The 57,671-nt window shown below is 71.7% G+C and carries 44 protein-coding genes (1 of these 44 running past the window's edge); 30 read left to right on the top strand and 14 right to left on the bottom strand.

Going from position 1 to position 57,671, the window contains the following annotated elements; all coding sequences use genetic code 11:
- The 11 genes from ABZY45_RS34120 to ABZY45_RS34070 all read left to right on the top strand — a co-directional run.
- A protein-coding gene (locus ABZY45_RS34120) for an amino acid adenylation domain-containing protein (protein WP_356746139.1) crosses the window boundary here: on the top strand, nucleotides 1-3,716 show its 3' portion. Its footprint begins 2,320 nt before the window's first position; the window shows 3,716 of its 6,036 coding nt (coding positions 2,321-6,036); its start codon lies off the left edge, out of view; it ends in the stop codon at nucleotides 3,714-3,716.
- Between the two features lie 221 nt (nucleotides 3,717-3,937).
- Nucleotides 3,938-5,203 (top strand): enterochelin esterase, encoded by a 1,266-nt coding sequence (gene fes, locus ABZY45_RS34115; protein WP_356746138.1) that lies wholly within the window; start codon nucleotides 3,938-3,940, stop codon nucleotides 5,201-5,203.
- 64 nt (nucleotides 5,204-5,267) lie between these two features.
- The gene (gene leuB / locus ABZY45_RS34110; protein WP_356746137.1) at nucleotides 5,268-6,389 is read left to right on the top strand and encodes a 3-isopropylmalate dehydrogenase; all 1,122 of its coding nucleotides are present in this window, start codon (nucleotides 5,268-5,270) and stop codon (nucleotides 6,387-6,389) included.
- A gap of 61 nt (nucleotides 6,390-6,450) precedes the next feature.
- On the top strand, nucleotides 6,451-7,893 hold the full coding sequence (locus ABZY45_RS34105) for a pyridoxal phosphate-dependent aminotransferase (protein WP_356746136.1): 1,443 nt from the start codon (nucleotides 6,451-6,453) through the stop codon (nucleotides 7,891-7,893).
- A 52-nt stretch (nucleotides 7,894-7,945) separates the two neighbouring features.
- Nucleotides 7,946-9,325, top strand: a complete 1,380-nt coding sequence (locus ABZY45_RS34100; RefSeq protein ID WP_356746135.1) for a hypothetical protein — start codon at nucleotides 7,946-7,948, stop codon at nucleotides 9,323-9,325.
- Between the two features lie 147 nt (nucleotides 9,326-9,472).
- Entirely contained in the window at nucleotides 9,473-10,876 is a 1,404-nt protein-coding gene (gene leuC, locus ABZY45_RS34095) for a 3-isopropylmalate dehydratase large subunit (protein WP_356746134.1), read from the top strand.
- 25 nt (nucleotides 10,877-10,901) lie between these two features.
- Nucleotides 10,902-11,516, top strand: a complete 615-nt coding sequence (leuD, locus tag ABZY45_RS34090) for a 3-isopropylmalate dehydratase small subunit (RefSeq protein WP_356746133.1) — start codon at nucleotides 10,902-10,904, stop codon at nucleotides 11,514-11,516.
- 100 nt (nucleotides 11,517-11,616) lie between these two features.
- Nucleotides 11,617-11,817: an MbtH family NRPS accessory protein gene (locus ABZY45_RS34085; protein WP_356746132.1), complete on the top strand. Its 201-nt coding sequence runs from the start codon at nucleotides 11,617-11,619 to the stop codon at nucleotides 11,815-11,817.
- 40 nt (nucleotides 11,818-11,857) lie between these two features.
- The gene (locus tag ABZY45_RS34080; RefSeq protein WP_356746131.1) at nucleotides 11,858-12,211 is read left to right on the top strand and encodes a hypothetical protein; all 354 of its coding nucleotides are present in this window, start codon (nucleotides 11,858-11,860) and stop codon (nucleotides 12,209-12,211) included.
- A gap of 159 nt (nucleotides 12,212-12,370) precedes the next feature.
- Nucleotides 12,371-12,988 carry a TOPRIM nucleotidyl transferase/hydrolase domain-containing protein gene (locus ABZY45_RS34075; RefSeq protein WP_356746130.1) on the top strand — a complete coding sequence of 206 codons (618 nt, stop codon included), beginning with the start codon at nucleotides 12,371-12,373 and terminating at the stop codon, nucleotides 12,986-12,988.
- A gap of 224 nt (nucleotides 12,989-13,212) precedes the next feature.
- Nucleotides 13,213-13,362 (top strand): SCO1431 family membrane protein, encoded by a 150-nt coding sequence (locus ABZY45_RS34070; RefSeq protein ID WP_145812495.1) that lies wholly within the window; start codon nucleotides 13,213-13,215, stop codon nucleotides 13,360-13,362.
- A 95-nt stretch (nucleotides 13,363-13,457) separates the two neighbouring features.
- On the opposite strand, the gene ABZY45_RS34065 is transcribed toward ABZY45_RS34070, so the two are convergent.
- Entirely contained in the window at nucleotides 13,458-14,723 is a 1,266-nt protein-coding gene (locus tag ABZY45_RS34065) for a glycoside hydrolase family 18 protein (RefSeq protein ID WP_356746129.1), read from the bottom strand.
- Nucleotides 14,724-15,074: 351 nt separating this feature from the next.
- Here ABZY45_RS34065 and ABZY45_RS34060 point away from each other — a divergent pair, with 351 nt between their 5' ends.
- A complete protein-coding gene (locus ABZY45_RS34060; RefSeq protein ID WP_356746128.1) occupies nucleotides 15,075-16,256 on the top strand; it encodes an acyl-CoA dehydrogenase family protein in 1,182 nt (393 codons plus the stop codon).
- 413 nt (nucleotides 16,257-16,669) lie between these two features.
- On the opposite strand, the gene ABZY45_RS34055 is transcribed toward ABZY45_RS34060, so the two are convergent.
- Nucleotides 16,670-17,080 (bottom strand): hypothetical protein, encoded by a 411-nt coding sequence (locus tag ABZY45_RS34055; RefSeq protein ID WP_356746127.1) that lies wholly within the window; start codon nucleotides 17,078-17,080, stop codon nucleotides 16,670-16,672.
- Nucleotides 17,081-17,283: 203 nt separating this feature from the next.
- Between ABZY45_RS34055 and ABZY45_RS34050 the strand changes: the two genes are divergently transcribed.
- The 4 genes from ABZY45_RS34050 (at nucleotide 17,284) to fxsA (ending at nucleotide 21,402) form a co-directional block, all read left to right on the top strand.
- Complete coding sequence (locus tag ABZY45_RS34050) at nucleotides 17,284-17,724, top strand: Lrp/AsnC family transcriptional regulator (protein ID WP_014157449.1); 441 nt, start codon at nucleotides 17,284-17,286, stop codon at nucleotides 17,722-17,724.
- A 79-nt stretch (nucleotides 17,725-17,803) separates the two neighbouring features.
- Entirely contained in the window at nucleotides 17,804-19,444 is a 1,641-nt protein-coding gene (locus tag ABZY45_RS34045; protein ID WP_356746126.1) for an amidohydrolase, read from the top strand.
- A gap of 535 nt (nucleotides 19,445-19,979) precedes the next feature.
- Nucleotides 19,980-20,747 (top strand): polyprenol monophosphomannose synthase, encoded by a 768-nt coding sequence (locus tag ABZY45_RS34040; RefSeq protein WP_356746125.1) that lies wholly within the window; start codon nucleotides 19,980-19,982, stop codon nucleotides 20,745-20,747.
- A 55-nt stretch (nucleotides 20,748-20,802) separates the two neighbouring features.
- Entirely contained in the window at nucleotides 20,803-21,402 is a 600-nt protein-coding gene (gene fxsA / locus ABZY45_RS34035) for an FxsA family membrane protein (RefSeq protein WP_356746124.1), read from the top strand.
- Between the two features lie 147 nt (nucleotides 21,403-21,549).
- Here fxsA and ABZY45_RS34030 read toward each other — a convergent pair whose 3' ends face one another.
- The 4 genes from ABZY45_RS34030 to ABZY45_RS34015 form a co-directional block, all read right to left on the bottom strand.
- A complete protein-coding gene (locus ABZY45_RS34030; RefSeq protein ID WP_014044757.1) occupies nucleotides 21,550-21,924 on the bottom strand; it encodes an RNA polymerase-binding protein RbpA in 375 nt (124 codons plus the stop codon).
- A gap of 264 nt (nucleotides 21,925-22,188) precedes the next feature.
- Nucleotides 22,189-23,553: an MFS transporter gene (locus tag ABZY45_RS34025; RefSeq protein ID WP_356746123.1), complete on the bottom strand. Its 1,365-nt coding sequence runs from the start codon at nucleotides 23,551-23,553 to the stop codon at nucleotides 22,189-22,191.
- A gap of 46 nt (nucleotides 23,554-23,599) precedes the next feature.
- Nucleotides 23,600-24,364, bottom strand: a complete 765-nt coding sequence (locus ABZY45_RS34020) for a glycerophosphodiester phosphodiesterase (protein WP_356746140.1) — start codon at nucleotides 24,362-24,364, stop codon at nucleotides 23,600-23,602.
- 5 nt (nucleotides 24,365-24,369) lie between these two features.
- Nucleotides 24,370-25,038, bottom strand: coding sequence for a hypothetical protein (locus ABZY45_RS34015; protein ID WP_356746122.1), 669 nt, complete (start codon nucleotides 25,036-25,038; stop codon nucleotides 24,370-24,372).
- Between the two features lie 101 nt (nucleotides 25,039-25,139).
- On the opposite strand from ABZY45_RS34015, the gene ABZY45_RS34010 reads away from it, so the two are divergent.
- Nucleotides 25,140-26,639: a PLP-dependent aminotransferase family protein gene (locus ABZY45_RS34010; RefSeq protein ID WP_356746121.1), complete on the top strand. Its 1,500-nt coding sequence runs from the start codon at nucleotides 25,140-25,142 to the stop codon at nucleotides 26,637-26,639.
- Between the two features lie 47 nt (nucleotides 26,640-26,686).
- Here the strand turns inward: ABZY45_RS34010 and ABZY45_RS34005 are convergent, their stop codons facing one another.
- The gene (locus ABZY45_RS34005; protein ID WP_356746120.1) at nucleotides 26,687-28,288 is read right to left on the bottom strand and encodes a hypothetical protein; all 1,602 of its coding nucleotides are present in this window, start codon (nucleotides 28,286-28,288) and stop codon (nucleotides 26,687-26,689) included.
- Nucleotides 28,289-28,325: 37 nt separating this feature from the next.
- Nucleotides 28,326-28,520: a hypothetical protein gene (locus ABZY45_RS34000; protein ID WP_014044751.1), complete on the bottom strand. Its 195-nt coding sequence runs from the start codon at nucleotides 28,518-28,520 to the stop codon at nucleotides 28,326-28,328.
- Between the two features lie 307 nt (nucleotides 28,521-28,827).
- On the opposite strand from ABZY45_RS34000, the gene ABZY45_RS33995 reads away from it, so the two are divergent.
- The 6 genes from ABZY45_RS33995 to ABZY45_RS33970 all read left to right on the top strand — a co-directional run bounded on the left by ABZY45_RS33995 (nucleotide 28,828) and on the right by ABZY45_RS33970 (nucleotide 42,200).
- Nucleotides 28,828-29,220 carry an ankyrin repeat domain-containing protein gene (locus tag ABZY45_RS33995; protein WP_356746119.1) on the top strand — a complete coding sequence of 131 codons (393 nt, stop codon included), beginning with the start codon at nucleotides 28,828-28,830 and terminating at the stop codon, nucleotides 29,218-29,220.
- Between the two features lie 242 nt (nucleotides 29,221-29,462).
- Nucleotides 29,463-30,881, top strand: coding sequence for a HEAT repeat domain-containing protein (locus ABZY45_RS33990; RefSeq protein WP_356746118.1), 1,419 nt, complete (start codon nucleotides 29,463-29,465; stop codon nucleotides 30,879-30,881).
- Nucleotides 30,882-31,111: 230 nt separating this feature from the next.
- Nucleotides 31,112-34,732: a hydantoinase B/oxoprolinase family protein gene (locus ABZY45_RS33985; protein WP_356746117.1), complete on the top strand. Its 3,621-nt coding sequence runs from the start codon at nucleotides 31,112-31,114 to the stop codon at nucleotides 34,730-34,732.
- Between the two features lie 57 nt (nucleotides 34,733-34,789).
- Nucleotides 34,790-36,316 (top strand): hypothetical protein, encoded by a 1,527-nt coding sequence (locus ABZY45_RS33980; RefSeq protein ID WP_356746116.1) that lies wholly within the window; start codon nucleotides 34,790-34,792, stop codon nucleotides 36,314-36,316.
- A 151-nt stretch (nucleotides 36,317-36,467) separates the two neighbouring features.
- Entirely contained in the window at nucleotides 36,468-37,379 is a 912-nt protein-coding gene (locus ABZY45_RS33975) for a hypothetical protein (RefSeq protein WP_356746115.1), read from the top strand.
- A 120-nt stretch (nucleotides 37,380-37,499) separates the two neighbouring features.
- On the top strand, nucleotides 37,500-42,200 hold the full coding sequence (locus ABZY45_RS33970) for a hypothetical protein (protein ID WP_356746114.1): 4,701 nt from the start codon (nucleotides 37,500-37,502) through the stop codon (nucleotides 42,198-42,200).
- 18 nt (nucleotides 42,201-42,218) lie between these two features.
- Here the strand turns inward: ABZY45_RS33970 and ABZY45_RS33965 are convergent, their stop codons facing one another.
- Nucleotides 42,219-42,671, bottom strand: a complete 453-nt coding sequence (locus ABZY45_RS33965) for a hypothetical protein (protein WP_356746113.1) — start codon at nucleotides 42,669-42,671, stop codon at nucleotides 42,219-42,221.
- A gap of 503 nt (nucleotides 42,672-43,174) precedes the next feature.
- On the opposite strand from ABZY45_RS33965, the gene ABZY45_RS33960 reads away from it, so the two are divergent.
- Genes ABZY45_RS33960 through ABZY45_RS33945 form a run of 4 tightly spaced genes read left to right on the top strand, consistent with a single transcriptional unit; the run spans nucleotide 43,175 to nucleotide 47,464 of the window.
- Nucleotides 43,175-45,991: a nitrate- and nitrite sensing domain-containing protein gene (locus tag ABZY45_RS33960; protein ID WP_356746112.1), complete on the top strand. Its 2,817-nt coding sequence runs from the start codon at nucleotides 43,175-43,177 to the stop codon at nucleotides 45,989-45,991.
- A complete protein-coding gene (locus ABZY45_RS33955) occupies nucleotides 45,988-46,431 on the top strand; it encodes a roadblock/LC7 domain-containing protein (protein WP_145812539.1) in 444 nt (147 codons plus the stop codon). Before ABZY45_RS33960 ends, ABZY45_RS33955 begins: the two co-directional genes overlap by 4 nt.
- 9 nt (nucleotides 46,432-46,440) lie before the next feature.
- Nucleotides 46,441-46,878 carry a DUF742 domain-containing protein gene (locus ABZY45_RS33950; RefSeq protein WP_356746111.1) on the top strand — a complete coding sequence of 146 codons (438 nt, stop codon included), beginning with the start codon at nucleotides 46,441-46,443 and terminating at the stop codon, nucleotides 46,876-46,878.
- A complete protein-coding gene (locus ABZY45_RS33945) occupies nucleotides 46,859-47,464 on the top strand; it encodes an ATP/GTP-binding protein (protein ID WP_356746110.1) in 606 nt (201 codons plus the stop codon). The genes ABZY45_RS33950 and ABZY45_RS33945 overlap by 20 nt, the downstream gene beginning before the upstream one ends.
- Before the next feature lie 131 nt (nucleotides 47,465-47,595).
- Here ABZY45_RS33945 and ABZY45_RS33940 read toward each other — a convergent pair whose 3' ends face one another.
- Both ABZY45_RS33940 and ABZY45_RS33935 read right to left on the bottom strand, forming a co-directional pair.
- A complete protein-coding gene (locus ABZY45_RS33940) occupies nucleotides 47,596-47,943 on the bottom strand; it encodes a DUF962 domain-containing protein (protein ID WP_356746109.1) in 348 nt (115 codons plus the stop codon).
- Nucleotides 47,944-48,070: 127 nt separating this feature from the next.
- The gene (locus ABZY45_RS33935) at nucleotides 48,071-48,877 is read right to left on the bottom strand and encodes a M15 family metallopeptidase (RefSeq protein ID WP_356746108.1); all 807 of its coding nucleotides are present in this window, start codon (nucleotides 48,875-48,877) and stop codon (nucleotides 48,071-48,073) included.
- A gap of 60 nt (nucleotides 48,878-48,937) precedes the next feature.
- On the opposite strand from ABZY45_RS33935, the gene ABZY45_RS33930 reads away from it, so the two are divergent.
- On the top strand, nucleotides 48,938-49,441 hold the full coding sequence (locus tag ABZY45_RS33930) for an NUDIX domain-containing protein (RefSeq protein ID WP_356746107.1): 504 nt from the start codon (nucleotides 48,938-48,940) through the stop codon (nucleotides 49,439-49,441).
- On the opposite strand, the gene ABZY45_RS33925 is transcribed toward ABZY45_RS33930, so the two are convergent.
- Entirely contained in the window at nucleotides 49,432-51,801 is a 2,370-nt protein-coding gene (locus tag ABZY45_RS33925) for a glycoside hydrolase family 31 protein (RefSeq protein ID WP_356746106.1), read from the bottom strand. The genes ABZY45_RS33930 and ABZY45_RS33925 overlap by 10 nt on opposite strands.
- A gap of 221 nt (nucleotides 51,802-52,022) precedes the next feature.
- Between ABZY45_RS33925 and ABZY45_RS33920 the strand changes: the two genes are divergently transcribed.
- Together ABZY45_RS33920 and ABZY45_RS33915 are read left to right on the top strand one after the other, a co-directional pair.
- A complete protein-coding gene (locus ABZY45_RS33920; protein ID WP_356746105.1) occupies nucleotides 52,023-53,999 on the top strand; it encodes an acetoacetate--CoA ligase in 1,977 nt (658 codons plus the stop codon).
- 78 nt (nucleotides 54,000-54,077) lie between these two features.
- The gene (locus ABZY45_RS33915) at nucleotides 54,078-54,995 is read left to right on the top strand and encodes a hypothetical protein (RefSeq protein WP_356746104.1); all 918 of its coding nucleotides are present in this window, start codon (nucleotides 54,078-54,080) and stop codon (nucleotides 54,993-54,995) included.
- Between the two features lie 87 nt (nucleotides 54,996-55,082).
- Here ABZY45_RS33915 and ptsP read toward each other — a convergent pair whose 3' ends face one another.
- Together ptsP and ABZY45_RS33905 are read right to left on the bottom strand one after the other, a co-directional pair.
- Nucleotides 55,083-56,753, bottom strand: coding sequence for a phosphoenolpyruvate--protein phosphotransferase (ptsP, locus tag ABZY45_RS33910; protein WP_356746103.1), 1,671 nt, complete (start codon nucleotides 56,751-56,753; stop codon nucleotides 55,083-55,085).
- Nucleotides 56,754-56,829: 76 nt separating this feature from the next.
- Nucleotides 56,830-57,279 (bottom strand): PTS glucose transporter subunit IIA, encoded by a 450-nt coding sequence (locus ABZY45_RS33905; RefSeq protein ID WP_356746102.1) that lies wholly within the window; start codon nucleotides 57,277-57,279, stop codon nucleotides 56,830-56,832.
- Nucleotides 57,280-57,671 lie beyond the last annotated feature (392 nt).

The raw sequence follows: 57,671 nt of genomic DNA, 5'->3' as shown, positions 1-57,671 counted from the left end.
TGGTCGCCTATGTGGTGCCCGACGGCCTGTCTCCCCAGCCCGCAGAGCCCCAGGAGACGCTCCGGGCGCATCTGCGGGAGCAGCTGCCCGCCTACATGGTGCCCTCCGCCTTCGTTTTCCTGGGTGAACTGCCCCTCAACGCCAACGGCAAGCTGAACCGGCGAGCGCTGCCGCAGCCCGAGGACGGCCCCGTGCGGGCACTGCCGGCGGACGCGGTCCCGAGGACCGGGACCGAGGCCCGGCTCGCCGAGATCTGGGAAGAGGTGCTGGGCCACAGCCCCGTCGGTGTGCTCGACGACTTCTTCGTCCTGGGCGGGCACTCGCTGCTCGCGGTGAAGGTCGCCGCCCGCGTCCGCCAGACCTTCGGCGTCGACCTCCCCGTCCGCGTCCTCTTCGAACAGCCGGCCCTCGCCCAGGTCGCGGCGGAACTGGACACGCTCATGGAGGAGCAGCAGCCGTACCCCGTGGTCCCCCTGCGGCCCGTACCCCGTGACGAGCCCGTCCCGGCCACCTTCGACCAGCAGCGGCTCTGGTACATGGACCGCCTGCACCCGGACAGCTCGCTGTACACCGTCGGATGGCTGCTCCACAGGCCCACGGCCCTGGACCCCGTCCGGATCCGGCGCGCGCTGGAGGAGCTGCTCGCCCGCCACGAGATCCTGCGCACCACGTTCCGGGAGAGCGGCGGGCGGGTGTGGCAGGAGATCGCCGCGACCGGGACCGTGTCCCTCACCGAGGCGGACCTGACCGCGACCGCGCCCGAGGGGTGCCACGAGCAGGTCCGGGCCGCCACCCGGGAGCTCTGGACACAGACGTTCGACCTGACCGCCGGACCGCTCTTCCGTACTCTGCTCGTACGCCTTCCAGGCGACGAGACACTCCTCGCCTTCAGCGCACATCACGCGGTCTTCGACGGCTACTCCGTCGGTCTCCTCAACGACGAACTGCTCAGGATCCACGACGCGTCCGGCCCCGAGGGGCCGCCGATGCCGGCCCTTCCGTCCCTCCAGTTCGCCGACTACGCGGTGTGGCAGCAGCAGTGGCTGGAGGAGGAGCGGCTCCAGCCGCACCTGCGGTACTGGAAGGAGCAGCTGGCCGACGCGCCCGCACTCATATCGCTGCCGACCGACCGCCCCCGCCCTGCGGTCCAGGACTTCCGGGGCGCCAACCTCAGCCGCACCCTGCCGGCGGAGCTCGTCGAGCAGGTCGGGAAGCTCGCGGCCGGCCACCGGACCACGGACTTCGTGGTGCTGCTGAGTGCCTTCGCCACCCTGCTCGCGCACTACAGCGGCCAGGACAAGGTGGTGATCGGGGTGCCGGTCGCCAACCGCAGCCGCATCGAGACCGAGCCGCTCATCGGCTTCCTCGTCAACACCGTCGCGCTCTGCGTCGACTTCGAGGGGCAGCCGGGCTTCTCGGACGTCGTCACCCAGGTCCGCTGGAAGCTCCTGGAGGCACAGAGCCGTCAGGAGGTGCCCTTCGACCGCATCGTCGAGGAGCTGAAGCCCGAGCGCAGCCTCAGCTACAGCCCGGTCTTCCAGGTGATGTTCACCGGTCTGGACAAGCTCTTCGACGAACCGTCCGGTTCGCAGGAGCAGCAGCCCGCCTGGATGCACGACGTGACCGGGGACGGCATCGGCGTCGCCAAGTTCGACCTGGGCATCAGCATCCAGCGGCGCGACGACGACCTCCGGTACACCTTCGAGTACAGCACCAGCCTGTTCGAACGCGACACGGTGGCCGGGATGGGCGAGCACCTGCGCACGCTCCTCGAAGCCGCCCTGGCACGGCCGGACACACCTGTCCACCGTCTTCCGCTCATGCCCGCCGCCACGCGGTCACGGATCCTGGAGGAGCGGAATGCCACCCAGGACCCGGAGGCCCTGCGCCCCGTCGTCCTCCACCAGCTCTTCACCGAGCAGGTGCGCCGCACGCCCGACCGCATCGCCCTGTCCTACGAGGACGAGCAGCTGAGCTACACCGCGCTGGACCGGCGGGTGAACCGGCTGGCACGGACGCTGCGGGACCTCGGTGTGGGCCCGGAGTCCCGGGTGGGTGTGTGCATGCACCGCTCACTGGACCTGGTGACCGGTCTGCTGGCCGTCCTGCGGGCGGGCGGTGCCTATGTCCCGCTGGACCCGGACCACCCGGCCGACCGGCTCTCGTACATGGCCGAGGACTCCAGGGTGGCGTTCGTCCTGGTGCAGCCCGGGACCGTGGACAGGGTGGACTTCCTGGCGGAGCGGGGGGTCCGGCTGATCGAACTCGGCGGGGACGACGCCTCCTGGCTCGACGCACGCCCCGATCCCCTGGACGTCGAGGTGAGCCCGGACGGTCTGGCCTACGTCATCTACACCTCCGGATCCACAGGGCGCCCCAAGGGCGTGATGCTGTCGCACCGGGGCATCTGCAACCGGCTCCTCTGGATGCAGGACACCTACGGGCTGCGCGGACACGAACGCGTCCTGCAGAAGACCCCGTACAGCTTCGACGTGTCGGTCTGGGAGTTCTTCTGGCCCCTGATCACCGGAGCGCACCTGCACCTCGCCCGGCCCGAGGGGCACCGGGACCCCGCCTACCTGGCCGAGCTCATCGAGGAGCAGGGCATAGGCGTACTCCACTTCGTCCCCTCGATGCTGCAGGCGTTCCTGCGGCAGGAGACGGTGTCCCGGTACTGCTCCGGGCTGCGTCATGTCGTGTGCAGCGGAGAGGCCCTGCCGCCCGAGGTACAGGAGCAGTTCCACCTGGCACTGCCGCAGAGCGGGCTGCACAACCTCTACGGCCCCACCGAGGCGTCCGTCGACGTCAGCTTCTGGGAGTGCCGGCCCACCCCGGGGGCGACCACCGTGCCGATCGGCCGTCCGGTGGCCAACACGCAGCTGTACATCCTGAACGAGGCGATGGAGCCGGTGCCCGACGGAGTGATCGGTGAACTCCACATCGGGGGCGTGCAGCTGGCCCGCGGATATCTGGGACGCCCGGACCTGACCGCCGAACGGTTCGTCGCCAACCCCTTCGGGCCGGGCCGGCTCTACGCCACCGGCGACCTCGCCCGGTACCGGAGCGGCGGGGTCATCGAATACGCGGGACGCAAGGACCACCAGGTCAAGATCCGCGGCTACCGCATCGAGATCGAGGAGATCGAGGCAGTCCTGACCGACCATCCGGCCGTCCTGGCCTGCCTCGTCGTGGTGCACGAGGTCACGCCGGCGGACAAGCGGCTGACGGCCTTCCTCACCTCGCGGGACGGACAGGAACCACCCCAGGAGGAGCTGCGGACGCACCTGCTGGAACGGCTTCCGGAGTACATGGTGCCCACCTACTTCGTGCATCTGGACGCCTTCCCGCTCACCGCCAACGGAAAGGCCGACCGGAAGGCCCTGCCCGACCTGTCCGGCATCGTGCGGCAGGCACGCGCGGGGGAGGGCTACGTGGCACCGCACACCGGGACCGAAGAGACCCTGGCGGAGCTCTGGGCCCGGCTCCTGGAGCTCGAACGGGTCGGCGTCGAGGACGACTTCTTCGCGCTCGGCGGCCACTCCCTGCTGGTGGCCTCCATGGCCACGGAGGTCCAGGAGAGGTGGGGCATCCAGCTCATGCTCACCACCGTCTTCCAGAACCGGACCGTCGCCGCGCTCGCCCGGATCATCGACCGGAGCGTCGAAGAGGGCGACGAGGACGAACTGGACGCGGCGGAACTCTTCGACCTGCTCTGACGGCCGCCGGGGCGGGCCCGGCCCCGCACGCCGCGTGCACCCGTACACGCCGTGCACCCCTGTCCCGGCCCGCCGCACGGCACTTCGCGCACCTCGTACACCGACGCCTGCCACAGCCTCGTACGCCTCGCAGGGAAACGCACGCCTTGTACACCCCGCACAGCGCCTCGTACGCCCCGCACAGCCACGCACGCCTCGCACGTCGCTAAGGAGACCAGACAGTGTTCGCTGCGGAGACCACCCTGACCAGTCCACGGATCGCCCACGTGGCGAAGGCCGTCAAGGCGGGCGACGACCAGGCTCTCGATGCCTTCTGGAAGGAGACGGCGGAGTCCGGTTCCCCGCTGATGGAACAGGTCGGGGACGACGACTCCCGGACCCTGGTCACCTTTCTGTGGCGGGACCCCGGAGACACCGAGAACGTCGTGGTGCTCTTCTGCAGCGCACCCGGCGGCGACTTCGGCGAGTTCCGGATGGAGCACCTGCCCGGCACCGACCTCTGGTACCGCTCGTACTTCCTGCCCTCCCGGCTCCGGACCACCTATCTGTACTCGGTCAACAACTCCATGGTCCCTTTCGCCTCCTACGCGGAGGTGCTCCAGCGCCTGTCCGAGTACCGGCCCGATCCGCTGAACCCGCGTGACTACACGCTCATGGGCAACCCGCACGAGTTCAAGGTGTCGGTGCTCGAACTCCCCCAGGCCCCGAAGCAGCCGTGGAACCTGTCGCGCCGCGGGGTCCCCAAGGGGACGAGCCGCATGCACACCATGGACAGCACCCACCTCGGGACCCGCCACCACATCACCGTGCACGTTCCCCCCGGTTACTCCGCCGAGGGCGCCGACTACAACGTCTTCGTCCTCTTCGACGGATGGTCCTACTACAACTTCGCGGCCATCACGACCGTGCTGGACAACCTCCTGTACGCCGGTGGAATCCCCCCGTACGTCCTGGTCATGCACACCAACGAGGACCAGGAGGTACGGGCCCGGGAACTGCCCTGCCACGAGCCCTTCAGCGCGTTCCTGGACGAAGAGCTCATGCCATGGGTGCACGCGAACTACCACGTCACCGACGACCCCGCCCGCACGGTCGTCGGAGGCTCCTGCTTCGGCGGCCTCGCGGCTGCGTACGCGGCCTTCCGTAACCCCACTCGGTTCGGCAACGTCATATCCCAGTCGGGGTCGTTCTGGTGGCCGGGGAAAGGCGTGCCCGAGCGGGAAGAGGAATGGCTCACCCGGCAGTTCGAGAACAGCCCCAGGCTTCCCCTTCGCTTTTCCATGGACATCGGAAGCCTGGAGCGCGCGATCGTCGACTACGACCCGATGACGACGCATCAGAACATGCGTGACGTCCTCGTGGACAAGGGTTACGAGGTCGATTACCAGGAATACCTGGGAGGTCACGACATGATCTGCTGGCGCGGCACGATCGTGGAACGCCTTCTTTCCTTCCACCCCCGCCCCAGGAAGGAATCGACCCGGTGACGGAGACATCGCATCGAATTCAGTCGTGCATGAGAACCACATCCGTCCCAGAAAGGTGAGTCCAATGAGCAAGGCAACGATCGCGGTGCTTCCGGGAGACGGAGTGGGGCCGGAGGTGACCGCCTGCGCACTCGACGTGCTCGCCGTCGTGGAGGAAAGGTACCGCCACTCCTTCACGTTCCACGAGGGCCTCGTCGGCCTGGACGCCATCCGGGCCGAGGGGACGGCCATCTCCGACAGCACCTTCGAGACCTGCGCCCACAGCGACGCCGTCCTCTTCGGCGCGGTCGGAAGTCTGCCCGCGGGGCAGGCCCGGGCGGACGGCCCCCGGCCGGAGCAGGCACTGTTCCGCCTCCGCAAGGAGCTCGGCCTCTTCGCCAACCTGCGGCCGGTGCACCCCTTCGAGCCGCTGTACGGCGCGTCGAGCCTGAAGCCGGAGCACCTCAAGGGCACCGACATGATCTTCGTACGGGAGCTCTCGGCCGGCCTCTACTACGGGCGGCTGGAATCCGTGCCGGGCAAGCCCAGCGAGATCCGCCGCACGGCGGCAAGGACCGAGGCCGTCGACACCCTTCTCTACACCGAGGAGGAGATCGAGCGGGTGGTGCGGGCGGCCTTCGAGATCGCGGAGGCCCGGGCGTCCAGGCTCACCTCGGTCGACAAGGCCAACGTGCTGAGCTCCTCGGTCCTCTGGCGGGAGGTCGTCGAACGTGTCGCCGCCGACCACCCGTCGGTGGCCTGGGAGCACATGCTCGTCGACACCTGCGCCATGCGTCTGGTCAGGACACCTGCCGACTTCGACGTCATCGTCACCGAGAACCTGTTCGGCGACATCCTCACCGACGAGGCCGCCATGCTGACCGGCTCCATCGGCATGCTGCCGTCGGCGAGTCTCGGATCCCGGCGCACCGCGTCCGGCATGTTCGGCCTCTACGAACCCGTCCACGGCTCCGCGCCCGACATCGCGGGCCGCGACATGGCCAACCCGGTGGGCGCGGTCCTGTCCGCCGCCCTCCTGCTGCGCCACTCCCTCGGCCTGGACCAGGAGGCGGCTGCCGTCGAGGCCGCCGTGGAACACGTCGTCCGGGACGGCTGCCGGACGGTGGACATCGCCGAGGCGGGCCACGCGGCCGTCGGGACCCGCGAGATGGGCCGGCGCATCGTGGACCGGCTCCGGCGGACCTGACACCGCCCCCCTTCCCGAGCCCCCGCAGACGCGCTCAACGACACACGAAGGTCGTCCAGCCATGAGGTCAGAGAGTCACCCGCAGGACCCGCCGGGTCTCGCGGAGCAGCGCATGCTCGTACGCCGGGCCCGCGGCGAGATGGTCCGGCGTCACAGGGCCCGCCCCACGTACGGCGCCGAACCGCCGATCCGGGTCATGGCGCGTCTCGTCGACGACCTGGAACGGGAGTGCGCCCAGCGGCGGTTCGACCCGGCCGCCACCCGCCTGGAGATCGTCAACCGGACGATCGGCGACGTCAACGTCCGCCGCATCACCGAGTGCGAGGGGGACGAGGGCGGCGCCCGCGACTACCGGACGCTCGGTGACGAGCTGGGCATCGCCCTGCCCGGCGAGGACCTCAACGGCTACATCGCCTCCGGCAAGGGCTACCTCTGGCTGCGCGAGGAGATGATGGCGACCGAGCGGCAGCTCCTGGAGTCCGGCTACGACCCCCGGGTCTATGACATCCAGGGCGTGGGGAACCCGGTGCTGCGCGGCCTGCTGGCCCAGGACATGCGGGCCTGGGGAGTGGAGGCCACCGACGAGAACGTGGCCCTCGGGCTCGGCGCGACGGACTGCATCGACAAGATCCTGCGCGGTCTCGCCCACTTCGCCCGGCTGCGCTCCGAAGCACCCGGAGCGGTGCTCTTCGCGGCACCCGGCTTCAACATGCCCGAACTCCAGGCCGAGGCCTACGGCTTCCGGCTGCACCGGGTCACCACGCGGGCCGAGGACGGGTTCAGGCTCACCGCCGGCCTCCTCACCCGCAACCTGGAGGACAACCCGGACATCGGGGTGCTCTACCTGACGGTGACGAACAACCCGACGACGCTCGCGTACTCGCCCGAGGAGCTCTCGGCCGTGATGGACGTCGTGCGCCGCTTCACCCGGCGCGGGCGCCGCCTGCACGTCCTGGCGGATCTCGCGTACGTCGGGACGGGGCGGCCCGCCGACGACCGTGCCCGTATGCGCAGTCTCGCCTCGGCCACCGACGTGGCCGAGGCGATGATCTACGTGAACAGCTTCTCCAAGACCTACACCCTCACCGGGGACCGCTTCGGCTGGGCGGTCTTCGGGGACGCGGCGTTCTCCGTCGCGATGCGGTCGAGCTGGATGAGCAGCATCAGCTGTCTGCCCGGTGAATGGCAGCTCAGATTCATGGCCTATCACTCGCTCTTCCGCCGGAATCCGCAGTTGATCGAGAAGATCCGGGGACTCTACCGCCTGCGCCGCGCCCGTCTGCGGGCCCAGTTGCAGCGGTTCGACGAAGAGCACCGGCTCTTCGAACACATCCATGTCGACGACGACACCACCATCTACAACTGGAGCCGGCTCAGAGCCGGTGAGGACGCATTCTCCGTTCTGGAGAAGACCGGAATAGCCGGGATTCCCGGCACGACCTTCGGCTATTCCGACGACTACATCCGGTTCTCGGTCGGCATTCTTCCGGTCGCACCGGAGTGAAGGCAGCACACCACCGGAACGGCCGAATTCCAGACAACGAAGGCGAGGAACCATGCAGAAGGAAACGGGATACGCGAAGACGGACATCACCGGTCTCGACATCGCGGTCAACTTCAACTGGAACTGCGACGAGAGCCCCCTCTCCGCCGTGCCCCAGGGCATTCCCGGTGAGCCGCTCGCGGAGCAGGTGGCCAGGACGCAGATCCTTTCGGAGTGCCTGCGCGACGGTCTCCAGGGCATACCCGGCTACCCGGGCGTCGACGAGATGATGCGGTACCTGCACCTGCTGGACGCCTTCGGCATCACCTGTGCGACGGTCGGCATCTACCCGGGCGAGGCCAACAGACTCAGCGCGACCATGAAGCAGCTGCTGGCGCGCATGAGGGACGAACTCCCCCGCATGGTGCCCTCCGTGCTCTCCATGTGTACGGAGGAGTCCCTGCGGTGGACCGTCGAGTGCAAGGACGTCCACCCGGGGCTCGAGGCCGTCGTCTTCATGGGCAGCGCCCCTTCCCGAAGGCTCGTCCAGGGCTGGGACCTCAACTTCATCCTGCACGGGCTGGAGACCTTCATCAAGAAGACCGTGGACAGGGGCATCCCGGTCATCGCGGGCACCGAGCACACGAGCCAGACCTCGCCGGAGGATCTGCGCGCCATCACCCGCGTCCAGGTGGAGAGCGGCGCGTACACCGTGGCCATGGCCGACACCATCGGTGTCATCCGGCCGCTCGGCACGTACCGGCTGGTGCGCTTCGTCCGCGACGAGCTCGACGCCCTCCACATGCCCGGCATCCGGCTGGACTGGCACGGTCACCGCGACACGGGGAACGCCCTCGGCAACGCGATGGCGGCGGTCGCGGCCGGCGCGGACCGCGTGCATGTGGTCTCGCGCGGTGTCGGTGAGCGCTCCGGCAACGCCTCCCTGGAGGAGGTCGTGCTGAACTTCGCCGCCATCGAGGAGGAGGCCGGCCTGCCCGTCTCGTGGGACATGCCGCAACTGCTCCGGCTGATCACCTTCTACGAGGAGATGGTCGGTGTCAGCACACCGGAGCACGGGGTGCTGGGGAAGCGGTACAGCCACACCTCGTCCGGCATCCACACCGACGCCATCCTCAAGGCCCACCACCTGGCGGACCGGGCCCGCGACGCCGGCGACAAGAAGCTGGAGCACTCACTGCGGGAGATGTCCCGCACGGTGTACTCCGCGGTCGACCCGGCAGCCGTCGGAGGTGTCCCCTCCGTGTCGGTCAGCCCGTGGAGCGGCGGGAGCTCCGTGAAGCTGGCCTACATGGCGAGTGGGGGCGACCTCAGGGACCTGTCCCAGGAGACCGTCGAGAGCCTGCTGGCCCGCGCGGGCGAGCTGGGCCGCGAACTGACCTCCGAGGAACTCGCGGAGGGCTTCGCGAAGACACATGCCCGTCACGGCTCCTGAGCGCGAGCCGTGCGGCGTACGCGCCGCGCCGCCGGGATCCGGCCCTCCGGTGTACGCGCGCAGCGGCACGCGGACGCCGGCCGGTCCCAGCCGTTCCCTCCGCCAGGTCTCCCCGGCGGCACGCACCCATGAGGAGAGAAGCGCACGATGCCACAGACGATGTTCGAGAAGATCTGGGACGCGCACACGGTGCGCGACGAGCCCGGTGAGATACCGATGCTGTACATCGACCGGCACCTCACCCACGAGGCGACCTCGCCGCAGGCCTTCGCCGGACTGCGGGAGCGCGGTCTCCCCGTCCACCGTCCCGACAGCGTGGTCGCGGTCATCGACCACAACGTCCCCACCATGCCGGGCCGCCGTCTCATCGACGTGGTCGACAGCCAGAGCGTCCTGTGCATCGAGACGATGGAGGACAACGCCCGCGAGTTCGGGGTGCGGCTGCTCGGCATGAACGACGCCGACCAGGGGATCGTGCACGTCGTCGGGCCGGAGCTGGGGCTCTCGTTGCCCGGGATGACCGTGGTGTGCGGTGACTCCCACACCTCGACGCACGGTGCCCTCGGCATCTTCGCGGTGGGCATCGGCACCAGCGAGGTGGAACACGTCCTGGCCACCCAGTGTCTGCTCCAGCAGAAGCCACGCACGATGAACATCAGGATCGAGGGGACGCCGGCCCCGGGGGTCACCGCCAAGGACATCGCGCTGTTCGTCATCCGCAGCCTGGGCACGGACGCCGGAACCAACCACGTCATCGAGTTCAGCGGAGCGGCGGTCCGTGCCCTGACGGTCGAGGGCCGCATGACGCTCTGCAACATGGCGATCGAGGCCGGCGCCCGGGCCGGCATGGTCGCCCCCGACGACGTCACCGTCGAGTACGTGCGCGGGCGCCGCTTCGCTCCCCAGGGGGAGCTCTTCGAGAGGGCCGCCGAGCACTGGAAGCAGCTCGCCGGCGACCCCGGCGCGCGGTTCGACACGGAGTACGAGCTCGACATCGCCCCCCTCGTTCCGCAGGTCACCTGGGGTACGGACCCGGGGATGGTCGCCGACGTGACGGGCACCGTGCCCGACCCGGCCGGCGAGAGCGACCCCGTGACGCGGGCGGGCATGGAACGCGCCCTGGAGTACATGGGTCTGCACGCCGGCCAGCGCGTCCAGGACATCACGGTGGACACCGTCTTCATCGGCTCCTGCACCAACTCGCGGCTGGAGGACCTCCGGCTCGCGGCCCGGTACGCCGCCGGCCGGCGGGTCGCCGAGGGAACCCGGGCCATCGTCGTCCCCGGCTCGATGAACGTACGCCGGCAGGCCGAGGAGGAAGGGCTGGCGGACATCTTCCGCGAGGCCGGCTTCGAATGGCGCGAGGCGGGATGCAGCATGTGCATCGCCATGAACGGGGACCGGCTCGCTCCCGGCGAGCGCTGCGCGTCCACCAGCAACCGCAACTTCGAGGGGCGCCAGGGCCGCGGGGGCCGCACCCACCTCGTCAGCCCGGTGACCGCGGTGGCCGCGGCCGTGACGGGCCGCTTCGCCGACGTCCGTGACCTCTGAACACACGCGCAGGGAGAAGAACCCCGTGGAGAAATTCATCACGCACGAAGGCATCGCGGTGGCGATGATGCGGTCCAACGTCAACACGGACGACATCATCCCGGCCAGGTTCCTCAAGTCGATCAGCCGCACCGGTTTCGCCGACCACCTCTTCGCCAACTGGCGCTATCTGGAGGACGGGGTCACGCCCGACCCGGACTTCCCCCTCAACGAGCCGGGGAAGGAGGGCGCCGGGATCCTGGTCGCGGGGGAGAACTTCGGCTGCGGTTCCTCCCGTGAACACGCGCCCTGGTCGCTGCGGGAGTTCGGCATCCGCTGCATCATCGCCCCCAGCTTCGCTGACATCTTCCACAACAACTGCTTCAACAGCAGCATCCTTCCGGTGGCCCTGAAGGCCCGGGAGGTCGACGAGATCTGCGAGGCACTGGCGACGGCCTCGTCGCCGACCCTGCACATCGATCTCCCGGCCCAGACCGTGACGACCGCCGACGGACGGTCCTTCGCCTTCGGCATCGACCCGTTCAAGAAGAACTCGATGATGGAGGGCCTCGACAACATCGGCTGGTCCCTCTCCCACCGTGACCAGATCCGCGCCTACGAAGAGCGCCGCAGGCAGGAAGCGCCCTGGCTCTTCGCCTGAGCGGTCCGCGCCCGGCGTTCGCAGCCCGGCCCCGCGCACGGGCCCGGTGACCCGTCCCTGACAGCAGACGAACGTTCCTGACAGCAGAGGAAGCAGAGCGATGGAAGAGAACCGCATGAAGGTCCTGGTCAACGACGAGGACCAGTACTCGCTGTGGCCGACGTACCTCGACGTTCCCGCCGGATGGAGAGAGACGGAGATGACCGGCTCGAAGGAGGAGTGTCTGGCCTACGTGAAGGACGTGTGGGTCGACATGCGCCCCCGGAGCCTGCGCCTCCAGATGGAGCGGACAACCGGCTGACCGGCCCGATCACCTGACCTGACAGCATTCCGTACCAGTCATGGAGGAAGCACTCATGGACGAGCTCGTCGAGCGTCTCTCCAAGGAAGGGCAGAAGGTCGTCGTCGGCGGCCCCGCGCCCTCGCACGCGGAGTTCCGGCGACGCCTGGTCGACAGGGGTTACGTCTTCGTCAAGTTCCCTGATTCCGGGGGGTCCACGGATCTCGGTGTCCGGGTGGACGGGGCGGCCACGGAGCTCGGCGACGCCGACTTCGCGCAGGGGACCGGACGCGTGCACATCGAGGGGACGCTCACCCTCAACTACGTGAAGGTCCGTTGCGTGGCCGACATCGACCTCACGTCGCTCAGCGGCAGCGGCCACCTGGTGGCCGTCGAGCCCGCACCCGTGCCGTGACCCCGGACGGCGGGCGGGCACGGGCCCGCCCGCCGTCCTCCACCGGCCTGGCCCGGATCCGCGCAGGCCGCGCATCCGGCACCTGCCCGGCCTCACCGTGACCGGCCCTCGGCGGAAATGCGCTTCCGCCGAAGGCGGGAGGGGGCGCAGACTCGCCCCATGACTGACATGGGGGCGTTCAGGGACGCGGTCGTCGCATGGGCGGCCCACGGCCCCGGCGACCAGGCACGCCAACTGGCCGCGCGCCTGGACGTACGGACGGCCGTCCTGCTGGAAGGGCCGAGCGATGTCGCCGCTGTCGACGCGCTGGCACAGAGCCGGGGCCGTGACCTGGCGGCCGAGGGAATCTGTGTCCTGCCGATGGGCGGTGCCATGAGCATCGCCCGCTTCGCCCACATCCTGGGGCCCCCAGGCCTCGGCCTCCGGCTCACCGGGCTGTGCGACGAGGCGGAGTACCCCTACTACGCCCGTGGTCTCGCCCGGGCCGGAGCGGCGGAGCAGGGGTTCTTCGTCTGCGCGGCGGACCTGGAGGACGAACTCATCCGCGCGCTCGGTCCGGAGCGGGTGGAGGAGCTCGTCCGGGCCGAGGGCGACCTGCGCGCCCTGCAGACCTTCCTGCGCCAGCCGGCGCAGCGGGGCCGCACGTCGCAACAGCAGCTGCGGCGCTTTTTCGGTACGAAGAAGGGGCGCAAGATCCACTACGGCCGGGTCCTCGTCGAGGCCCTCGGCACCGACCGGGCGCCGGCCCTGCTCGACGGCCTCCTCGCGGACCTCTGACGGCCGACGGTCAGGCCGGCTTCGGGGTATGGCGTAGCGCACATGACGAGGGGGCGCAGTACCGTCCCCGCCCCGGAACCCGGCGGGGACACGGGCGGACGGGCCTTGGGCGTCCCAGCAGCAGCCGGTCGCTGTGACCCGCGTCTCTACCGCGCCGGCGCCTGCGCTGGCACTGTGGTCGGGTCACGGGGGGATGCCACGACCGACCGACCGAGCGAGATGCCATGACCGCGACCGCAGCCGAGAAGACCACCCATGCCCGCCGTGCCCGGACCGGCGGACCCGAGGACGGGCCGAAGATCCTCGAGCACATCCTCGGCTGGACGCTCGTCGTCGTACTGGCCATGTTCGTCACGCAGGCCGGGCTGATGTGAGCTGACCTGCGTCGGCCCCTCACGACGGGTGGGGTGAGGCGCCCGCCCGGCACCCCACCCCTGACCCGCCCTGTGACGCGTCTACCCCGCCTGCGTCAGTTGATGGCCTTGATGAGCTCGCCATCCGTCGTGTCGCCGCTGAGCTCCCAGAAGAAGGTGCCCCCCAGGCCCTGCTGGTTCTTGTAGTCCATCTTCGTGGTGATGGTGGCCGGCGTGTCGTAGCTCCACCAGTCCGTGCCGCAGTGGGCGTACGCCGTGCCCGCGACCGTGCCCGTCGCAGGGCAGCTGTTCTTCAGCACCTTGTAGTCCTCGATGCCCGCCTCGTACGTCCCCGGCGCCGCACCCGTCGCCGTGCCGCCGGGCTCCGGCTGTGTGACGCCGGTCCAGCCCCGCCCGTAGAAGCCGATGCCCAGCAGCAGCTTCTCCGCCGGGATGCCCAGCCCCTTGAGCTTGGAGATCGCCGCGTCGCTGTTGAACCCCTCCGAGGGGATGCCCGGGTAGGAGGTCAGCGGAGAGTGCGGAGCCGTCGGCCCCTGCGCGGCGAACGCGCCGAAGAAGTCGTACGTCATCGGGTTGTACCAGTCGAGGTACTGCGCCGCCCCTGCGTAGTCCACGGCGTCGATCTTGCCGCCGTCGGAGCCGTCGGCGGTGATCGCCGAGGTGATCAGATTGCCGGTGCCGAACTTCGCCCGCAGTGCCGACAGCAGGTTGCCGTAGGCGTCACGTCCGCTGGTGTCGCAGGTCAGACCGCAGGTGTTCGGGTACTCCCAGTCGATGTCGATGCCGTCGAAGACGTCGGCCCAGCGTGGGTCCTCGACCAGGTCGTAGCAGGAAGCGGCAAACGCCGCCGGGTTCTGCGCGGCCTCGGCGAAGCCGCCGGACCAGCTCCAGCCGCCGAAGGACCAGATGACCTTCAGGTCGGGGTGGAGCTTCTTCAGCTTGCGCAACTGGTTGAAGTTGCCCCGCAGTTCCTGGTCCCAGGTGTCCGCGACGCCGTCCACCGACTGCTCCGCCGTGTAGGCCTTCTCGTAGTCGGCGTAGCTGTCCCCGATGGTGCACTTGCCGCCCTGGACGTTGCCGAAGGCGTAGTTGATGTGGGTGAGCTTGTCGGCCGATCCCGAGGTCTCGATGTCCTTGACGTGGTAATCGCGCTGGTAGACACCCCAGTTGGTGAAGTATCCGACCACTTTGTCACCCGCCGCGGTCGGGGCGGCTCCGGAGACGGCCGGTGTGGAGGCGGTGGGGGCCGCGCCTGCCGGGGATGTGCCGGCGACGCCGAGCAGGGCGGCGCCGAGTGCGGCGGTACAGACGGTCGCGGCGAGCGCCTTGAGGCGGGCGCGGGGACGGTGAAGTCCGGTCATTGTGGCTCCTCGTGGGGGAGGGCTGGTCGTGGGGGGTGCCGCCCGGTCCACCTGGAAGTTGGCATGGACGCGATGAGGCATTGGGGGAGACCGTAGAAGGACTAGACCAGTTGGGTCAATGGTTCGGACCAATTTCGCTGATCACCGGCATGAGGACCCGGTGACGGACGCGCTCCGATCGGGCATACTGCGACGCGCCACAGCCGCTGGCCAGCGCCTCCCGTGATCCGGGAAGGCAGGATCGGCTGAGGAACCGTAGATTTTTCCGGGCAGTGCCCGGGACGACCCGGCGGTGCCGCGCACACCCCGCGCGTGACCGCCGCAACGCCCGACAGGGAGGAGAGCGCCGTCATGTCCGACCGTGCCCCGCAGCCGGTGGAACGCCGTCTGCCCACCGAGGAGTCCCGGCAGCTCGTCGAGCTCGTCGAGCTCGTACGCGACATCGTGTCGAAGGAGATCGCTCCCCGGGCGGCGGAGGAGGAGGAAGCGGGCGTCTTTCCCCGCGCGGTCTTCACCCTGCTCTCCGAAGCGGGCCTGCTCGGCCTGCCGTACGACTCCGCGCACGGAGGCGGTGACCAGCCGTACGAGGTCTACCTCCAGGTCCTGGAGGAGCTCGCGGCCGCCCGGCTCACCGTCGGGCTCGGCGTCAGCGTCCACTCGCTGGCCTGTCACGCGCTCGCGGGCTACGGCACCGAGGAGCAACGGGCCGCGCACCTCCCCGCGATGCTCTCCGGCGGGCTGCTCGGCGCCTACTGCCTCTCGGAGCCCGCCTCCGGCTCCGATGCCGCCTCGCTGCGCACCAAGGCCGTACGGGACGGCGAGGACTGGGTGCTCACGGGCACCAAGGCGTGGATCACGCACGGCGGCGTCGCCGACTTCTACACCGTGCTGGCCCGCACAGGGGAAGAGGGTCCTCGCGGCATCACCGCGTTCCTCGTCCCCGGCGGCGCCGACGGGCTCAACGCCGCCGCGCCAGAGAAGAAGATGGGCATGAAGGGCTCGCCCACGGCCCAGCTCCACTTCGACGGTGTGAGGATCCCCGGCGACAGGCGCATCGGCGAGGAGGGGCAGGGCTTCGCCATCGCCCTGTCCGCGCTCGACTCGGGCCGGCTGGGAATCGCCGCCTGCGCCGTCGGTGTCGCCCAGGCGGCCCTGGACGAGGCGGTCGGATACGCCACGGGGCGACGCCAGTTCGGCCGCCCCGTCGCCGACTTCCAGGGGCTGCGCTTCATGCTCGCCGACATGGCCACCCGGATCGAGGCGGGCCGGGCGCTCTACCTGGAAGCGGCGAGGCTCCGTGACGCCGGCCTGCCGTTCTCGCGGCAGGCCGCGATGGCGAAGCTGTTCTGCACCGATGCGGCCATGCGGGTGACCACCGACGCGGTGCAGGTGCTCGGGGGCTACGGCTACACCCTCGACTTCCCCGTCGAACGGCTGATGCGCGAGGCCAAGGTGCTCCAGATCGTCGAGGGCACCAATCAGATCCAGCGCATGGTCATCGCCCGTCACCTCGCGGGTCCCGAGACGCGCTGACCCGGATCGGCCGGTCGGACCGGACGGGCGTCGTCATGATCCGGTTCCATTCCTGATCGTGGTGACCCGGCATGGTCCGGCCGGTGCTCTCCCAATGGCGCAGCATGGCGCGGTAGATAGGCGGATCGGTGGTGTGCGGCACGGCCTGGCGTGCGGACTCCCGGCTCGGCTGTCCGGGCTGCGGAACCGATTCTCCGGCTGTCGGGGCGGCGAGGCGGCGCCTGACGTGGCCGACCGTCGGATGCGGGGTGGTCATACAGAACCAACGCCCGTACGGGGCCCGGGGTCACTGTCCGGCCGATTCGCGCGCCCGTTCCTCGGGTGCCCGGTCACCGGCCGTCCGGTGAACTGTCGGCACCACGCCGGACCGGCCGTCGTGGTGCGCGCAGAGGTGGTGTGCGGTCCGTGGGACCTCAGGCGGCCTGGCGCCGGGTCTGCGGCATGTACCGCCGGGGGCGCGAGCCGGGACCGCCGGCGTGCGAGAAGGGCTGCGTCCGCCAGTCGAGCCCCTGGGGCAGCGTCAACAGCAGCGCCGTTTCCTGCTCCTGGGCCTCGAGCGTCTCGTCCGCCGGGCGTGCGAGGGAGGCGTCACGGGCTGTGCCGGGGCACACGGTGAGCACGAACGGATTCCACGGCGTCGGGCAGAGCGCGTGCTCGGGAAGCACGTCCTCGTCCGCCAGCAGGGCGATCGGCTGGGTGCAGTCCGGGCAGATCACCCGGTACATCTCGAATGTGTCGTACGCGTCGGGAACACTGTCCTCGTCCGGTGCCGCGAATGCGTCGGGCTCCGGTTCGGTACGTCCGGTGAGCTTCAGGCTCTGCATGGGATTTCCCCCCTCGGGTGGGCCGGCAAGCCGCCACGGCCCCGGCCACAGCAAGCACTTCCCGCCCGGGGTCAGCCGTAATCGCGAGGTCGTCGGCTACCCACCCGTAAACATGTGGCATTCGTCACACGTCCCTCGAACGTGCCCTTTCCGGAGGGCCCACGACTGTGCCTGGAGGGACCCGGGGCCATAGGTTGATCCGCATGGAGGAGCTGGACCGTCAAATCGTGGAGTTGCTCGTCAAGGACGGGCGGATGAGCTACACCGACCTGGGCAAGGCCACGGGCCTGTCCACGTCGGCCGTTCATCAGCGCGTCCGCCGGCTGGAGCAGCGCGGGGTGATCCGTGGCTACGCCGCGGTCGTCGACCCCGAAGCCGTCGGCCTGCCCCTCACCGCGTTCATCTCGGTGAAACCCTTCGATCCGAGCGCACCCGACGACATCGCCGAACGGCTCGCCGGGGTGCCCGAGCTGGAGGCCTGCCACAGTGTCGCGGGCGACGAGAACTACATCCTGAAGGTGCGGGTCTCCAGCCCTCTGGAGCTGGAACACCTGCTGACCCGGATCCGCACGCTGGCAGGGGTCTCCACGCGTACGACCGTCGTCCTGTCCACGCCGTACGAGGCACGTCCGCCCCGCGTCTGAGAGGCCCCGCCGTGCGCCGCGAACCGGCGGGGGAGGGGGCGCGGGCGAAGGGGCCCCGGGCAGGCGGGAGACTGGTCCCATGACCGAGAGCACCGCCCCCCAGAGCGAACACCGCACCGTGCTGCTGCGCGGTGGAGACGTCCACAGCCCCGCCGATCCGTTCGCCACCGCGATGGTCGTCGAACGCGGCCATGTCGCATGGGTGGGTTCGGAGGGGGCGGCCGACGCCTTCGCGAGCGGAGTCGACGAGGTGATCGACCTGGAGGGGGCTCTGGTCACCCCGGCCTTCACCGACTCCCACGTCCACACCACGTCGACCGGGCTCGCCCTCACCGGCCTGGACCTCTCCGGCGCGCGCACGCTCACCGAGGCCCTCGGGCTCGTCCGCGCCTTCGCGGACGGCCACCCGGCGCTCGGCGTGATCCTGGGCCACGGATGGGACGCCGCCCGCTGGCCCGGGCAGCGGCCCCCCTCGCGCGCCGAACTCGACGAGGCGGCAGGCGGCCGCGCGGTCTACCTGCCCCGTGTCGACGTCCACTCCGCCGTCGTCACCTCGGCACTGCTGGACCTCGTCCCCGGCGTCACCGCGATGGACGGCTACCACCCGGACGCCCCGCTGACCGGCGACGCCCACCACGCCGTCCGCGCGGCCGCCCACCGTGCCGTCACACCGCGGCAGCGGACCGATGCCCAGCGCGCCGCCCTCGCCCGGGCCGCCTCGCTCGGCATCGGCACCGTGCACGAGTGCGCGGGCCCCGAGATCTCGGACGAGGACGACTTCACCGGCCTGCTCGAACTCGCCGCCCAGGAGCCGGGCCCCCGGGTCTTCGGCTACTGGGCGGAGCACATCGAGGACGAGAAGGGCGCCCAGCGGGTCCGCGAGCTCGGCGCCATCGGCGCGGCCGGCGACCTCTTCGTCGACGGCTCGCTGGGCTCGCACACCGCCCTCCTGCACGAGCCGTACGCCGACGCCCCGCACACCGGCAGTGCGCGGCTCGACGCCGGCCGCATCGCCGCGCACGTGACGGCGTGCACCGAAGCCGGGCTGCAGGCGGGTTTCCACGCCATCGGCGACGCGGCGGTCTCCGCCGTCGTCGCCGGCGTCAGGGCCGCGTCCGAGACGCTCGGACTCGCCCGGGTCCGGGCCGCCAGGCACCGGGTCGAGCACGCCGAGATGCTTACCCCGGAGACCGTCGCGGCCTTCGCGGAACTCGGCCTCACCGCCTCCGTCCAGCCCGCCTTCGACGCGGCCTGGGGCGGCCCCGACGGCATGTACGCACAGCGCCTCGGTGCGGAGCGCGCGGCGACCCTCAACCCCTACGCCGCCCTGCTGCGCGCCGGTGTGCCGCTCGCGTTCGGCTCGGACAGCCCCGTCACGGCGCTGGACCCGTGGGGGACCGTGCGGGCCGCGGCCCATCACCGCACCCCGGAGCACCGCATCTCCGTACGCGCCGGTTTCACCGCCCACACCCGGGGCGGCTGGCGTGCCGTGGGCCGTGACGACGCAGGTGTGCTCGTGCCGGGCGCCCCCGCCGACTACGCCGTCTGGCGTACCGGCGAACTGCTGGTGCAGGCGCCCGACGACAGGGTGGCGCGCTGGTCCACCGACCCTCGCTCCGGCACCCCCGGCCTGCCGGATCTCACCCCGGGCGCGGAGCTTCCGGTCTGCCTGCGCACGGTGGTCCGCGGGCGAACCGTCCACGTGAGGCCGAACGAGTGACGTCGCGATCTTCCTTACCGCCGATCGTAGGCGCGGAGACTCTGCCGCGACCTGGGAGTCCTCCCCGCTGACCAGGCACTTTCCGATGAAACCGCAGGTCGGGCGACTGTTGACAGAAAGCGCCCACGGGCCGGTAGGTTCGGCCGGGTCCACCACTGGACGTCCGACCGGTCAGACCTCCACGCAGTCGTCGAACGCCGCTGGGTCACGGGGTGGTGTGCCGCACCGGTGCACCACAACTGGCAGCCAGGTTCAGCGCTCGCGCCTCGGGGGCGACGGAAGGTTTCGGCTGGGCGGTAGGTGTGACCCGGGTGGGGCCCGGAGGTTCAGTAGACAACGGCCTTCGGCCGACCCGCAGCCGGCGGGTCCCAGGGTCGGCCCGAAGGACACCGGGCCCCGACCCGCAGTGCTGTCCTTCTGTCCGTAGTTCCACGCTTCTGTCCACGCGTGCCGCGCCACCCCGTGACCGCGTCGGAGTCCTGCCGTGGTGCGCTGGATATGGTGTGCACCTGCGTACGGACTTTAAGGGGCAGTAGTGAACGACGGCGGTCAGAGGCAGTTCGGCCCGCTCGGCAGAGTCTTGGTGATCATCCCGACCTACAACGAGGCCGAGAACGTCAAGCTGATCGTCGCCCGGGTGCGCGCCGCCGTTCCGGAAGCCGACATCCTCATCGCCGACGACAACAGCCCCGACGGCACCGGCAAGGTCGCCGACGAGCTCGCGGCCGGCGACGGCCAGGTGCACGTCCTGCACCGCAAGGGCAAGGAAGGGCTCGGCGCCGCCTACCTGGCCGGCTTCCGCTGGGGCTCCGAGCACGGCTACGGCGTCCTGGTCGAGATGGACGCCGACGGCTCGCACCAGCCCGAGGAACTGCCCAGGCTCCTCACCGCCCTGAAGGGGGCCGACCTGGTCCTCGGCTCCCGCTGGGTGCCCGGCGGCCGGGTCGTCAACTGGCCCAGGCACCGCGAGATGATCTCGCGCGGCGGCAGCCTCTACTCCCGGATGCTGCTCGGCCTCTCCGTCCGCGACGTGACCGGCGGCTACCGCGCCTTCCGTACGCCCACGCTGGAGGGTCTGGGCCTCGACGAGGTCGCCTCCCAGGGCTACTGCTTCCAGGTCGACCTCGCCCGGCGCGCGGTCGAGGCCGGTTACCACGTCGTCGAGGTGCCGATCACCTTCATGGAGCGCGAGATCGGCGACTCCAAGATGAGCCGGGACATCCTCGTCGAGGCACTGTGGCGGGTCACCGGCTGGGGCATCTCCGGCCGGGCCAACAAGGTGCTGGGCCGCAAGAGCTCCTGAGGGCCATGATCACCCCCTTACGCCGCTCGCACGCGCGTACAGGCACACTGGGGGCATGACGACCGGCACACCGCCTCCCAACCGTCCACGGCGCTCACGCGCCCGCACCCTCCTGCCGCTGGGCGTCGCCGCCTGGCTGGTGCTGGAGATCTGGCTGCTGACGCTGGTGGCCGGCGCGGCGAACGGTTTCACCGTGCTGCTGATCCTTGTGGCCGGCGCCGTGCTCGGTGCCGCGGTGATCAAGCGGGCGGGCCGCCGGGCCTTCCGCACGCTCACCGAGACCCTCCAGCAGATGCCGGGGCAGCCCGGCGCTTCCACCGGCCCCGCCGTGGCGCCCACAGAAGGCAAGGGCAACGGGTTCCTGATGCTCGGCGGCCTGCTCCTGATGATCCCCGGCATGATCTCCGACGCGGCGGGGCTCCTGCTCCTGCTGCCTCCCGTCCGCTCCGTCCTCAGCCGCTACGCCGAGCGCTCGCTGGAGCGGCGCATGCGCGCGGCGGCGCCAGGCGGTTTCTCGGACGCCTTCCAGCAGGCCCGTATCCACCGCCCCGACGGCAAGGTCGTCCAGGGCGAGGTCATCCGCGAGGACGGCTCACCCGCACGCTCCGAGGAGGGGCCGGGCGTGGACCGTCCGCGCCCGCCGCTGACCGGCTGACGCGGCTCCGGAGCCCGGGGCGCGGCCTGCGCGGCACAGCGACCGCGGCACGGACTCCCGAGCACGAGGCACGGACGCACGAAGAGCCGCGGGCCGTGACACAGGATCTGTGTCACGGCCCGCGGCTCGATCAGTGCGGAGATGCGGTCAGGCAGACTTCCTGCTGTCCCGCGGGTGCACGGCGATGTTCATGGCTCCGGAGCGCAGAACCGCCAGCCTCTCGGCCAGCACCTCCTCCAGCTCCTCGCGGGTGCGCCGCTCCATGAGCATGTCCCAGTGCGTGCGCGCCGGCTTGCCCTTCTTCTCCTCGGGGCCATCCCCGTCCACCAGGAGTGCCGTGGCGCCGCACGCCTTGCACTCCCACTCCGGCGGAATTTCCGCCTCTACCGAGAACGGCATCTCAAATCGATGTCCGTTCGGGCATGCGTACTCCACCGCCTGGCGCGGGGCCAGATCGATGCCGCGGTCCGTCTCGTAGCTGGTAACCACGAGTCGCGTGCCGCGGAGAGCTCGCTCACTCATGAATCGTGCCTCCCGGGCTTGTCGCCCACAGGACAAATGTCGCTGTCGTCGTCATCCGGTCAACGTCCGGTCGGCGGCAAAGATTCCCGTTGCCGGTCATGCGTCGCCCGTCGTGCCGCTGCTTTGTCTGGGTTGAGTACCCTCCGCTGCCCGGTTTGTCACCTCTGGTTGAAGTTGTCACCCAACGGTTTGACGTCTTCCACTCGCAGTAACGGTCCTCCGGGCAGGCCAAAGGCGTACACTACCGGCCTTTCACTTCAACGTCTAAATCCGTTCAGGGACGGCGTTGCCCGCGGCGGCCACCGCGGCCCGTACGGGGACCCTCGCCAGCAGTACGGCGCCCAGCGCGAAGAAGGCCACCAGGGACAGGAGAGCGTCCCGGTAGCTGCCGGTCAGCTGGTAGCAGAGGCCGAAGACCAGAGGGCCGAGCCAGCTGAGTCCCCGGTCGCTCATCTCGTAGGCCGAGAAGTACTCGGCCTCCTTCCCGCGCGGCACCAGGTGCGAGAAGAGCGAACGGGAAAGTGCCTGGCTGCCGCCCAGCACCAGCCCGATCGCCGCCGCGAGCGTGTAGAAGAAGACCGGAGCACCGGCGGGCAGCACGTAGGCCGCCGCGAGGATCAGCGTCCACACGGCCAGCGAAACCAGGATCGTGCGCTTCGCGCCGTACAGCCGGGCGAGCCGTCCCATCCCGAGGGCACCGGCGACGGCGAGCACCTGCACCAGCAGGACGGCGGTGATCAGGGTCGTCTGGTCGAGTCCGAGTTCCTCGGAGCCGTACAGGGAGGCCTGCGAGATCACCGTCTGGACGCCGTCGTTGTAGACCAGATAGGCGAGCAGGAACGACAGGGTCAGCGGATGGCGGCGCATGTCGCGCAGGGTCGCCCGCAACTGGCGCCAGCCGGAGCCGACCGCGCCCTCGCCGCCGGGAGTCACCCGCCGGTCGCGCAGCCGCCTCAGCGGCACCAGGGCGAAGGCCCCCCACCACACGCCTGCCGAGGCGAGGCAGATCCGGATCGCGTCGGACTCGGAGAGCCCGAAGGAGTCGTGGCCCGTGAAGAGGACCAGATTCAGCACGAGGACGAGCGCGCCCGAGGTGTACCCGAAGGCCCAGCCCTTCGAGGAGACCGCGTCACGCTCCTGCGGGGTCGCGATCTGCGGGAGGTACGCGTTGTACAGGGCCATCGACACGGAGATCGACGCGTTCGCCACGATCAGCAGGAAGGCCCCCAGCAGATAACGGTGGCCCTCCAGGAAGAACATGCAGGCCGTCGCCGTCGCGCCCGTGTACGCCGCTGCCGCCAGCAGCGGCTTCTTGCGCCCGGTGCGGTCCGCCGCCGCGCCGGCGACCGGCATGACGATCACCGCCACGACGATGGACACCGACACGGCGTACGCGAAGAGGGAACCCGCCCGCACGGGTATGCCCAGTGGGTGGACGAATCCGTCCGCGTCCGCGGCGGCCTTCGCGATCGACGTCAGATAGGGGCCCAGGAAGACCGTGAGGACGCTGGTCGAATACACGGAGCAGGCGAAGTCGTAGAAGTACCAGCCGCGTTGTTCGCGCCTGCGTCCCTCGGCCCCGTCCGGATGCCCGGCCGGATCCGCCGTTCCTGCGGTGTCGGTGCTCACGCCGCGCCCCCTCGCTCGTTCCGTGCGGACGCGGCGGGCCCTGGCGTCAGGCCCATGCCCCCCGCTCGCTCAGCACCGTGCGCAGCGTCTCGATGTGATCGGTCATGATGCCATCCACGCCGAGGTCGAGGAGGGCCGCCATCCGCTCGGGTTCGTTGACGGTCCAGACGTGGACCTGCAGGCCCCGTGCATGGGCCGTGCGGACGAAGGCGCGATCGACGACGCGGATGCCGTTCTGGGCCTCGGGAACCTGCGCGCAGACCGCGCCCGCCCGGAGCGCCGCCGGGATGCCGTACGAGCGCAGCCGCAGGCCGAGCACTCCGCGCACCCCGTAGGAGGTGGCCAGCCGGGCGCCCGCGAGGCGGTGTGCCCTGGCCACGCGCGCTTCCGAGAACGACCCCACGCACACACGGTCCCAGGCGCCGGCCCTGCGGATCAGGTCGATCAGCGGGACGAGGGCGGACTCCGCCTTGATGTCCACGTTCCAGCGGGCGTCCGGGAAATCCTCCAGCAACTCCTCGAAGAGCGGCAGCGGTTCGCTGCCCGCCACCCTCGCCCTGCTCACCTCGCTCCAGGGGAGCGCGGCTATCCGGCCCCGGGAATCCGTCACCCGGTCCAGGGTGGAGTCGTGGAAGGCGACCAGGCGGCCGTCAGCCGTGGCGTGCACGTCGGTCTCGAAGTAGCGGTAGCCGGCGCCGGCTGCCCGCCGGAACGCGGCTGCCGTGTTCTCCAGACCGTCCGCCGCACCGCCGCGATGGGCGAACGGGATCGTCGAAGGGTGGTCCAGATAGGGATGGCGCCCAGAAGTCACTGCGGTCACCGCGGAAGTATCGCCCCTCGTGGTGACCGCCCGGCGACGGCCCGGGTGCCGGCGTCCGGCGCGGGGAGGGCGAAGAAGCGCAGGAAGAACTGCGCGAGCGGGCCGATCGCCAGTGCGTAGAGGACCGTGCCCACGCCCAGGGAACCGCCGAGCAGGAAACCGGTCACCACGACGGCCACCTCGATCGCCGTACGCACGAGCCGGATGGAGCGGCCGGTGATCCGGTTCAGCCCCGTCATGAGGCCGTCACGCGGTCCGGGCCCGAAGCGCGCCGAGATGTACAGACCGGTGGCGACACCGTTCAGCGCGATCCCCGCGGCCATCACCGTGATCCGCGTCCAGAGCCCGTGTGCGTCCGGCACCAGGGCGAGCGTGCCGTCCATCGCCAGACCTACGGCGAAGACGTTGGAGACGGTGCCCAGCCCCGGCCGCTGCCTGATCGGGATCCACAGCAGGAGGACGACCGCTCCGACGGCGATCGAGACGACCCCGATGGAGATGCCGGTGCGCTCGGCGAGCCCCTGGTGCAGGACCCCCCACGGTTCGAGCCCGAGGCCGGCGCGGACCAGGAGCGCCGAGCTCGCTCCGTACAGCGCCAGGCCGGCGTACAGATGGATCAGCCGCCGGGCGAGCCGAGGGCTGCTCCGGACCGTGGAATCGGACACGTGGTGCCCCCTGTGTGGTGGTGGTGGACTGTTGCGTGTCACTCTGTGGCAGGGGATTGGCTGCCAACTATGGCCAATCCGAGGAAGGTGGACTGATCTGTATGGCGCAGTGGACTTCGACGGTCGGCGCGGCGCAGCTCGCACGCCAGCTCCAGGCCCAGCGGGCCCGCCCCCTGGCACCCGGCACCCGCAAGCCCCCCGCCTACCGCGCCCTGGCCGACGGGGTGCGCCTGCTCGTCCTGGAGGGCCGGGTCCCGGTCGCCGCGCGGCTGCCCGCCGAGCGGGAACTCGCGCTGGCCCTCTCGCTCAGCCGCACCACCGTCGCCGCAGCCTACGAGGCCCTGCGGGCGGAGGGCTTCCTGGAGTCGCGCCGCGGAGCCGGCAGCTGGACCGCGGTCCCGGCCGGCAATCCGCTCCCCGCCCGCGGCCTGGAACCCCTGCCCCCGGAGTCCCTCGGCTCGATGATCGACCTCGGCTGCGCCTCGCTGCCCGCCCCCGAGCCGTGGCTGACCCGTGCCGTCCAGGGCGCGCTGGAGGAGCTGCCGCCGTACGCACACACCCACGGCGACTATCCCGCGGGGCTGCCCGCCCTGCGCCGGATGATCGCGGACCGCTACACCGAGCGCGGCATCCCCACCATGCCCGAGCAGATCATGGTGACCACCGGCGCGATGGGAGCCATCGACGCGATCTGCCACCTCTTCGCGGGCCGCGGTGAACGCATCGCCGTGGAGTCCCCGAGCTACGCCAACATCCTCCAGCTCATGCGGGAGGCGGGCGCGCGCCTGGTGCCCGTGGCGATGGAGGAGGGACTGGGCGGCTGGGACATGAACCGCTGGCGGCAGGTGCTCCGGGACGCGGCACCGAGGCTCGCCTACGTCGTCGCGGACTTCCACAACCCGACCGGCGCCCTGGCCGACGAGCAGCAGCGCCGCGCCCTGGTCGAGGCCGCCCGCTCCGCGGGGACGGTCCTGGTGGTCGACGAGACCATGAACGAGCTGCATCTGGACGCCGACGTGGACATGCCGCGCAGGGTCTGCGGGTTCGACCCCGCGGGCAGCACCGTCCTGACCGTCGGATCCGCGAGCAAGGCCTTCTGGGCCGGCATGAGGATCGGCTGGGTGCGGGCCGCGCCCGACGTCATCCGCAGCCTGGTCTCGGCACGCGCGTACGCCGACATGGGGACCCCCGTGCTGGAGCAGCTGGCCATCAACTGGCTGATGCGGACGGGCGGCTGGGAACAGGCCGTGGCGGTGCGGCGCGACCAGGCGCGGGAGAACAGGGACGACCTGGTACGGGCGCTGCGCCGTGAGCTGCCCGCCTGGGAGTTCGAGGTGCCGCGCGGCGGCCTCACGCTCTGGGTGCGCACCGGCGGGCTCTCCGGCTCCCGGCTCGCGGTGGCCGGTGAGCGGGTCGGCGTACGCGTCCCCTCGGGGCCCCGGTTCGGGGTCGACGGGGCGTTCGAGGGCTATGTGCGCCTTCCCTTCACGGTGGGAGGGCCGGTTGCGGACGAGGCGGCACTGCGGCTCGCCGCGGCAGCCGAACTGGTCGGCTCCGGGGCGAGTTCCAGCGCCGAGGCGCCCCGGACCTTCGTGGCCTGAGGCGCACGGGGCGTCCGCGCGCGCGGCTGCCGCGGATGGGCGGGTTCTCAGCCCTCCGCGACGGCCGGGGTCGCGACGAGCTTGTCCGTGTGGACGGGCGCGGCCTCGACCGCGGCTGTGGGCTCGGCCGGCTGCGGCGCGGGCGCCGCGCCCGGCAGCAGGTCGAGCACGGCCTGCCGGTGCGCCTCGCTCGTCGCGTCGTCGTACGGGTCCGGGGTGGCCGGCACCTGGAGCCGCAGGACCGGTCCGGTGCCCAGGCGGGTGTAGCCGCGTCCTGGTGGCACGTCCGCTGTGGGGGTCGTGTGCGGCTGTGCCCCCAGGACCGCCGCCACCTCCTCGCGGGTCGCCGGGCCGAGCACGGCGCGGGCCCTGGTGTGTGTCCGTACCGCCTCGGTGAGGGAGTCCAGGCTGTCGAACTGGTCGGCGACGACGACCGTCACGCCGGCGGCCCGGCCGTGCCGCAGTGGCACCTGGAGCAGCTCCTGCGGGTCCTGCCTGCCGTCGGCCGCCGCCAGGTGCCCCAGCACGCTCGGGCGGTCCAGCAGGATCCAGAGGGGGCGCTTGGTGTCCTCGGGCTCGGGGTGCCCGGCCTGCCGTGCCCGGTTGGCCGCGATGAGCCGCCGCTCGGTCTCGTGCGCCGCCCACTCGAGCGTCGCGAGAGCCCCGGCCAGACCGCACTCCACGGCCAGCACACCGTCCCTGCCGGCCAGGAATCCGTACTCACCGGTGCCGCCGCCGTCGACGACGAGCACGTCACCGTCCCGCAGCGCCTGCAGGGCGAGGGAGCGCATCAGGGTCGTGGTGCCGCTCCCGGGGTGCCCGGCGACCAGCAGATGGGGTTCGGTGGACCGGGCTCCGGTCCGCCAGATCACCGGCGAGGCGTCCCGTGTGGTGTCGCCGTCCTGGACCGGCACCGTGCGCTGGACCGCGTCGGCGTCGGTGAAGCCCAGCACGGTCTCACCGGGTGCGGTGACGAAGCGCTGGGCGGCGATGGAGGTGGGGAGCGCGGCGAGCACGGTCATGAGGAGGTGGTTGCTCTCCTCGTCCCAGGCGAAGTGGTATTCGCGGCCGCGGCCCGACTTGGCGTGGAGCACCTGCTCGACCCGGGCGCGGGACTCGGGGTCGCCGTCGGTGAAGTAGGCCGGATAGTTCACCTGGAGGCGGGTGATGCGGCCGTCGCCGTCGAAGGCGTAGGACGTGCCGAAGGCCTTCTCCCAGTCGCCGCCGTGGGAGAACAGCGGACCGGGGTCCTCGGGCGCGGAGAAGTGCGGCACGAGGGCTTCGTAGAGAGCCTGGAGCCGTGCGGTCTCCGCCTCGTCGGGGCCCGTCCGCGCGGGAGTGCGCTCGCGGCCCCGCCACGCGGCAGCGCCCATCACCGAAATGAGGGCCAGCAGGGGCCCGTAGGGGATGAGCGCCACCGTCAGTACGCAGGCCGCGACGAGGAAGAGCACGTGTCCGCGCCGTTCCCTGGGGGTCGCGGCCCACTTCTGCCGCCCTGCTCCCGCCAGCAACCGCAGACCCCGGGTGACCGTGATCAGCGGATGGAGGACGTCGGTGGCGTTGTCGGCGGCCGTGCGCGCGATCTCGCGACCGCGGGTGATCGAAGCGCTGCCGCTGCTCAGAATGCGGGGGAGTGGTCGCCGGGCCACGTCGGTCTCCTGGAGATGTGGGAGCGGTTTCGGAGCGTCAGAACTTGATCCCGCCCAGCATGCTGGCGAGGCTCGCCCCGCCGGCCGTGATGCTGGGGGCGATGGCTGTGCCGGCGAGGTAGAAGCCGAACAGAGCGCAGATGAGGGCGTGGGACGCCTTGAGCCCGTCCTTCTTGAAGAACAGGAAGACGATGATGCCGAGCAGTACCACGCCGGAGATGGAGAGGATCATGAGCGGTTCTCCTGGTTGAGGGGACAGTCACCATGAGTACTTCCAGGATCACAACATGTACCTATACGATAAAAGGTGCAAGTGAGTGAATATCGTTCGATTTCACTCCACCAGTGGGTGAAAAGCGCCGGCCCACGGGCCCCGGCGGCCCCGTTCCACCCGGAAAACAGGCCGCGCAGGGTGATCTTCTGCCGCACAGGGGCAGACTGACGACTGCCCGGGAGCAGTACCCTGACGATTCACTCGTACGGCCCCTGTCGTACGTCCCCACCAGCTCAGACAAAGGCAATGGAAGGCGGTCCGTCCGATGAGCGAAGCCCCTGATCCCGAGGTGGTCGAGCTGGCGGCCAAGGTCTTCGACCTGGCCCGCCGGGGCGAGAGTGACGCGCTCGCCGCCTACGTCGACGCGGGTGTCCCCGCGAACCTCACCAACGACCGTGGTGACTCCCTGCTGATGCTCGCCGCCTACCACGGGCACGCCCCCGCCGTCGCGGCCCTCGCGGACCGCGGGGCCGACCCGGACCGGGCCAACGACCGGGGGCAGACGCCCTTGGCCGGAGCCGTCTTCAAGGGCGAGCGCGCGGTGATCGACACCCTCCTCGCCGCAGGGGCCGATCCGGCCGCCGGAACACCGTCCGCCGTGGACACCGCGCGCATGTTCGGCAAGGACGACCTGCTGGAACTCTTCGGTGCGCGCTGAGACGCCGTCCCGGCCCCTGGCCGCCCGGGGCGCCGTAAATGTGGTCGCGTCGGCGAAATGGGTGGGTCATCATGACGTCGCGGGTCCGCTCAGGACCACCGACGAGAGGCAGAGGAAGATGAGCACCAGGCAGAAGACGGCGGTCGGCCGATCATGTTGCTGCGCGGCCTAGGGGATGTCACCCCGGCACATGGAACAGCACAGTCCCGGTTGCGTCGACAGCTTGATGTGAGGCTTTCCCCATGTTCGATCCGTTCATAGCGCCGAGCGGCACCCTGCTCGGCCTGCTGCAGAGGGGCCGTGGCGACGGCACGCTCCACGCGCTCGCCGCACCGCGCACCGAGGCCCTGGCGGCTCTCAACCACTGCGTCCTGAGCGACCCCCGGCATGACTGGCAGGTCGAGAACCGCTCCCTCTACTACGCGCGCCTCTACCTCGACCTCGACGGCGGCACCGAGGAGATCGAGCGGCACCTGTGGGACCCCGAGGACCACCTCGACACCGAGGACTCACGTACGGGCCTCGCCCTCTCCGTACTCGGGCACCTCGCCTCCTACGGGCGCGACGACGCCCTCGTGCTCCTGCGCCGATACGCGGCCACCGGGTCCAACTGGGCCTGGGCGCTCGACGAGCTCGCCCTGCGCGACGACGACGCCGGGCTGCGCTCCCTCGCCGAACCGGTGCTCGCCCGCTTCCCCGCGACCGCCGACGGCACCGCCGAGCTGGCCGCCGCCGTGCGGGACGCCTTCGAGCCCCGCCCCTGGCGGCTGTGGGCCGACGACCCGCGCGAAGCGGTCGGGGCCCGCATCAGGGCGGCGACGGAGCAGGGCTCCTTCGACCGGTGGCAGCGGCAGATGCGGCCGGGCGGACCACGCCCCGGCTGGAGTGTCCAGGCGGTCTTCGACTGGGCCCAGGCAGGCCTGGAGCGCGGCAGCGTCCTCCATGTGCCCGCGGCCCGCTGCCTCTCCGCCGTGGCGGGGGTGGAGGACCGGCCCCTGATCGTCGAGGCCGCCCGCAGCGGCTCCGACGGAGCGCGCTGCGCCGCCCTGCACTACCTGGCCGAAGCGCGGGACCCCGCCGTGCTCGACCTCGTCGAGCTGGCCGCGGTCGGCCCGTCCCGCACGGTCGCCGAGGCAGCCGTGGCCGCGTTCGAGCGCATGTGCGGAGAAGCGGCCGTCGAACGGGCCAGGCGATGGGCCCACCGCCCCGACGCTCTCGGAGCCTCGGCGGCCGGAGTCCTGGCCTGCCGGGGAACCGGCCAGGACGCCCCGCTGGTCCTCGCCGCGCTGCGCGAGGCCGTGAGGGGCGAAGGCCCCGACGCCCCCCGCCTCTGGAACCTCGTCGACGGCACGGGCCGCCTGGGCATCGTCTGCGCCGCACCCGTACTGCGCCATGTGTACCGGGAGACGTCCTCCTCGCACCTGCGGGGCAGAGCCGCCCGCGCGCTGGCCGCGACCGACCCGTCCTTCGCCACCGGCTTCGCCGTCGAATGCCTGTGGGACTGCGAGGAGACCACCCGGGAACTGGCCGCGCTCCACGCGGAGACCGGGGACATCCGGGTCGCCGAACGACTGAGGCGGCTCGCCGCCGACCCGGCCGAGGAGGCCGAGGTCCAGACCGCGGTGCGCAGCAGGATCGGGCCCGACGCACCTGCCGTCTGAGCCGGCGCTCCGCCGACCGACGGAGCCCGGATGCCGCGCGCCGGGGGCGCGCGGCGCGAAAACCCACGGGACGTTCCCGTTCCCCAGGCGGACGGATCCACGTCGACGGAGCCGCTCCCGGCGGGGTGACAACACCCTCATGCGTGTCGTCATCGTCACCGAATCCTTCCCGCGCGTGGCCCTGCCCCGCCCTCCATGCGGGGGTTCTTCCCCCACGCGAGAATGGAGGAATGACCGGACGCTGGGAGTTCTGGATCGACCGCGGCGGCACCTTCACGGACGTGGTGGGACGCGACCCCGGCGGGAACCTGGTCTCCCGCAAACTGCTGTCGCACGACCCGGGCCGCCGGCAGGACGCGGCCGCGGCCGGGATCCGGCTCCTGCTCGGGCTCGGTCCCCGCGACCCGGTACCCGCCGACCGGGTGGCGAGCGTCAAGATGGGCACCACTGTCGCCACCAACGCCCTCCTGGAGCGGCGGGGCGAGCCGACCGTGCTCGTCGTCACCGAAGGCTTCCGGGACGCCCTGAGGATCGCGTACCAGAACCGGCCACGCCTCTTCGACCGCCGTATCCTGCTCCCGGAAGCCGTGTACGACAGGGTGGTCGAGGTCCCGGAGCGCGTCGACGCCCGGGGAGGTGTCGTGCGCCCCCTCGACCGCGCCACCGTGGCCGAGCGGCTGAGGGCCGCCGCGGACGACGGCCTCCGCAGCGCGGCCGTCGTGCTCATGCACGGCTACCGCCACCCGGACCACGAGAAGGCCGTCGCGGAACAGGCCAGGGAGGCGGGCTTCACCCAGGTGAGCTGCTCGCACGAGGTCAGCCCGCTGATCAAGCTCGTGCCGCGCGGCGACACCACCGTCGTCGACGCCTACCTCTCGCCGATCCTGCGTCGCTACGTCGACGAGGTGGCCGCCGAACTCGCCGGGATCCGCCTGATGTTCATGCAGTCCAACGGCGGACTGCGCGAGGCCGCGCACTTCCGGGGAAAGGACGCCGTGCTCTCCGGGCCCGCCGGGGGCGTCGTCGGCATGGCGCGTACGTCCGAGGAGGCCGGACACGACCGGGTCATCGGCTTCGACATGGGCGGCACCTCCACCGACGTGTCCCACTACGCGGGCGAGTTCGAGCGCGAACTCGGCACCCAGGTGGCCGGGGTGCGGATGAGTGCGCCCATGATGAGCATCCACACCGTCGCCGCCGGAGGCGGTTCCGTCCTCCACTTCGACGGCAGGCGTTACCGGGTGGGACCCGACTCGGCAGGAGCCGACCCCGGTCCCGCCTGCTACCGCCGGGGCGGGCCGCTCACCGTCACCGACGCCAACGTGATGCTCGGCCGCATCCGTCCGGAACACTTCCCGGCCGTCTTCGGCCCCGGCGGCGACCAGCCGCTCGACGCCCGGCTCGTGGAACAGCGTTTCGGCGCACTGGCGCAGGAGGTGTCGGACGCGACCGGCCGCGCCAGGAGCGCCGCTGAGGTGGCCGCGGGCTTCCTGGAGATCGCCGTGCTGAACATGGCGAACGCGGTCAAGAAGATCTCCGTCCAGCGAGGTCACGACATCACCCGCTACGCACTCACCGGCTTCGGCGGCGCGGGCGGTCAGCACGTCTGCGCCGTGGCCGACGCCCTGGGCATCGACACGGTCCTCGTACCCCCGCTCGCCGGTGTCCTCTCCGCCTACGGGATCGGCCTCGCCGACGCCACCGCGATGCGCGAGCAGTCGGTCGAGGCCGAACTGAGCGAGGAGACCAGGACCCGGGCAGGGGAGATCTGCGACAGCCTCGCAGCGCGCACCCGTGCCGAACTCCGGGCCGACGGCGTCCCGGACGGCGCCATCAGCACCCGGGCCCGGATCCTCCTGCGCTACGCCGGAACGGACGCGGCCCTGCCCGTCGCACCCGGCACGCCCGACGCCATGGGCGAGGAGTTCGGCGCCGCACACCGGGCCCGCTACGGATTCACCATGGACAAACCCCTGGTGGTCGAGACCGTCTCGGTGGAGGCCACCGGCGCCGCGGGACCGCACCTCCCGTACACCCCGGGCGAGGACGGGCGCGAAGGCCCGCTCGGGCCGCTCGGGCCGCCCGGCAGCGTTCGGATGCACACCGGGGACGGATGGCGCGACGCCGGGTTGTACCGGCGGGAGGCCCTGCGCCCCGACGACACCGTGACCGGCCCGGCCCTCGTCGCCGAGGACGACGCCACCACCGTCGTCGCCCCAGGCTGGCAGGCCACGACGGGACGGACCGGACATCTCGTGCTGCACCGGACGGACCCGCGGCCCGAAAGGACCGCCGTCGGAACCCGGGTGGACCCGGTCATGCTCGAAGTCTTCAACAACCTCTTCATGTCGATCGCCGAACAGATGGGCGTGCGCCTGGAGAACACGGCGCACTCCGTCAACATCAAGGAGCGGCTGGACTTCTCGTGCGCCCTGTTCGACGCGGAAGGCGGTCTGGTCGCCAACGCCCCCCACATCCCCGTACACCTGGGATCGATGGGGGAGTCCATCAAGGAGGTCCTGCGGCGCAACGAGGGCTCCCTGCGCCCCGGCGACGTCTACGCCGTCAACGACCCCTACCACGGCGGCACCCATCTGCCCGACGTGACCGTCGTGACGCCCGTCTTCGACGAGCCGGCGGACGGGAAGGAGCGGCGTCTGCGCTTCCTCGTGGCCTCACGCGGCCACCACGCGGAGATCGGCGGCATCACCCCCGGCTCCATGCCCGCCTTCAGCCGCACCGTCCACGAGGAGGGCGTCCTCTTCGACAACTGGCTGCTGGTACGCGACGGAACCCTTCGCGAGGCGGAGACCCGGGAGCTCCTCACCACTGCCGCGTACCCCTCCCGCGACCCCGCCACCAACCTCGCGGACCTGCGCGCCCAGATCGCCGCCAACGAGAAGGGCATCGAGGAACTGCGCCGCATGACCCACCAGTTCGGCCAGGACGTCGTCGAGGCGTACATGGGCCACGTCCAGGACAACGCGGAGGAGTCCGTACGCCGCCTCGTCGCGGGCCTGCGTGACGGCTCCTGCCGCTACGAGACCGACAACGGCGCCGTCATCGAGGTCTCCGTCACCGTGGACCGCGAAGCCCGCCGGGCCGTCCTCGACTTCACCGGCACCTCGCCCCAGCAGCCGGGCAACTTAAACGCCCCGAAGTCCGTGGTCATGGCCGCCGTCCTCTACGTCTTCAGGACACTCGTCGACGAGGACATCCCGCTCAACAGCGGCTGCCTGAAACCCCTGGACGTACGCGTCCCCGAGGGATCGATGCTGGCACCCGTCCACCCCGCGGCGACCGTCGCGGGCAACGTGGAGACCTCCCAGGCCGTCACCGGGGCCCTGTACGCCGCCCTCGGGGTCCAGGCCGAGGGATCGGGCACCATGAACAACCTCACCTTCGGCAACGACCGCGTCCAGTACTACGAGACCGTGGCCTCCGGATCCGGCGCCGGCGACGGATTCGACGGTGCGGACGCCGTACAGACCCACATGACCAACTCCCGGCTCACCGACCCCGAGATCCTGGAATGGCGCTACCCGGTCCTGCTCGAGAGTTTCGGCGTACGCGAGGGGAGCGGCGGCACGGGCCGGTGGCACGGCGGCCGGGGCGTGGAACGCAGGATCCGCTTCCTCGAACCCGTCACGGTCGCCCTGCTGTCGGGACACCGCAGGGTGGCGCCGTACGGCATGGAGGGCGGCGGGCCCGGGGCCCTCGGCGAGCAGTTCGTCGAGCGTGCCCACGGCGCCGCCGTCACACCGCTCGACGGCTGCGACACCGCCGAGCTGGACCCCGGGGACGTCCTCGTGCTGCGTACCCCGGGAGGGGGCGGCTACGGGCGCGGGTGAGCGGTCGCTTCCGCACCGTTTCGACCGTTGTCGGTGTGAGGACCTAATCTGTGCAGCGTGACTTCGCCTGCCGACACCAGCGCCGCTGCGCCCCAGCTCAGCGCGGGACCGAGGCCCGCCCCGGGGCCCGCCGCCGATGAGGGGCTCTCGCGTCGGCTCCGCGCGCTCGCCTGCACCGCCCCGCTGCACGACCTCGACGTGCGCAAGGCGAATCTGGCCGGGGAGTACACGGTCTACGCGATGGCCGAGGTCGCGCTCGCCGCGATCGACCTGGTCACCCTCAACATGGACTTCGACACGGGCGCCGACCACGACCAGATAGTGGCCAGGCTGATTCCCCGGGTCGCCGCCCAGGCGCCTCGCCGCCCCGCCACCGAACACGAGCGGGTGGCCCGCTGGGTCCTGGAGAACCTGATCAACGTAGGCAGCGTGGACCGAGGATTCCGCGCGGTCTACGGCACCTTCGGGCCCGACGGCGTCTACGTGCGCAGGGACTACGACTTCAAACTCATCGAGGAGGTCCCCGGCCACGGCGGCAGCGTCTACCTCCGCGCCACCGACGAGGCGGTCAACGTCCTGGTCGGAGCCCTGGACACCGATGTCACCAGCGCCCAGATCGCCGCCGAGGTGAAGCTGGAGGTCCTCATCAGCCGGGGCCGCCTCGCCGACGCGCAGCTCGCCGCCGAACAGGCCCGTTACCGCACCGTGCAGTACGCCGAGACGCTCCGCAGGACACTGGAGGCGACCCGGCGCAACGTCCGCGCCGTCGACTGGCTGAACGCCGTCCCCGACATGATCACCGAGGCGCTGGACCACGTCGCCGACCGCTACCGCCACGAGAACGCGATCCTCACCAACATCCGCAAGGCCCGGGACGAGGCCGAGGAGCCCGAGCACAAGCGCCGGGCCGCCGAGCTCGTCGACATCGTCAAGGACTGCATCCGCCGCCACACCCAGCTCCAGTCGCGACTGCTGGAGGCGGGGCCGCTCTTCCGCGCGGAGCAGGACCGGCAGGCGTTCGCCACCCCCACCGCCCGGGTCGGCCTCGACCTGTACGGCCAGCTCCTCGCCCCGCTGCTGCCGCTCCCCGTGGAGGAGGCGAGCCGTGTCACGGACGCGTTCTTCACCCGTGGCACCGGGCTGCGCATCCCCACCTCGGTCCGCGTCGGAGACCTGACCGACCTGCTGCTGACGCCCCCGGTGGAGCGTGAGCACCTGGGCGCCGAGATGCCGGAACCCGACCTCATCGCCACCCCCGACGACAGCCGGTTCAGCGAGGAGCAGCTCGGATTCGCCATGGAGCTGCTCGACCTGGAGCACGACGCCCCCCGCCGGCTCTCCGGACTCCTCGCCGAAGCCCGGCTCAGAGACCCCGAGCTGCCCTACCTGGTCGCCCTCCTCGTCGTCCACGCGGCAAGCCCTCCGGTGGGCACGGCCTACCGCCAGGGCGAGCGGCGGCTGTTGTTCGCGGTCGACGACGGCACACAGCTGGAGGACCACGAGTTCGGCGGGGCCGACCTGATAGTGGGCACGGCACTCCTGGACGCCGCGGGCATGGCCGCGGACCGCAAGGACGCCTCATGACCGTGCGCACCGCCGGCCCGCGTCCGCCCGGGTGCGGCGCCCCTGTTGGCAGCGTCACCCGGCGTCCGCCCGAGCGTGGCGGCCCCGTTCGCAGCACCACCCCGCGTCCTCCCGGACGCGGCACCCCCACAGGCACCGAGGAGTCACCGAGTTGAGCGAGCAGCACGCCGAGCACACCGACGCGTGGGGCGACCCGCCCTTCCCGCAGGCGGCCGACGCCGCACGGCAGGCCGCTCCCGCCGCTGTCACCCCCGCCGACGCGGCCGACGCGGCCCGGCTCGTCTCCTTCGGACTCCAGCCCAAGCTGATGCCGGCGCGCGACGCCGAATACGCCGAGCTGCTCCGCCGCTACCGGGAGGAGCCCGCCTTCGCCCGGCTCGCCGACGCGGTCGCCACCGGCCTCGGCCTCATCGTCCTGGAGGTGTCCACCCGCGCGGGCATGGCCGTGACCGCGGCCGAGGACTCCGTCTTCGCCGTACGCATGGGTGACTACGCACGCCGCGCCTCCACGGACTCCGCCGACCGCTTCCTGCACGGCCTCGCCCACCTCGCCGTCGCCGCCATGGCCTTCCCCCGGCCGGAGGATCTGGCCGACGACTCCTACATCGGCCGCATCACGGTCAACGGCGTGGACGCCTTCGTGCGCCAGGCATGCCGGCGCCTGGAGGAGCGGGCAGAGGAGCAGGGGGACAACACCGACCCGGCCACCGACGCCCCCGGCCTGGAATCGGCCTGGCGGATCTACGCCCGCCGCAGTTCCACCGGGGCGACCAAGGACGCCCGCAGACTCGCCGGTTCCACCACCGGCATCATCGGCAAGGCCGTCGCCTTCCTCACCGACTCCGGCTTCCTCCAGCGGACCGGGGACGACGCGGGGGGCGCCTACCGCACCACGGCCCGCTACCAGCTCCAGGTACGTGACATGGCAGGCAGCGCCGCCATGGCCGAACTCCTGGAGCTCGGCGTCGTCCCGGTCACCGACGGCTCGGCCACCCTGCTGCCCCCGCCCGACGCCGAAGGCCTGGAGCTCGCCGCCGACGCGGGGCTCCCCTTCCACTCCTGAGACGCCCGCCCCGCCTGAGACGCCCTGTCGCTCCCGCGACATCCCGCCCTCCCGAGACACCCCGCCCCCGCTGCCCGAGCAGTTGCCCGCCCGCCGCCTGAACGACGAGAGTCCGCCGCCATGTACGAGTTGTCCCGGGTCCGCCTCTACTCCATCGGGCCCGCCGGTGCGCGCTACGCCGACACCGTGCTCGACCTGCGCGGAGTCGGCGAGCCGGTCCCCAGCCCCGCCCCGGCCCAGGCGGAGTTCTTCCAGGAGGAACCCGTCGGGCCGCCCCGCCGCCCGGCGCCCGCCGGAGTGCTGTTCCTGGAGAACGGCGGCGGCAAGTCGGTCCTGCTCAAGCTGATCTTCTCCGTGATGCTGCCGGGCCACCGCAACACCCTCGGCGGGGCCAGTTCCGGCGTCCTGCGCAAGTTCCTGCTCGCCGACGACTGCGGGCACGTGGCCCTGGAGTGGCAGCACACACTCACCGGCGAGTGCGTGGTCGTCGGCAAGGTCAGCGAGTGGCGCGGACGGCAGGTCTCCAACGACCCCCGCAAGTTCGCCGAGGCCTGGTACTCCTTCCGGCCCGGCCCCGGGCTCAGCCTCGACAGCCTCCCCGTCGCCGAGGCCACCTCGGTGGGCCGCCCGGCAGAAGGCGTCTCGGGCGCCCGCGGCAGGCGCCGCACCATGAAGGGCTTCCGGGACGCCCTCACGGACGCCGGCAAGTTCTACCCGCACCTCGACGTGCACTGGGAAGAGATCCACGACCGCTGGAACGAGCACCTCGGCGACCTCGGTCTCGACCCCGAACTTTTCCGCTACCAGCGCGAGATGAACGCCGACGAGGGCGAGGCGGCGGGTCTCTTCGCCGTCAAGAAGGACTCCGACTTCACCGACCTGCTGCTGCGGGCCGTCACCGACACCCGGGACACCGACGGCCTCGCCGACCTCGTCAGCGGCTTCGGCAACAAGCTCGGCCGCCGTGCCGAACTCACCGCCGAGCGTGACTTCACCGCCGGCTCCGTCGACCTGCTGGGCAGGATCGTCGACGCCACGGCCACCCGGGCCCGCAGCCGCGACGTCCACGCCGGTGCCGAGCGGCGCACTCGCACCCTGGCCCGCCGGCTCTCCGGCCGCGCCGCCGAGGAGCGTGGCCGTACCGCCGAGCTGGCGCAGGAGGTCACAGCCGCCGCCCACACCGTCACCGAGGCCGAGAGGACCCGGGGCCACCGGGACCTGGTCGCCGCCGAACTGGCCTACCGGCACGCCTCTCTCGCCCTGGCCGCCGCGGAGAAGAGCGCGGCGGCCCAGCGCCGCGAGCTGGGCGAGGCACGCACCCTGCACGCCGCGTGGCAGGCCGCCGAGGCAGTGCTGCGCCACCGCGCCGCCGCCGACCGTTCCGCCCGTGTCGCCGCGGCCATCCAGGAGGCGGAACGCGACGCCGCCCCGGCCCTCGCGGCTCGCGCCACGGCCGCCGCCGACCTCGTACGCGCCCTGCACACCGCCGCCGAGGCGGGGGAGCGGGTGGCGGACGAGGAGGAGGAACGCTCCGCGATCCTCCAGACCACCGGGGAGACGGCGCACCGGGACGCGACCACCGCGGCCACCGAGGCGCAGCGCGCCCGCAGCGAGGCCGGTCACCTGCGCCAGCGTCTCGCCGAGGTCGAGCAGGAGACCGCCGAGGCCGTCCGGGCCGGCTGGCTCGACGACTCCGCGCCGGACGCCGACCCGGCCCGCGCGGCCCTCGCCGCCAACGACGCGGAGAAGTCCGCGGTCGCCGCCTGGGACACCGCGCGCGAGGCGGCCCGCGCCACCGCCGACCAGGCGCGCGAAGCCGCGGCGGCGGAGAGCCGCACCGAACTCGCCGCGGCCCGCGCCGCAGACGGCGCCCAGGCGGCAGAGCAGTCCTACGAGGCCGAGCGCAGGGCGGCGGAGTCGATCGCGGCGGACACCCGCCTCGCCGACCTGCTGGGTCTCCCCGCCGCCTCCGCCGGAGTGCCCCGCCCCCGCGGGACCGCCGCGACGGACGGCGCCGACGGCACCGCCCTCCGGGACGCGCCTCTCCTCACGGCCGAGGAGTTCGACAACAGCGCCGACGAGCTGCGCGAACTCCTGGACCAGGGCATCGCCTCCGCCGAACGCAGGCTCTTCGACCTGCGCACCGCCGCGGCCGACGACTCGCGCATCCTCGGGGCTCTGGGCGACGGAGGACTGCTGCCCCCGGGCCCCGATGTCCTCGCCACTGTCGAGCATCTCGGCGAGCACGGCATCCCGGCCCTGCCCGGCTGGCGTTACCTCGCCCAGGCGGTCGACCCCGCGGACCACGCATCGGTCCTGGCCACACGCCCCGAGCTCGTCGACGGGGTCGTCATCACCGACCCGGACGCGCACACCCGCGCCCGGGAGGTCCTCGCCGCCGCCGCCCTGCTGCCGAGGTCGGCCGTGGCCGTAGGCACCACCGCGGCCCTGCTCGCCCCCGTACCGGCGTCCGGCGCCGGCGACGGTGTGTTCCTGGTACCGCCGAACCCGGCGATGCACGACGAACACGCCGCAGACGAGGAGCGCCAGGCGCTCAGGGCCCGGGCCGCCGCCCGGGACGAGGACATCAGGACGCTCGCGGCACGGCTCACCGCCGACCGGTCGCTCGCCGCACGCATCGCTTCCTGGCGGGCGGACTGCCCGCCCGGCACGCTCGCCGAGCTCGGAGAAGCCGCGCGTACCGCCCGTGCCACCGCCGAGACCGCGGCTGCCGCACTCGCCGAGGCGCGCACCCTCCGGGCCGAGGCCGACGAGGCAGCCGCCGACGCCGCGCGCGTGCGCGAGGAACGGCAGGAGGCCGCCCAGCGCGCCCGTCGCGCAGCCGACGCGCTCGCCGGCCTCGCTCACCGCCTCCGCGACCGGGCCGGGTGGCAGGCGCGGCTCCGTGAACTGACCGACGAGGCGGCCGAGTCCGAGGCCCGCGCCACGGCGTGCCTGGAGCGCGCACGCGCCGCGGACGAGGACCGAAGGGCCGCCCAGCGCGCCGCCGACGACGCCCACCGCACCGCCCGGGCCCTGCGCGCCGAGCGTGCCGAGATCGCCGGAGCCCCCGAAACCCTCCCGGAGCCGGACGCCACCGCCCCGCGCACCTCACTCCCCGCCCTGCGCGAGGCCTACCGTGCCGCGTCCCGGCTGTACGAGAAGGTCGGCGTCGGCGCGGATCTGCGTGCCGAGCAGGCCCGAGCCGAGAGCGACGAGAGCGCCGCCCTGGCCGAACTCGACCGCCTCACCAACAAGGTCCGTACCCGCGCCGCCCAGCTCCTCGAAGGCACGGACGGAGCCGACGGGCCCTCCCGGCAGGCAGCCGCGGCCCGCGCCGAGTCGCTCGTCCAGATCCTGGAGACCCGGGCCTCCGCCGCGAGTGAGCAGCTCGGCCGTCTCCGGGGCGAGGCCGAACGGCTCGCGCCCGCCGACGAGGCCCTCCACCACACCGAGCTCCCCGCCGATCTCGTCCCCGCCGACGCCGAACAGGCCCAGACCCTGCTGCGCACGGCCACGACCGAACTGGCCGCCGCCACCGCCGCGCTGGACACCGCACGCGCCGCCCACGCCGAACTGCTGCGCGCGCACCGCACCGCCGAGGACTCCGCGAGCGGCTTCGACGAGACCGCTGCGCTCCTGCGGGACCTGCTGAGGGACCCGGGCACGGACGACGACACCGACGCCCCCGACCCGTACCCCGGAACCCTGGAGGAGGCCCGGCAGTCGGCCGCCGAGGCCCGCCGCTCACTGCGCGGCTGCGCCACCGACCTGTCCGCGGCGGAGAGCTCCGTACGGGAGGCGAGTGACATCCTCGTACGGCACGCCAACTCCACCCGCTACGAACAGGTACGCACGCCCGCCCGCCAGCAGATCAGGGAACTTCCCGCCGTCGCGCTGCCGGACCACGCGGAGAAGTGGGCGGCGGCCTTCGCGCCCAGGCTGCGCGTGCTCACCGACGAGCTGGCGCAGCTGGAACGCAATCGCGACTCCATCGTCGACCGGCTGCGCGGCCTGGTGGAGTCCGCCCTCACCACGCTGCGCTCCGCCCAGCGGCTCTCCCAGCTCCCCGAAGGACTGGGGGAGTGGTCAGGCCAGGAGTTCCTCCGGATCCGATTCGACGAGCCCGACCAGGCAACGCTCACCGAGCGGCTCGGCGAGGTCATCGACGAGGCCACGCACGCCGCGCTCAAGAAGAACTCCGATCTGCGCCGGGACGGCATGTCCCTCCTGCTGCGCGGCGTTCAGGCGGCCCTGCAGCCCAAGGGGATCGCGGTGGAGATCCTGAAGCCGGACGCGGTGCTGCGCGCCGAGCGCGTGCCCGTCGGGCAGATGGGCGACGTCTTCTCCGGCGGGCAGCTGCTCACCGCGGCGATCGCGCTCTACTGCACGATGGCCGCGCTGCGCAGCAACGACAGGGGACGCGACCGGCACCGCCACGCGGGCACGCTCTTCCTCGACAACCCCATCGGCCGGGCCAACGCCACCTACCTGCTGGAGCTGCAACGCGCGGTCTCCGACGCCCTGGGCGTCCAGCTCCTCTACACGACCGGGCTGTTCGACACGACGGCGCTCGCCGAGTTCCCGCTCGTCATCCGGCTGCGCAACGACGCAGACCTGCGGGCGGGGCTGAAGTACATCAGTGTGGAGGAGCACCTGCGGCCGGGACTGCCCCAGCAGGACCCCGAGGGCCAGACCGTGCACGGCGAGATCACCGCGACGCGCATGTTCAAGCGGAGCGGCCAGGCACCGGACGCCCCGGGAGGGGCGCCGGTCCCCGAGATGCGCACGGAGATGACGCAGGCGCCGGCCAAGCCGTGAGTCCCCGGGGCGAGGCCGTCAGGCTCGGGAGAGCCTGCCCTCGCCCCGGCGCCGTATCCGTGCCTCCCGGCGTGCGGCCGCCTTGGCGGCGCGCCTGGCGGCCCGGCGTTCCCGCCGCATCCGGCGTGCCGTGCTGCTCGGTACGGACACCACGCCGTTGCGCTGGTTCCACACCTGGCGGGTCACCCACACGTCCAGCACCGACCAGGTGGCGACCACCGTGCCCGCGACACCGCCCAGCACCATCGGGAAGGCGAACCAGGACCCCGCGACGGTGCAGAGGAAGGCCACCATGGCCTGAATGATGGTCAGCGACATGATGAGGACGGCTCGCACCGCGGCCGTCCGGACCGGGTCCGGCATTCTGCGCCGTATCGCGGGTTCCTCCACCCACAGCTGCCGTGGGATGCGGCCTGCCGCCGAACCGGCCGCCGGTGGTGCAGCGCCGTCCCGGCGCTCGTCCGTTTCCAAGGACCTTCAACTCCCCGCCACTGTCCGACTCCAGGGTGGCTGCCCGGCTCGCGCCCGTTCTACGCGGACGATGCCGTTCGGCTGTCGCACGTACCCCCGTGAGGTTCTTCTGCCCCGTACATCTGGACGAACGCCAGAGGGTGAAGATTCCCGACCGGAGGCCGCAACCGGCCCCGAAAGGTCACGGAACGAAGAATTCCAGCCAACTGCCTTGTGTGGATGCACCGCCTTCGGCCAGGGCTTGTCTGTCGCTTTCGCGAACTTCTTCGCCAGAAATACCAGGACAACTGGTGGGCAAGCCAAGGAAGAGCGGCTGGAAAACGTCCGGACACGCCTTCGAGTTACTCGTGGGTCAGTAGTAGGCTCGCGCCGTTTGTTGGCGGAACCCGGGCCGCACCCGGTGGGCCGCGGCGGGATGACTGGACCAACCGTGACAACCGGAACGAAGCCGGACTACACCGACACAACCACCCCCGCGGTGCGGGGCCGAGCTGGGGGAGGCCATGCGCTTTCGCGGGAAGTCCATCCGCAGGAAGATCGTGGCGTTGCTCCTGGTGCCGCTCGCCTCCCTCACCGGCCTGTGGGTCTTCGCCACCTATGTGACCGGCCGTGAAGCCCAGGAACTGATGGGCGCGAGCGCCGTCGTGGAGAAGGTCGGCCACCCGCTCGAGGACACCATCCGCGCCGTGCAGGAGGAGCGCCGCCAGACACTCGTGTTCCTCGCCGACCCCCGCGCCTCCGACGCCCTGCCACTCCTGCAGCGTCAGCGCGCCGCGACCGACCGGGTCGTCGCCGACGTACGCCGGAGCGCCAGGAGCAAGGACGTCCGGGACAAGCTGAGTCCGGAGTCCGAGGCGCGGCTCGACTCGATCCTCAGCGAGGTCGACGGCCTGGACGCGCTGCGCGGATCCGTCGAGAGGCGCACCATCGACCGGACCCGGGCGCTGGACTTCTACAACGGACTGGTCGACCCCTGCTACCGCTTCCTGAACGGTCTCCACACGATGGAGAACGTATCGATGGACAAGCAGGTCAGGGCTCTTGTCGGCATCTCACGCGCCCGCGAGATGCTCTCTCGTGAGGACGCCCTGGTCGCCTCGGGCCTCGTGGCCGGGCGGCTCGGCGCACCCGAGCTCCGGGTCGTCTCCGACCTCGCCGCCAGCCGCGCCCTCCTGTACGACGTCAACCTCGAACTCCTGCCGGGAAGCGAACGCTCCCGAATGGAGCAGTACTGGGGCGGTCCCGACACCGAGCCCCTGCGCAGCGCCGAGCAGAAGCTCATCGCCGCCGGGCCGTTCACCGAACCGGGTGACGTCGACGCCGCACGCTGGGAGGAAGTCGCCCCCACGGTCCTGGACCACCTCGCCAACGACGGCACCGAGATGTCCAACCGCTTCCAGGACCGCGCCGAGCCCGCCGGCTACAGGGTCCTGATCCTGGCCGGTGTCGCCGGTGTCCTCGGGTTCGCCGCCCTGCTGGTGTCGGTCTTCGTCTCCGTACGCGTGGGGCGCGAGCTCATCCGCGACCTCTCCCGGCTGCGCAAGGACGCCCACGAGGTCTCCGGGGTGCGACTTCCCAGCGTCATGCGGCGACTGGCCGCCGGCGAGCAGGTCGACGTCGAGACCGAGGCCCCGCACCTCAGTTACGAGCGTGACGAGATCGGCCAGGTCGGGCAGGCGCTCAACACCCTGCAGCGGGCCGCCGTCGAAGCCGCCGTCAAGCAGGCGGACATGCGCCGGGGCGTCTCCGAGGTCTTCGTCAACCTCGCCCGCCGCAACCAGGTCCTCCTGCACCGCCAGCTGACCCTCCTGGACACCATGGAGCGGCGCACCGAGAACAGCGACGAGCTCGCCGACCTCTTCCGTCTCGACCACCTCACCACCCGCATGCGGCGCCACGCGGAAGGCCTCGTGATCCTCTCCGGGGCGGCCCCCTCCCGGCAGTGGCGCAAGCCGATCCAGCTGATGGACGTGGTGCGGGCGGCCGTGGCGGAGGTGGAGGACTACGAGCGGGTCGAGGTCCGGCGACTGCCCCGCATCGGCGTGGGCGGGCCCGCCGTGGCCGACCTCACCCACCTGATCGCCGAACTGCTGGAGAACGCCACGGTGTTCTCGCCCCCGCACACCGCGGTCCAGGTGCACGGCGAACGGGTGGCGAACGGCTTCACCCTGGAGATCCACGACCGGGGCCTCGGAATGGCGCCGGAAGTCCTCCTGGACGCCAACCTCCGGCTCGCCGAGACCCCGGAGTTCGAGCTCTCCGACACCGACAGGCTCGGCCTCTTCGTCGTCAGCCGGCTGGCCCAGCGGCAGAACGTCCGGGTCTCGCTCCAGACGTCGCCGTACGGAGGGACGACCGCTGTCGTCTTCATCCCGTCCCAGCTGCTCACCGACGCACCCGACACGCACGGCACCGGCTTCCGTCTCGACCGGCGGGCCGAGAAGGCCATCGGCACGGGCCGCCCGGTCAGCGACGCGCCCGGCAGCGACAAGGCCCGCAGGGACGGGGTCGCCGACACGAGCATCCCGGGCAGGCCCTCGGGGCTCTCCCCGGTCCCCGCCGGCCTCACCGACCCGTCCCTGCTCGACGGCCCGGTCGAGCTGGAGGGTCCGGTGGGCACCTTCGGCTTCACCGGCGATCCGGCGCTCGACAGGGCACTCGATCCCGCGCTCGGCCCCGTCCTCGACGGCGTCTCCGATCTCGAGGACACGGAGAGCGAGCGAGGGGGGATCTTCCGCGCCCGTGACCTGCGCAGGGAAACCGACCGCGAGCAGCACCAGCAGGCATTCGACCCGTCCGGCGACACCTCCGCCGACGTCCGGCCGATGCGGCCCGCCGGCCCCGTCCCGCTGCCGCGCCGCACGCCGCCGAAGCTGGTCGCGGACCAGGGCCGCCGCATCGGCGGGCCCGGCCGGCCGGCCGGCGGTGGGCGCGCCCACCCCACGGCCCAGGACGGCTTCCCCACGGCCACCCGCTCCGGCGGCCTCGCGCAGGAGCCCGGCCGGAGCGCGGGCGAGGACGCCCCGGCGCGGCCCCGCCCGGTCTCCCCGGTGCCCGCCCAGGACACGGTGGGCGGCCTCCCGCGCAGGGTCCGGCAGGCGAGCCTCGCCCCACAGCTCCGGGAGGACTCCGCAGGGCGGCCTTCCGGCCACGCGCCCGCGGACACCGACGAGGACCTCGAACGTGACGCGGACGAAGTACGCAATCGCATGGCTTCGCTACAACGCGGCTGGCAGCGCGGTCGTCGGCAGAACGCCGAGGACGAGGCCGGCCCCGGCGAGACAGCACCAGGAACGACTCCGGGAGGGGACGGTCGATGACCGCACCGAACGCAGCAGCACACGACGCCGCACGCCAGGGCTCAGGCGAACTCAATTGGCTCCTCGACGAACTGGTCGAGCGGGTCGCGAGCATCCGCAAGGCGCTGGTCCTCTCCAGTGACGGCCTCGCGACCGGCACGTCCAAGGACCTGCCCCGCGAGGACAGCGAGCACCTCGCGGCCGTCGCCTCCGGATTCCACAGCCTCGCCAAGGGCGTGGGCCGCCACTTCGACGCCGGACGGGTCAGGCAGACCGTGGTCGAGCTCGACGAGGCCTTCCTCTTCGTGACGGCGGCCGGTGACGGCAGCTGCCTCGCCGTCCTGGCCGACTCCGACTCGGACGTCGGGCAGGTGGCGTACGAGATGACCCTGATGGTCAAGCGCGTGGGTGCCCACCTGGCCAACTCGCCCCGGACCACCGGTATGCCCGCCGGAGGGTGAGGCGAGGGCATGAGCGCCGACTCCGTCCGGGACACCGCATCCGGACCACCACCCGCTCCCGCCGCGGCGGGTTCCTCGCGCTGGTACGACGCCGAAGCGGGCCCGGTGGTCCGGCCCTACGCGATGACCCGGGGGCGTACCAGCAGCGCGTCCCGCCACCGTCTCGACCTGATCGCGATCGTCGTCCCCGAACCGGCGGCCGAGGATCCGGGCCGCGACCAGACGCTCTCCCCGGAACACGTGGAGATCGTCCGACTCTGCAACGACCTGCCCCAGTCGATCGCCGAACTGGCCTCAGGCCTCGACCTCCCCGTCGGGGTCGTCCGAGTCCTGGTCGGTGATCTCGTCGAGGACGAACTGGTGCACGTCACCCGTCCCGTTCCGCCGGCCGAGCTGCCGGACGTGAGCATTCTTCGCGAGGTGATCAATGGCCTTCGGGCGCTCTAGCCGCCGGAAGCGGCCCGTCGAGCCCGTCACCCTCAAGATCCTGGTGGCCGGCGGCTTCGGTGTGGGCAAGACGACCATGGTGGGGGCGGTCAGCGAGATCAGACCGCTGCGTACGGAGGAACGGCTGAGCGAGGCGGGCCGTCCCGTGGACGACATCGCAGGGGTGGAGGGCAAGAGCACCACCACGGTGGCCATGGACTTCGGCCGGATCACCTTGCGTGAGGACCTGGTCCTCTATCTGTTCGGGACCCCCGGGCAGGACCGTTTCTGGTTCCTCTGGGACGAACTGTCCCAGGGCGCCCTGGGAGCGGTGGTGCTCGCGGACACCCGGAGGCTGGAGGACTGCTTCGCGGCGGTCGACTACTTCGAGCGCCGCGCGATTCCCTTCACGGTCGCCGTCAACCTCTTCGAGGGCGCCGAGCGGTTCCCCACGGAGACGGTCCGGGCGGCCCTCGATCTCGACCCCGAGGTGCCGGTCCTGCTGTGCGACGCACGCGACAGGACGTCCGTACGGGATGTGCTGGTCGCCGTCGTCGAGCACGCCATGGTGCGTGCCGACGGGCTCAGGGAACCCGCCACGACCTGACGGCAGGACCGAACGCGGCCCGTACCCCCGCCGACCGGGGTACGGGCCGCGCGTACGGTGAGGGGGGCGGCAGGTGTGAGCGAAGTCTTCACCCGTGCTGACGGGTCGTCAACCCCGCGCGCGCGGCGGGCTCACGCGTTCTCCGCGAGCCATTTCTCCGCCGTCTCGGCGAGCTCCCCGTCCCGTCCGGCCAGCATCATCCGGATCATCTGCGCGTCGCCGCGCAGCGACCACGCGGGGTTCCCGAACGTCGCGGGGTTGTTCTTCTCGATGAGGAAGTGCGCGGGCCACGCCGTGCCGTACCCGATCAGCGGCAACGCCAGCGCGTAGCGCTTCCGGCCGCGCGCCAGGCCGTAGGCGGTGAGCGCGAGGCCTGTCAGGGTGCCCGTGAGATGGACCCAGCGTGTCGTCGCCTTGGAGTGCATCGCGACGTAGAAGGGCCAGAACTCTTCATAGGAGCTGAACGTCTGCTGTGACATGAGGGCACCGTAATGGCTCGAAGCGCAACCGGATACGGCGGTCGCGCGTCCGAGTGGAGGAACGGGCGGCCGGCGCCCACGGGGGTGGTCCCGGTCGCCCGTTTCCCCGTCCTTCCGGGGGTGGCCCTCAGTGACCCGCGACGGAACGCCGGGAGACCGGGAAGTCGAAGTAGGTCTCGGGGAAGAGCTCGGGCTTGAAGGTGAAGTGCCACCACTCCTCGGCCAGATTCACGAAACCCAGCCCGGTGAGGGTCCCCTTGAGGAGCTGCCTGTTGGCGCGCTGCGCCCCTTGCACCCGGGGGTCATCCGTGTGCGACAGGGTGTCGAAGCAGTCGTACCCCGTTCCCATGTCCACCGAGTTGTCCGGGAAGCGCTCGGCCTGCGGCGCGTAGCACGGCGCGAGCTCCTCGCCCGGCTCGTAGGGCCTGGTGGGGAGAGCGGGCAGTTTCACGAGGGTGAGGTCCACGGTGCTGCCCCGGCTGTGGCCGGACCTCTCCGCGATGTAACCGTCCTCGAACAGCCGCGACTTGTCGACCTGCGGATAGAACTCGTCCTTCATCGCCTGGTCGTCGAGATCCTTCGCCCAGCGCACGAAGTGGTCGACCGCCCGCTGAGGCCGGTAACAGTCGTACACCTTGAGCGAGTAGCCCTGCCGCAACAGGCTCCGCTGAGCCGTGCGCAGGGCGAGGGCGGCGGGCCGCGTCAGGATGCACAGGGGCTGCCGGTAGCCGTCCACCGGCTCTCCCATGAAGTTGTGCGCGGTGGTGTAGCGCATCTCCGTGATGATCGTCGGATCGACGGAGCGAAGGTCGACGAACTCCGGGGGAGCTTTGGGTTCGGGGCGTGCCACAGCGGCCGGGGTGGCAGCGGTCAGGGCGAGAAGCGCGGCAGCGGTGGTGCCCAGGGCGCGGAGGACACGGTTCATTCCTGTCATGGGCACACCGTCTATCAGTTTCGGAGCCGCAGGAGAAGGGTGATCGGATACAGTCCGCCCGTGAAGGACTCCCACTGCGGCTTCTGCGGGACCCCGTACGCCACCGGCGCCGACAACTGGCCACGCACCTGCGGGACATGCGGCCACACCGCCTACCGAAACCCGCTGCCCGTCGCCGTCGCCCTCCTGCCCGTCACCGGCCCGCGGGGCACCGGCCTCGTCGTCATCACCCGCACCATCCCTCCGAACCGGGGCGGCATCGCCCTGCCCGGCGGGTACATCGACCAGGCCGAGGACTGGCGCCACGCCGTCGTACGCGAACTCGTCGAGGAGACCGGCATCCGGGCCGAGCAGACGGACGTCCGCCTCGCCGACGCCCTCAGCTCCCCGGACGGCCACCTCCTGCTCTTCGGACTGCTCCCGCAGCGTCCCGAAGACGCACTCCCGCCCTCCGTCCCGACCGACGAGACCTCGGGGTACGCCGTGCTGCGCACCCCGGACGAACTCGCCTTCCCGCTCCACACCCAGGCCGTACGGTCCTGGTTCGACGGCCACTACCGCTGAGCCGGCTCACCCAGGCCCCGCACCCGGACCGGGCACTCCACCGCGCCCTTCCCGCCCTCCCGCTCGACCACCACACGCCCGGCCACGAGGCGCGAGGTGTACCGCTCGGGCTCCGCACGTTCCCAACCGTCGCCCGTGTCGCGTACGACGAGACCGCCACCCGTGCGCCCCGCCCGTGGCGCCCACACCTCCAACTCCGGGCCACCGTCCGCACCCCGCACCGGGATCACCGCACCCGCGCGCGCCAGCACCGGGATCCGGGAGAGCGGCGCCTCCACCATCATCTGCCCCGGCCCCTCGTACGCCCGGCCCGTCGCCGTGTCGTACCACCGCCCCGGGGGCAGCCGCACCGGCCGGCGGACCGCACCCTCCTCCAGCACAGGGGCCACCAGCAGCGCGTCGCCCAGAAGGAACGCGTCCTCGCAGTCCCGCAGCGCCCGGTCCCCGGAAGCCCCCCACCACAACGGACGCACATACGGCGCACCGGCCAGCCGGGCCAGCTCCGCCAGCGTCACGAAGTACGGCAGCAGCCGCTCCCGCTCCCGGAGAGCCTCCCCGGCGTGCGCGAGCACCTCCGGACCGAACTCCCACGGCTCCCGGCGCCCCGCGTCGAGGGCCGCACGGGTGCGGAACAACGGCATGTACGCGCCCAGCTGGAACCAGCGCAGGTACAGCTCCGGCGACGGCGACCCGTCGAACCCCCCGATGTCGGGGCCCGAATACGGCACCCCGCAGAGCCCGAGCCCCAGCACCAGTGCCAGGGAGGCCCGCAGCCCCGGCCACCCCGTCGCCACGTCCCCGGACCAGGTACCCCCGTACCGCTGCATCCCCGCCCAGCCCGAACGGGAGAACAGGAAGGGCCGTTCGTCGGGGCGCAGCCGGAGCAGCCCCTCGTATCCGGCCCGCGCCATCGTCAGGCCGTACACGTTGTGAGCCTCCCGATGGTCCCCGCCCGCACCCTCCAGCGCGTGCCGCGCCGAACGCGGCAACGTCGGGTCCCCGAAGGCCGAGAAGGAGACCGGCTCGTTCATGTCGTGCCACACCCCGGAGAAGCCCTGCGCGAGCCTCTCCTCGTACAGAGAACCCCACCACTCCCGCACAAGCGGATCAGTGAAGTCCGGAAAGACGCACTCACCCGGCCACACCTCACCGAGCACCGGCCGCCCCTGCGCGTCCCGTACGAACGCCCCCCGCGTACCGACCGCCGTACCGCTGTCGTACACCGCGTTCCCCACCGCGGCACGCACCGCCGGATCGACGCTCGACACCAGCCGCACCCCGGCCTCGCGCAACTCCGCCGCCAGCCCGGGCAGATCGGGAAACCGCTCCCGGTCGACCGTGAACACCTGATGCGCGTCGTGGTGATCGATGTCCAGATGCAGCACCGACAACGGAAGCCCCCTCTCCCGGTACCCCGCCACGACACGGCGCACCTCCTGCGCGCTGCCGAATCCCCACCGCGCGTGCTGCGGCCCCAGCGCCCATGACGGCGGCAGCGCGGGCGCGCCCGTCAGCGCCGTCCAGCCCTGCAGCACCCTGGCCGGCGTCCCCACCACCACCCAGCAGCGGAGCGGGCCGCCCTCCATCCGCACCTCGCACGCCCCCGGCCGGTCATGGCCCGAACCCGCCCCCTCCTCACCCTCCCGGAGCGTCACAGCGCCGGCCCAGCTGTTGTCATGGAACGCCAGATGCACCCCCGCGTCCGACACGACCAGCTGCACCGGCATCGTCAGGTACAGCGGATCGTCCCCGGGACCGAAGCGGCCTCCCGGGTCGGTGTTCCACAACCGGTAGGTGCCCTCCCGCAGCCTCGGCCCGCCGGCCCGCCCGCCCAGCCCGAAGAACCGCGCGTCGGCCGGGACCTCGGACCTCTGCACCCACCGCGGCGCGCCCCCGTCCACCGGCTCCCACCAGCGCGGCGGCAGCTCACGGCGCAGCACCACCCCGCCCGGCGTGCGCAGCTCGACCGCCCCGTGCCGCGACACCACGACCGTCAGCCGCTCGGCGACCACCTGCCAGCCACCGTTCGTGTCCGGCTCCAGACGCGCACGCGTGTCCGGCTCCGGCGCCGCTCCCGGCAGGGCGTACGACGGCAGCGGTGCCGCGCCGTCCCAGGACCAGAACACCGCACCCCCGACCGCCACCCGGATCCTGAGCTCGGAGCGGGCGAACCGGACGACACCCCCGCCCGGCTCCGGTTCCGCACTGACGAGCAGGCCGGGCACACGCGCTCGTTCCGCGCCCCGCGGCACCAGCTCCCGGGCATCCGCGCGCCGGTGCCGCCAGGCGGAGCGCACCGAACGCATCCCCTGTACGGAACCGACCATTTTCACCGAGCGCAGCAGGTCACGACCATCCATGGCGGCCACCCTGCCATCAGCCAGGACGAAAACGTGCCCCGTTCAGCTCCCGTTCACCTGTGGCTCCACCACACAACGGGACACGCAACCATGGCAGGCGGACCCTGGTGCGCAAGACGATCACATGGCATCGTCCGTGAGTGCCGTTCACGCGCACATCCCCGCTCGTGCGCGCGACGGACGCACACCCCGCGTACACCCCGAAAGACCAGGGAGCCGCCATGACCTCAGCAGCCGACGAAGCACCCCTCTGGCAGCCCGGGCCCGAGCGCGTCGAGGCCGCTGCCGTCACCCGTTTCCAGCAATGGGCGGCCGGGACGTACGGAGCACCTGCCGACGGAGGCTACGCGGCGCTGCACCGCTGGTCGGTCGACGAGCTCGACACCTTCTGGAAGGCGGTCGCCGACTGGTTCGACGTACGCTTCTCCACCCCGTACGAGACCGTCATCGGTGACCGCGCCATGCCCGGCGCCCAGTGGTTCCCAGGCGCCACCCTCAACTACGCCGAACACGCCCTGCGCACGGCCACCGACCCGTTGCGCGCCGAGACCCCCGCCCTGCTGTACGTCGACGAGACCCACACGCAGGCCGCGACCAGCTGGTCCGAACTCCGGCGCCAGGTGGGCTCGCTGGCCGCGCGACTCCGTGACCTCGGTGTCGCCCCCGGCGACCGGGTCAGCGGCTACCTCCCCAACATCCCGCAGGCGGTCGTCGCGTTCCTCGCCACCGCCGCCGTCGGCGCGGTCTGGACCTCCTGCGCCCCCGACTTCGGCGCCCGCAGCGTCCTCGACCGCTTCCAGCAGGTCGAGCCCGTCGTCCTGTTCACCGTCGACGGTTACCGCTACGGCGGCAAGGAGCACGACCGCACCACCACCGTCGCCGAGCTGCGCCGCGAACTCCCCACCCTGCGGGCGGTCGTGCACATCCCGCTCCTCGGTACCCAGGCACCGGAAGGCGCCCTGGAATGGTCGGCGCTCACGGCTGCCGACACCGAGCCGGTCTTCGAACCCGTCCCCTTCGAGCATCCGCTGTGGGTGCTGTACTCCTCCGGCACCACCGGGCTGCCGAAGGCGATCGTCCAGTCCCAGGGCGGGATTCTCCTCGAACACTTCAAGCAGCTCGGCCTGCACTGCGACCTCGGTCCCGACGACCGCTTCTTCTGGTACACCTCCACCGGCTGGATGATGTGGAACTTCCTCGTCTCCGGCCTGCTCACCGGCACCACCGTCGTGCTGTACGACGGCAGTCCCGGCCATCCGGACGTCAGCGCCCAGTGGCGCGTCGCCGAACAGACCGGCGCGACCCTCTTCGGCACCTCCGCCGCCTACGTCATGGCCTGCCGCAAGGCCGGCGTCCACCCGGGCCGGGACCACGACCTCAGCCGCGTCCAGTGCGTCGCCACCACCGGCTCCCCGCTCCCGCCGGACGGCTTCCGCTGGCTCCACGACGAGGTCGCCGAGGACCTGTGGATCGCCTCCGTCAGCGGCGGGACCGACGTCTGCAGCTGCTTCGCCGGCGCGGTGCCCACGCTGCCGGTCCACATCGGCGAACTCCAGGCCCCCTGCCTCGGCACGGACCTCCAGTCCTGGGACCCCGCGGGCGAACCGCTGACGGGCGAGGTCGGCGAGCTCGTCGTCACCGCCCCCATGCCCTCCATGCCGGTCCGCTTCTGGAACGACCCCGACGGCAGCCGCTACCACGACAGCTACTTCGACATGTACCCCGGCGTCTGGCGCCACGGGGACTGGATCACCCTCACCGAGCGCGGCTCGGTCGTCATCCACGGCCGCTCCGACTCCACCCTCAACCGGCAGGGTGTGCGCATGGGATCCGCCGACATCTACGAGGCGGTGGAACGGCTCCCCGAGATCCGCGAATCCCTCGTCATCGGCATCGAGGAGCCGGACGGCGGCTACTGGATGCCGCTCTTCGTCCACCTCGCCGAGGGCGCCACGCTCGACGACGCACTCCGCGACAGCATCAAGCGGACCATCCGCGAGAACCTCTCGCCGCGGCATGTGCCGGACGAGGTCATCGAGGTGCCCGGCATCCCCCACACCCTCACCGGCAAGCGCATCGAGGTCCCGGTCAAGCGGCTCCTCCAGGGCACGGCCCTGTCCAAGGCGGTCAACCCGGGCTCCATCGACAACCTCGAACTCCTCCACTTCTACGAGGACCTCGCGCGCGAACGCCACTGACCGGACCGGCCGGAGGGCCTTTGTCAGTCCCCCTGATTACGCTGAGTGAGCATCGATCCACAGCGCACAGGGGGACTCATGGCGCACGACAAGCAGCAGACCACCCGCACCCGGCACCGGGCAGGGACATCCATCCGCCGCGCACTGCGCCGCGAAGCCACCAGCACGGTCGGCCTCCTGGTCGACCCCGAGGACTTCGCGGCCATGCGCCGCTACCGCACCTTCACCTTCGACGACCACTCCGTCTACCTCCGGCAGGTCGAAGGCCTGCTGAGGACGCTCGCCTCGCAGGGCACCCACACCACCGTGGCCCTCTTCGACCCGGAGGACTACGCCGAGTTCTGTGCCGAAGAGGGCCTCGACCCCGACGACCGCACGAACCGCGGCCGTTTCACCGCCGAAGTCGCCGCGACGGGCGCCACCGTGGCGTACGCAGGCCAGCCCATCGACACGCTGGTTCCGCTGCTCGTCTCACGCGCGGTCCGCCGCGCGACATGGGAGTACGCCACGATGCTGCTCGCCGACCTCGGCGACTGCGCGGACTGCGGGCAGGACATCGGCAGGGCGGCCTTCGACCGTGCCTCCCATCTGCTGGCGCGGCTGCTGGACACCGCGGGGCCGGGTACCCACCACATCGTGTGCAGCACTCCCACGGAGAGCGAACAGCTCCTCGCCGTCCTGCACACCGCGCGGGACCCGGAAGGGCCGGCACGCCTCGCGTCCACGGAGGGAGCGGAGTTCGCCACCGTCCTCGCGGTCGGCATCGCGCTGGAGACCCGGGGCGGTGTCGTCCTGCGCACCACCGCCCCGGGCATGCCGGACCGCGTGCACGGCTGGCGTCTGCACAGGGGAAGCCTCCTCCCGCTCACGGCGGGCGAGGTCTTCAGCGTCTACTGCACCGACGCCGACACGGGCGACCCCGTCTCCCCGGAGCCGGGCGTGGAGTACTGCGCGGGCTTCGACATCGGAGCCGACGCACCGGAGGCACACCGCTGAGAAGCGAGGGCAGACGGAAGGGGCCCCGGCCGTCACCGGCGGGACCCCTTCACCTGCCCGTCCGCGCGCACGCGGCCCGGGCCCGTCTCACTCGCCCGACAGCACCGCCTGCGCCGCGAGGCGTGCCTCGTCGGCGGAGTCCGCCGCACGCGCGGCGGAGGCGGCACGCTCGCACTGCGCGAGCGTGTGCTTCGCCAGCGTCGCCCGCACGTAGGGGATGGACGCCGCACCCATCGACAGCGAGGTGACACCCAGACCGGTCAGCACACACGCGAGCAGCGGGTCCGAGGCGGCCTCGCCACAGACACCGCAGCTCTTGCCCTCCGCCCTGGCGGCCTCGGCAGACAGCGCCACCAGATCCAGCAGGGCCGGCTGCCACGGGTCCTGAAGCCGCGACACCGCGCCCACCTGACGGTCGGCCGCGAAGGTGTACTGGGCCAGGTCGTTGGTGCCCAGCGACAGGAACTCCACCTCCTGGAGGATGGAGCGGGCCCTGAGCGCGGCGGACGGGATCTCCACCATCGCGCCGAACTTCGCCTGGAGCCCCGCCTCGCGGCAGGCATCGGCGAAGGCCTTCGCATCGGCACGGTCCGCCACCATCGGGGCCATGACCTCGAGGTACACCGGCAGCCCCTCGGCCGCCCGGGCCAGTGCCGTCAGCTGGGTCCGCAGCACGTCCGGGTGGTCCAGCAGGCTGCGCAGACCACGCACACCCAGCGCGGGGTTCGGCTCGTCGGCGGGGGTCAGGAAGTCCAGCGGCTTGTCCGCACCCGCGTCCAGCACCCGTACGACGACACGGCCTTCGGGGAACGCCTCCAGCACCGCGCGGTACGCCGCGATCTGCTTCTCCTCGGACGGCGCCTGCTTGCTGTCGTCCAGGAAGAGGAACTCCGTGCGGAACAGCCCGACGCCCTCGGCTCCGGCCTCGACCGCCGCGGGCACGTCACCGGGACCGCCCACGTTGGCGAGCAGCGGCACCTTGTGACCGTCGGAGGTGGCCCCGGGACCGGTCACGGCCGACAGGGCCGCCTTCCGGGCAGCCGAGGCGCTCTCCATCTCGGCGCGCTTCTCCTGGCTCGGCTCGACGAAGATCTCACCGGTGCTGCCGTCCACCGCGACGACGGTGCCCTCGGCGATCTCGCCCGCTCCGGGCAGGGCCACCACAGCCGGCACCCCGAGCGCCCGCGCCAGGATGGCACTGTGGCTGGTCGGCCCGCCCTCCTCCGTGACGAAACCGAGCACCAGCGTGGGGTCGAGCAGCGCCGTGTCCGCGGGAGCCAGGTCACGCGCGATCAGCACGTACGGCTCGTCGCTGTCCGGCACACCCGGCATCGGAACACCGAGAAGCCGCGCCACGATCCGGTTCCGGACGTCATCGAGGTCGGCCACCCGCCCCGCCAGGTACTCCCCGGCATTGGCCAGCAGGGCCCGGTAAGCGGCGAACGCGTCGTAGACACCACGCTCCGCGGTGCTGCCGACAGCGATACGGCGCTCGACGTCGGCGATGAGTTCGGGGTCCTGCGCCATCATGGCCTGGGCCTCCAGCACGTGCTGGGCCTCGCCCCCGGCCAGGTTGCCGCGCGCGATGAGGTCGGCCGCGACAGCTTCCACGGCCTGGCGGGCGCGCCCCTGCTCGCGCTCGGCCTCCTCCGCGGGAATCTGCTTGGCCGGCGGTTCGAGAACCGCAGTGCCCATGTGCCGAACTTCGCCGATCGCCACCCCGTGGCTCACGCCGACGCCTCGCAGCGTTGTCTCCATTTCACCGTCTCCGATTGTGCGGCGGCTGTGCCACCGCGGTGGGTACCCGAACTGGCTCGTCAGTGCGCCGAGGGGGTCACTGCCAGCCGAACAGCGTCTCGCCGATCTTCACGTCGCCGTCCTCACGTACTTCGGAGAGCGACTCGGCGGTGGCCTCCAGGGCCACGACCGGGCAGATCGCCGACTTCCCGGCCGCCTCGACGCCGGCGGGGTCCCAGCGCACGATGCCCTGGCCGCGAGTCACCGTGTCTCCCTTGTTCACGAGGAGCTCGAAGCCCTCGCCGTTGAGCTGCACCGTGTCGATCCCGAGGTGCGTCAGCACCCCGTGCCCCTGGTCGTCCACGACGACAAAGGCGTGCGGGTGCAGGGAGACGACGATTCCGTCGACCGGCGAGACGGCCTCGGAAGGCTCGCGCACGGGGTCGATCGCTGTACCGGGACCCACCATCGCTCCGGAGAACACGGGGTCGGGGACCGCGGTGAGCCCGATGGCGCGGCCGGCAAGAGGGGACGTCACTGTGGTCATGGAGAGCCTCCCAGGGGTGGGGATCCGTCTGTCACCGCCACGGATGGAGGGCGGCGTACTGATCAGCAGCGTAAGTCATATGAAGTCCCGGTTCCGCCCGAGAGCTACCGGTTGGCGGACCTAGAGGCACACCGGAAACGATTTGCCTCGTCTAACGGGGAGCTGTACTGTCGTACTCCTGCCTGGCCCCACCGAGACCTCTGGTCCGGGGTCGGCGGCGACTCCCGAGCCAAGACTGTAACTCTGATCGAGCTTCCGCATGCCCGCGGGACCCTGGTCAAGGGAATAGGAAAAGGCCTGATAGAGTCGGACTCGCCGGAAAGGGAAACGCGAAAGCGAAGAACTGGAAAGCGAAACAAGCAGTAACCCGCTTCGACCGGGAATCGGACACG

It is taken from the genome of Streptomyces sp. NPDC006516 (assembly GCF_040611875.1).
GTDB lineage: Bacteria > Actinomycetota > Actinomycetes > Streptomycetales > Streptomycetaceae > Streptomyces.
The sequence above is the reverse complement of the archived record's forward strand: the minus strand, read 5'-3'. Positions and strand labels throughout refer to the sequence as shown.

Bases quoted from the DNA above. Each gene is read 5' to 3' on its own strand.
- leuB (WP_356746137.1), top strand. From the start codon at position 5,268: ATGAGCAAGGCAACGATCGCGGTGCTTCCGGGAGACGGAGTGGGGCCG.
- ABZY45_RS34105 (WP_356746136.1), top strand. From the start codon at position 6,451: ATGAGGTCAGAGAGTCACCCGCAGGACCCGCCGGGTCTCGCGGAGCAG.
- ABZY45_RS34100 (WP_356746135.1), top strand. From the start codon at position 7,946: ATGCAGAAGGAAACGGGATACGCGAAGACGGACATCACCGGTCTCGAC.
- leuC (WP_356746134.1), top strand. From the start codon at position 9,473: ATGCCACAGACGATGTTCGAGAAGATCTGGGACGCGCACACGGTGCGC.
- ABZY45_RS34085 (WP_356746132.1), top strand. From the start codon at position 11,617: ATGGAAGAGAACCGCATGAAGGTCCTGGTCAACGACGAGGACCAGTAC.
- ABZY45_RS34080 (WP_356746131.1), top strand. From the start codon at position 11,858: ATGGAGGAAGCACTCATGGACGAGCTCGTCGAGCGTCTCTCCAAGGAA.
- ABZY45_RS34075 (WP_356746130.1), top strand. From the start codon at position 12,371: ATGACTGACATGGGGGCGTTCAGGGACGCGGTCGTCGCATGGGCGGCC.
- ABZY45_RS34070 (WP_145812495.1), top strand. From the start codon at position 13,213: ATGACCGCGACCGCAGCCGAGAAGACCACCCATGCCCGCCGTGCCCGG.
- ABZY45_RS34065 (WP_356746129.1), bottom strand. From the start codon at position 14,723: ATGACCGGACTTCACCGTCCCCGCGCCCGCCTCAAGGCGCTCGCCGCG.
- ABZY45_RS34060 (WP_356746128.1), top strand. From the start codon at position 15,075: ATGTCCGACCGTGCCCCGCAGCCGGTGGAACGCCGTCTGCCCACCGAG.
- ABZY45_RS34055 (WP_356746127.1), bottom strand. From the start codon at position 17,080: ATGCAGAGCCTGAAGCTCACCGGACGTACCGAACCGGAGCCCGACGCA.
- ABZY45_RS34050 (WP_014157449.1), top strand. From the start codon at position 17,284: ATGGAGGAGCTGGACCGTCAAATCGTGGAGTTGCTCGTCAAGGACGGG.
- ABZY45_RS34045 (WP_356746126.1), top strand. From the start codon at position 17,804: ATGACCGAGAGCACCGCCCCCCAGAGCGAACACCGCACCGTGCTGCTG.
- fxsA (WP_356746124.1), top strand. From the start codon at position 20,803: ATGACGACCGGCACACCGCCTCCCAACCGTCCACGGCGCTCACGCGCC.
- ABZY45_RS34030 (WP_014044757.1), bottom strand. From the start codon at position 21,924: ATGAGTGAGCGAGCTCTCCGCGGCACGCGACTCGTGGTTACCAGCTAC.
- ABZY45_RS34010 (WP_356746121.1), top strand. From the start codon at position 25,140: ATGGCGCAGTGGACTTCGACGGTCGGCGCGGCGCAGCTCGCACGCCAG.
- ABZY45_RS34000 (WP_014044751.1), bottom strand. From the start codon at position 28,520: ATGATCCTCTCCATCTCCGGCGTGGTACTGCTCGGCATCATCGTCTTC.
- ABZY45_RS33995 (WP_356746119.1), top strand. From the start codon at position 28,828: ATGAGCGAAGCCCCTGATCCCGAGGTGGTCGAGCTGGCGGCCAAGGTC.
- ABZY45_RS33990 (WP_356746118.1), top strand. From the start codon at position 29,463: ATGTTCGATCCGTTCATAGCGCCGAGCGGCACCCTGCTCGGCCTGCTG.
- ABZY45_RS33985 (WP_356746117.1), top strand. From the start codon at position 31,112: ATGACCGGACGCTGGGAGTTCTGGATCGACCGCGGCGGCACCTTCACG.
- ABZY45_RS33970 (WP_356746114.1), top strand. From the start codon at position 37,500: ATGTACGAGTTGTCCCGGGTCCGCCTCTACTCCATCGGGCCCGCCGGT.
- ABZY45_RS33960 (WP_356746112.1), top strand. From the start codon at position 43,175: ATGCGCTTTCGCGGGAAGTCCATCCGCAGGAAGATCGTGGCGTTGCTC.
- ABZY45_RS33955 (WP_145812539.1), top strand. From the start codon at position 45,988: ATGACCGCACCGAACGCAGCAGCACACGACGCCGCACGCCAGGGCTCA.
- ABZY45_RS33950 (WP_356746111.1), top strand. From the start codon at position 46,441: ATGAGCGCCGACTCCGTCCGGGACACCGCATCCGGACCACCACCCGCT.
- ABZY45_RS33945 (WP_356746110.1), top strand. From the start codon at position 46,859: ATGGCCTTCGGGCGCTCTAGCCGCCGGAAGCGGCCCGTCGAGCCCGTC.
- ABZY45_RS33940 (WP_356746109.1), bottom strand. From the start codon at position 47,943: ATGTCACAGCAGACGTTCAGCTCCTATGAAGAGTTCTGGCCCTTCTAC.
- ABZY45_RS33935 (WP_356746108.1), bottom strand. From the start codon at position 48,877: ATGACAGGAATGAACCGTGTCCTCCGCGCCCTGGGCACCACCGCTGCC.
- ABZY45_RS33925 (WP_356746106.1), bottom strand. From the start codon at position 51,801: ATGGATGGTCGTGACCTGCTGCGCTCGGTGAAAATGGTCGGTTCCGTA.
- ABZY45_RS33920 (WP_356746105.1), top strand. From the start codon at position 52,023: ATGACCTCAGCAGCCGACGAAGCACCCCTCTGGCAGCCCGGGCCCGAG.
- ABZY45_RS33915 (WP_356746104.1), top strand. From the start codon at position 54,078: ATGGCGCACGACAAGCAGCAGACCACCCGCACCCGGCACCGGGCAGGG.
- ptsP (WP_356746103.1), bottom strand. From the start codon at position 56,753: ATGGAGACAACGCTGCGAGGCGTCGGCGTGAGCCACGGGGTGGCGATC.
- ABZY45_RS33905 (WP_356746102.1), bottom strand. From the start codon at position 57,279: ATGACCACAGTGACGTCCCCTCTTGCCGGCCGCGCCATCGGGCTCACC.